Source organism: Mycobacteroides chelonae (genome assembly GCF_016767715.1).
Taxonomy (GTDB): domain Bacteria; phylum Actinomycetota; class Actinomycetes; order Mycobacteriales; family Mycobacteriaceae; genus Mycobacterium; species Mycobacterium gwanakae.
The window spans coordinates 2,863,585-2,920,952 of record NZ_CP050145.1 but is presented as its reverse complement, the minus strand read 5'-3'; the positions used below and the strand labels follow the sequence as shown (position 1 = coordinate 2,920,952).

Annotated in this window: 57 protein-coding genes (2 of these 57 only partly in view); 45 read left to right on the top strand and 12 right to left on the bottom strand. The window is 65.1% G+C overall.

From position 1 onward, the window contains the following. Together HBA99_RS14340 and HBA99_RS14335 are read left to right on the top strand one after the other, a co-directional pair. Positions 1–1,130: the 3' portion of a kinase gene (locus HBA99_RS14340; RefSeq protein WP_070920062.1), read on the top strand. The gene continues 19 nt to the left of window position 1, outside the view; only the last 1,130 of its 1,149 coding nucleotides appear in the window; the start codon falls outside the window, past its left edge; its stop codon occupies positions 1,128–1,130. A 203-nt stretch (positions 1,131–1,333) separates the two neighbouring features. Further along, positions 1,334–1,744 (top strand): ImmA/IrrE family metallo-endopeptidase, encoded by a 411-nt coding sequence (locus HBA99_RS14335; RefSeq protein ID WP_234798111.1) that lies wholly within the window; start codon positions 1,334–1,336, stop codon positions 1,742–1,744. A 17-nt stretch (positions 1,745–1,761) separates the two neighbouring features. On the opposite strand, the gene HBA99_RS14330 is transcribed toward HBA99_RS14335, so the two are convergent. Then, positions 1,762–2,868, bottom strand: a complete 1,107-nt coding sequence (locus HBA99_RS14330; RefSeq protein WP_131822835.1) for a hypothetical protein — start codon at positions 2,866–2,868, stop codon at positions 1,762–1,764. Between the two features lie 175 nt (positions 2,869–3,043). Between HBA99_RS14330 and HBA99_RS14325 the strand changes: the two genes are divergently transcribed. The 8 genes from HBA99_RS14325 (at position 3,044) to HBA99_RS14290 (ending at position 12,359) form a co-directional block, all read left to right on the top strand. After that, the gene (locus tag HBA99_RS14325) at positions 3,044–3,886 is read left to right on the top strand and encodes a DUF3097 domain-containing protein (protein ID WP_057965975.1); all 843 of its coding nucleotides are present in this window, start codon (positions 3,044–3,046) and stop codon (positions 3,884–3,886) included. 31 nt (positions 3,887–3,917) lie between these two features. Continuing rightward, entirely contained in the window at positions 3,918–5,273 is a 1,356-nt protein-coding gene (locus tag HBA99_RS14320) for a replication-associated recombination protein A (RefSeq protein ID WP_044103938.1), read from the top strand. A 78-nt stretch (positions 5,274–5,351) separates the two neighbouring features. Next, positions 5,352–5,675, top strand: a complete 324-nt coding sequence (locus HBA99_RS14315; RefSeq protein WP_070924326.1) for a hypothetical protein — start codon at positions 5,352–5,354, stop codon at positions 5,673–5,675. A 195-nt stretch (positions 5,676–5,870) separates the two neighbouring features. After that, positions 5,871–8,558, top strand: coding sequence for an alanine--tRNA ligase (alaS, locus tag HBA99_RS14310; protein WP_070952602.1), 2,688 nt, complete (start codon positions 5,871–5,873; stop codon positions 8,556–8,558). A gap of 5 nt (positions 8,559–8,563) precedes the next feature. Then, the gene (gene ruvX / locus HBA99_RS14305) at positions 8,564–9,064 is read left to right on the top strand and encodes a Holliday junction resolvase RuvX (RefSeq protein WP_030093572.1); all 501 of its coding nucleotides are present in this window, start codon (positions 8,564–8,566) and stop codon (positions 9,062–9,064) included. Next, entirely contained in the window at positions 9,061–10,347 is a 1,287-nt protein-coding gene (mltG, locus tag HBA99_RS14300) for an endolytic transglycosylase MltG (RefSeq protein WP_030093571.1), read from the top strand. Before ruvX ends, mltG begins: the two co-directional genes overlap by 4 nt. 18 nt (positions 10,348–10,365) lie before the next feature. Further along, positions 10,366–11,184: a shikimate dehydrogenase gene (locus HBA99_RS14295; RefSeq protein WP_081347755.1), complete on the top strand. Its 819-nt coding sequence runs from the start codon at positions 10,366–10,368 to the stop codon at positions 11,182–11,184. Between the two features lie 161 nt (positions 11,185–11,345). After that, complete coding sequence (locus tag HBA99_RS14290; RefSeq protein ID WP_030093569.1) at positions 11,346–12,359, top strand: AurF N-oxygenase family protein; 1,014 nt, start codon at positions 11,346–11,348, stop codon at positions 12,357–12,359. Here HBA99_RS14290 and HBA99_RS14285 read toward each other — a convergent pair. Together HBA99_RS14285 and HBA99_RS14280 are read right to left on the bottom strand one after the other, a co-directional pair. Beyond that, positions 12,342–13,061, bottom strand: coding sequence for a TetR/AcrR family transcriptional regulator (locus HBA99_RS14285; RefSeq protein ID WP_030093568.1), 720 nt, complete (start codon positions 13,059–13,061; stop codon positions 12,342–12,344). The genes HBA99_RS14290 and HBA99_RS14285 overlap by 18 nt on opposite strands. Positions 13,062–13,082: 21 nt before the next feature. Next, positions 13,083–13,859, bottom strand: a complete 777-nt coding sequence (locus HBA99_RS14280; protein WP_070952601.1) for a methyltransferase domain-containing protein — start codon at positions 13,857–13,859, stop codon at positions 13,083–13,085. Positions 13,860–13,896: 37 nt separating this feature from the next. On the opposite strand from HBA99_RS14280, the gene HBA99_RS14275 reads away from it, so the two are divergent. From HBA99_RS14275 to aroQ, 5 genes are all read left to right on the top strand, one after another. Then, on the top strand, positions 13,897–14,337 hold the full coding sequence (locus HBA99_RS14275; protein ID WP_030093566.1) for a prepilin peptidase: 441 nt from the start codon (positions 13,897–13,899) through the stop codon (positions 14,335–14,337). A gap of 66 nt (positions 14,338–14,403) precedes the next feature. Further along, complete coding sequence (gene aroC / locus HBA99_RS14270; RefSeq protein WP_030093565.1) at positions 14,404–15,642, top strand: chorismate synthase; 1,239 nt, start codon at positions 14,404–14,406, stop codon at positions 15,640–15,642. Next, positions 15,639–16,286, top strand: a complete 648-nt coding sequence (locus HBA99_RS14265) for a shikimate kinase (protein WP_030093564.1) — start codon at positions 15,639–15,641, stop codon at positions 16,284–16,286. Before aroC ends, HBA99_RS14265 begins: the two co-directional genes overlap by 4 nt. Next, positions 16,279–17,388: a 3-dehydroquinate synthase gene (gene aroB, locus HBA99_RS14260; RefSeq protein ID WP_030093563.1), complete on the top strand. Its 1,110-nt coding sequence runs from the start codon at positions 16,279–16,281 to the stop codon at positions 17,386–17,388. The genes HBA99_RS14265 and aroB overlap by 8 nt, the downstream gene beginning before the upstream one ends. Further along, a complete protein-coding gene (gene aroQ / locus HBA99_RS14255) occupies positions 17,385–17,819 on the top strand; it encodes a type II 3-dehydroquinate dehydratase (RefSeq protein ID WP_030093562.1) in 435 nt (144 codons plus the stop codon). The genes aroB and aroQ overlap by 4 nt, the downstream gene beginning before the upstream one ends. On the opposite strand, the gene HBA99_RS14250 is transcribed toward aroQ, so the two are convergent. Further along, the gene (locus HBA99_RS14250; RefSeq protein ID WP_193601824.1) at positions 17,792–18,316 is read right to left on the bottom strand and encodes a B-4DMT family transporter; all 525 of its coding nucleotides are present in this window, start codon (positions 18,314–18,316) and stop codon (positions 17,792–17,794) included. The two genes, aroQ and HBA99_RS14250, sit on opposite strands and share 28 nt — an antisense overlap. A 32-nt stretch (positions 18,317–18,348) precedes the next feature. On the opposite strand from HBA99_RS14250, the gene HBA99_RS14245 reads away from it, so the two are divergent. From HBA99_RS14245 to nusB, 3 genes are read left to right on the top strand one after another with little or no spacing between them, the layout of a single operon-like run. Then, on the top strand, positions 18,349–19,449 hold the full coding sequence (locus HBA99_RS14245; RefSeq protein ID WP_070952600.1) for a M24 family metallopeptidase: 1,101 nt from the start codon (positions 18,349–18,351) through the stop codon (positions 19,447–19,449). 36 nt (positions 19,450–19,485) lie between these two features. After that, positions 19,486–20,049, top strand: coding sequence for an elongation factor P (gene efp / locus HBA99_RS14240; protein WP_030093559.1), 564 nt, complete (start codon positions 19,486–19,488; stop codon positions 20,047–20,049). Next, complete coding sequence (nusB, locus tag HBA99_RS14235) at positions 20,042–20,527, top strand: transcription antitermination factor NusB (protein ID WP_044103937.1); 486 nt, start codon at positions 20,042–20,044, stop codon at positions 20,525–20,527. The genes efp and nusB overlap by 8 nt, the downstream gene beginning before the upstream one ends. A 1-nt stretch (position 20,528) precedes the next feature. Here the strand turns inward: nusB and HBA99_RS14230 are convergent, their stop codons facing one another. Next, positions 20,529–20,957: a nitroreductase family deazaflavin-dependent oxidoreductase gene (locus tag HBA99_RS14230; protein WP_070930692.1), complete on the bottom strand. Its 429-nt coding sequence runs from the start codon at positions 20,955–20,957 to the stop codon at positions 20,529–20,531. Between the two features lie 144 nt (positions 20,958–21,101). Between HBA99_RS14230 and HBA99_RS14225 the strand changes: the two genes are divergently transcribed. Genes HBA99_RS14225 through HBA99_RS14215 form a run of 3 tightly spaced genes read left to right on the top strand, consistent with a single transcriptional unit; the run spans position 21,102 to position 23,304 of the window. Then, complete coding sequence (locus HBA99_RS14225) at positions 21,102–22,028, top strand: DUF4259 domain-containing protein (protein WP_165615258.1); 927 nt, start codon at positions 21,102–21,104, stop codon at positions 22,026–22,028. After that, on the top strand, positions 22,021–22,569 hold the full coding sequence (locus HBA99_RS14220; RefSeq protein ID WP_057979799.1) for a hypothetical protein: 549 nt from the start codon (positions 22,021–22,023) through the stop codon (positions 22,567–22,569). Before HBA99_RS14225 ends, HBA99_RS14220 begins: the two co-directional genes overlap by 8 nt. A gap of 51 nt (positions 22,570–22,620) precedes the next feature. Further along, positions 22,621–23,304, top strand: a complete 684-nt coding sequence (locus HBA99_RS14215; RefSeq protein WP_057965963.1) for a class I SAM-dependent methyltransferase — start codon at positions 22,621–22,623, stop codon at positions 23,302–23,304. 8 nt (positions 23,305–23,312) lie between these two features. Here HBA99_RS14215 and HBA99_RS14210 read toward each other — a convergent pair whose 3' ends face one another. Continuing rightward, positions 23,313–24,533, bottom strand: coding sequence for a serine hydrolase domain-containing protein (locus HBA99_RS14210; protein WP_070924316.1), 1,221 nt, complete (start codon positions 24,531–24,533; stop codon positions 23,313–23,315). Positions 24,534–24,674: 141 nt separating this feature from the next. On the opposite strand from HBA99_RS14210, the gene pyrR reads away from it, so the two are divergent. From pyrR to pyrF, 7 genes are read left to right on the top strand one after another with little or no spacing between them, the layout of a single operon-like run. Next, positions 24,675–25,223, top strand: coding sequence for a bifunctional pyr operon transcriptional regulator/uracil phosphoribosyltransferase PyrR (pyrR, locus tag HBA99_RS14205; RefSeq protein ID WP_030093552.1), 549 nt, complete (start codon positions 24,675–24,677; stop codon positions 25,221–25,223). Next, the gene (locus HBA99_RS14200; protein ID WP_193601822.1) at positions 25,178–26,176 is read left to right on the top strand and encodes an aspartate carbamoyltransferase catalytic subunit; all 999 of its coding nucleotides are present in this window, start codon (positions 25,178–25,180) and stop codon (positions 26,174–26,176) included. The genes pyrR and HBA99_RS14200 overlap by 46 nt, the downstream gene beginning before the upstream one ends. Then, the gene (locus HBA99_RS14195) at positions 26,173–27,474 is read left to right on the top strand and encodes a dihydroorotase (protein WP_070949544.1); all 1,302 of its coding nucleotides are present in this window, start codon (positions 26,173–26,175) and stop codon (positions 27,472–27,474) included. The genes HBA99_RS14200 and HBA99_RS14195 overlap by 4 nt, the downstream gene beginning before the upstream one ends. Continuing rightward, positions 27,471–27,968: a PH-like domain-containing protein gene (locus HBA99_RS14190; RefSeq protein WP_030093549.1), complete on the top strand. Its 498-nt coding sequence runs from the start codon at positions 27,471–27,473 to the stop codon at positions 27,966–27,968. The genes HBA99_RS14195 and HBA99_RS14190 overlap by 4 nt, the downstream gene beginning before the upstream one ends. Further along, positions 27,950–29,095 carry a glutamine-hydrolyzing carbamoyl-phosphate synthase small subunit gene (gene carA / locus HBA99_RS14185; RefSeq protein ID WP_420063470.1) on the top strand — a complete coding sequence of 382 codons (1,146 nt, stop codon included), beginning with the start codon at positions 27,950–27,952 and terminating at the stop codon, positions 29,093–29,095. Before HBA99_RS14190 ends, carA begins: the two co-directional genes overlap by 19 nt. Continuing rightward, positions 29,095–32,433 carry a carbamoyl-phosphate synthase large subunit gene (carB, locus tag HBA99_RS14180; protein ID WP_057965957.1) on the top strand — a complete coding sequence of 1,113 codons (3,339 nt, stop codon included), beginning with the start codon at positions 29,095–29,097 and terminating at the stop codon, positions 32,431–32,433. The genes carA and carB overlap by 1 nt, the downstream gene beginning before the upstream one ends. Next, positions 32,430–33,248, top strand: coding sequence for an orotidine-5'-phosphate decarboxylase (gene pyrF, locus HBA99_RS14175; protein ID WP_070949545.1), 819 nt, complete (start codon positions 32,430–32,432; stop codon positions 33,246–33,248). The genes carB and pyrF overlap by 4 nt, the downstream gene beginning before the upstream one ends. On the opposite strand, the gene HBA99_RS14170 is transcribed toward pyrF, so the two are convergent. Next, positions 33,230–34,549, bottom strand: coding sequence for an acyltransferase family protein (locus tag HBA99_RS14170; RefSeq protein WP_070952599.1), 1,320 nt, complete (start codon positions 34,547–34,549; stop codon positions 33,230–33,232). The two genes, pyrF and HBA99_RS14170, sit on opposite strands and share 19 nt — an antisense overlap. Before the next feature lie 457 nt (positions 34,550–35,006). Here HBA99_RS14170 and mihF point away from each other — a divergent pair, with 457 nt between their 5' ends. From mihF to metK, 5 genes are all read left to right on the top strand, one after another. Next, positions 35,007–35,324 carry an integration host factor, actinobacterial type gene (gene mihF, locus HBA99_RS14165; RefSeq protein WP_030093544.1) on the top strand — a complete coding sequence of 106 codons (318 nt, stop codon included), beginning with the start codon at positions 35,007–35,009 and terminating at the stop codon, positions 35,322–35,324. A gap of 10 nt (positions 35,325–35,334) precedes the next feature. Beyond that, positions 35,335–35,904 carry a guanylate kinase gene (gene gmk, locus HBA99_RS14160; RefSeq protein ID WP_046253899.1) on the top strand — a complete coding sequence of 190 codons (570 nt, stop codon included), beginning with the start codon at positions 35,335–35,337 and terminating at the stop codon, positions 35,902–35,904. Positions 35,905–35,982: 78 nt separating this feature from the next. Further along, entirely contained in the window at positions 35,983–36,291 is a 309-nt protein-coding gene (gene rpoZ / locus HBA99_RS14155; protein ID WP_070952598.1) for a DNA-directed RNA polymerase subunit omega, read from the top strand. Positions 36,292–36,341: 50 nt separating this feature from the next. Continuing rightward, complete coding sequence (gene coaBC / locus HBA99_RS14150; protein ID WP_070952597.1) at positions 36,342–37,595, top strand: bifunctional phosphopantothenoylcysteine decarboxylase/phosphopantothenate--cysteine ligase CoaBC; 1,254 nt, start codon at positions 36,342–36,344, stop codon at positions 37,593–37,595. Between the two features lie 82 nt (positions 37,596–37,677). Continuing rightward, complete coding sequence (gene metK / locus HBA99_RS14145) at positions 37,678–38,880, top strand: methionine adenosyltransferase (RefSeq protein WP_070952596.1); 1,203 nt, start codon at positions 37,678–37,680, stop codon at positions 38,878–38,880. A gap of 65 nt (positions 38,881–38,945) precedes the next feature. Here the strand turns inward: metK and HBA99_RS14140 are convergent, their stop codons facing one another. Then, on the bottom strand, positions 38,946–39,737 hold the full coding sequence (locus HBA99_RS14140) for a phosphatidylethanolamine N-methyltransferase family domain-containing protein (RefSeq protein ID WP_046255822.1): 792 nt from the start codon (positions 39,735–39,737) through the stop codon (positions 38,946–38,948). Between the two features lie 169 nt (positions 39,738–39,906). Between HBA99_RS14140 and HBA99_RS14135 the strand changes: the two genes are divergently transcribed. The 4 genes from HBA99_RS14135 to HBA99_RS14120 are packed head-to-tail and all read left to right on the top strand — an operon-like array spanning position 39,907 to position 44,698. After that, positions 39,907–40,755 carry a nitrilase-related carbon-nitrogen hydrolase gene (locus HBA99_RS14135; protein WP_070952595.1) on the top strand — a complete coding sequence of 283 codons (849 nt, stop codon included), beginning with the start codon at positions 39,907–39,909 and terminating at the stop codon, positions 40,753–40,755. A gap of 10 nt (positions 40,756–40,765) precedes the next feature. Continuing rightward, positions 40,766–42,187: a dihydropyrimidinase gene (hydA, locus tag HBA99_RS14130; RefSeq protein ID WP_070952594.1), complete on the top strand. Its 1,422-nt coding sequence runs from the start codon at positions 40,766–40,768 to the stop codon at positions 42,185–42,187. A gap of 25 nt (positions 42,188–42,212) precedes the next feature. Then, a complete protein-coding gene (locus HBA99_RS14125) occupies positions 42,213–43,229 on the top strand; it encodes a TIGR03842 family LLM class F420-dependent oxidoreductase (RefSeq protein ID WP_070952593.1) in 1,017 nt (338 codons plus the stop codon). Further along, complete coding sequence (locus HBA99_RS14120; protein ID WP_070952592.1) at positions 43,229–44,698, top strand: NCS1 family nucleobase:cation symporter-1; 1,470 nt, start codon at positions 43,229–43,231, stop codon at positions 44,696–44,698. Before HBA99_RS14125 ends, HBA99_RS14120 begins: the two co-directional genes overlap by 1 nt. Here HBA99_RS14120 and HBA99_RS14115 read toward each other — a convergent pair. After that, on the bottom strand, positions 44,663–45,601 hold the full coding sequence (locus HBA99_RS14115) for an alpha/beta hydrolase (protein ID WP_046255821.1): 939 nt from the start codon (positions 45,599–45,601) through the stop codon (positions 44,663–44,665). The two genes, HBA99_RS14120 and HBA99_RS14115, sit on opposite strands and share 36 nt — an antisense overlap. 57 nt (positions 45,602–45,658) lie before the next feature. Here HBA99_RS14115 and HBA99_RS14110 point away from each other — a divergent pair, with 57 nt between their 5' ends. Further along, a complete protein-coding gene (locus HBA99_RS14110) occupies positions 45,659–47,674 on the top strand; it encodes a primosomal protein N' (protein ID WP_070952591.1) in 2,016 nt (671 codons plus the stop codon). 11 nt (positions 47,675–47,685) lie between these two features. Here HBA99_RS14110 and HBA99_RS14105 read toward each other — a convergent pair whose 3' ends face one another. Continuing rightward, positions 47,686–48,252: a TetR/AcrR family transcriptional regulator gene (locus HBA99_RS14105; RefSeq protein WP_046255820.1), complete on the bottom strand. Its 567-nt coding sequence runs from the start codon at positions 48,250–48,252 to the stop codon at positions 47,686–47,688. A gap of 179 nt (positions 48,253–48,431) precedes the next feature. Here HBA99_RS14105 and fmt point away from each other — a divergent pair, with 179 nt between their 5' ends. Genes fmt through ribD form a run of 4 tightly spaced genes read left to right on the top strand, consistent with a single transcriptional unit; the run spans position 48,432 to position 52,494 of the window. Beyond that, positions 48,432–49,364 carry a methionyl-tRNA formyltransferase gene (fmt, locus tag HBA99_RS14100; protein WP_057967967.1) on the top strand — a complete coding sequence of 311 codons (933 nt, stop codon included), beginning with the start codon at positions 48,432–48,434 and terminating at the stop codon, positions 49,362–49,364. Then, the gene (locus tag HBA99_RS14095; RefSeq protein ID WP_070930699.1) at positions 49,361–50,764 is read left to right on the top strand and encodes an RsmB/NOP family class I SAM-dependent RNA methyltransferase; all 1,404 of its coding nucleotides are present in this window, start codon (positions 49,361–49,363) and stop codon (positions 50,762–50,764) included. Before fmt ends, HBA99_RS14095 begins: the two co-directional genes overlap by 4 nt. A gap of 40 nt (positions 50,765–50,804) precedes the next feature. Next, complete coding sequence (rpe, locus tag HBA99_RS14090) at positions 50,805–51,470, top strand: ribulose-phosphate 3-epimerase (RefSeq protein ID WP_070952590.1); 666 nt, start codon at positions 50,805–50,807, stop codon at positions 51,468–51,470. A 1-nt stretch (position 51,471) separates the two neighbouring features. Further along, positions 51,472–52,494 carry a bifunctional diaminohydroxyphosphoribosylaminopyrimidine deaminase/5-amino-6-(5-phosphoribosylamino)uracil reductase RibD gene (gene ribD, locus HBA99_RS14085; protein ID WP_070952589.1) on the top strand — a complete coding sequence of 341 codons (1,023 nt, stop codon included), beginning with the start codon at positions 51,472–51,474 and terminating at the stop codon, positions 52,492–52,494. On the opposite strand, the gene HBA99_RS14080 is transcribed toward ribD, so the two are convergent. Next, on the bottom strand, positions 52,462–54,009 hold the full coding sequence (locus tag HBA99_RS14080) for an MFS transporter (RefSeq protein ID WP_057967970.1): 1,548 nt from the start codon (positions 54,007–54,009) through the stop codon (positions 52,462–52,464). The two genes, ribD and HBA99_RS14080, sit on opposite strands and share 33 nt — an antisense overlap. Continuing rightward, positions 54,006–54,683, bottom strand: a complete 678-nt coding sequence (locus HBA99_RS14075) for an LppX_LprAFG lipoprotein (RefSeq protein WP_070952646.1) — start codon at positions 54,681–54,683, stop codon at positions 54,006–54,008. Before HBA99_RS14075 ends, HBA99_RS14080 begins: the two co-directional genes overlap by 4 nt. A 171-nt stretch (positions 54,684–54,854) precedes the next feature. On the opposite strand from HBA99_RS14075, the gene HBA99_RS14070 reads away from it, so the two are divergent. From HBA99_RS14070 to HBA99_RS14060, 3 genes are all read left to right on the top strand, one after another. Beyond that, the gene (locus HBA99_RS14070) at positions 54,855–55,595 is read left to right on the top strand and encodes an Rv1815 family serine proteinase (RefSeq protein ID WP_064408983.1); all 741 of its coding nucleotides are present in this window, start codon (positions 54,855–54,857) and stop codon (positions 55,593–55,595) included. A 153-nt stretch (positions 55,596–55,748) separates the two neighbouring features. Continuing rightward, positions 55,749–56,615, top strand: coding sequence for a MetQ/NlpA family ABC transporter substrate-binding protein (locus HBA99_RS14065; RefSeq protein ID WP_070952588.1), 867 nt, complete (start codon positions 55,749–55,751; stop codon positions 56,613–56,615). Continuing rightward, positions 56,612–57,368, top strand: the 5' portion of a protein-coding gene (locus tag HBA99_RS14060) for a methionine ABC transporter ATP-binding protein (protein ID WP_030093523.1). The gene runs 275 nt beyond the window's last position; only the first 757 of its 1,032 coding nucleotides appear in the window; its start codon is at positions 56,612–56,614; the stop codon falls past the right edge of the window. The genes HBA99_RS14065 and HBA99_RS14060 overlap by 4 nt, the downstream gene beginning before the upstream one ends.

Below are 57,368 nucleotides of genomic sequence, written 5' to 3'. Positions count from 1 at the left end.
ACCCCGTCGCGCAGGTTATCGCCACAGCCGAGGAGTTGCTCTCCAAGCGCGCGGGGGCAACCGTCACGTTGGCTGAACCCGAGGATCTCGGTGGCAGCGGGCCTGCGATCGTCCTTCGGGTCCGCGCGGTGCAGAACCCTTTTGCGTTGCCCAAGTCGATGGTGATCAAGCAGGTCCCCGAAGGCGGATCCGAGGCTGCCGTGCTCCGCGAGGTTGTGTCGTATCAGTTCGCAAACTCCTTGACGGCCAAGCATCGGCCCGGCCCCGAGCTGGTTGCCTACTCGATTGCCGAACGACTCATAGTGCTTACCGATCTGGGTTCCGCGCCGACCATGTCAGAGCTGTTGGCAGAGCGTAATCGTGCCGCGATCAACCATGCGCTGATGGCGTGGGCGCAAGCCCTGGGGCGGATGCACGTAGCCACCGTGGGGCGTGAAGGTGACTTTGCTGCGCTGCTCAGGCGCATCGATGTGAAGAAGACCGATGTCGACCCGTCGCAGCAGCGCATCGGTGGGGCGGAGACCATTGACCCACTGCAGCAGATCCTGAGAAGCGAGTACGCTCTCGAAGTTCCGCCTGCACTGATTTCTCGTTTACAGCAAACAGCTGAGCTTTTCGGAAAGGGCGGCGTTCGCGCCTTCAGCCCCTCCGAGGTCGCCCCCGACAATATCCTCGTCACCGAACATGGTGTCCGGATTCTTGACTACGAATGGGGCGGATTCCGCGACATCGTGCTGGACATCGCCCACGCGCTCACCGTCTACCCGGAGTTTCTCGGTGCCGCCGAGCGTGAGGAAGTCGCCGAGCTCGATGATGCGATGACCGAAGCCTGGCGCTCCGATGTGGTGTCGATCGCCCCCGGGCTGGCCGACGACGAGACGCTTGCGCGGCGCGTCCTGGATGCGCGACTGATGTGGGTATGGCTCGCCACGCACGAGTACTTCACCATCGACGTCGATCTCGACGACGACACTGTGGCCTTCGGGAATCCCGCGCCCAGCCATGCCGCGCTGCTGGGGCGATGGGTAGCGCTGCATGCGGCCGCTGAGCGTGTGGGCGACCCTGTTGTCGCCGGTCACGCCACCGACGTCATCGCGGCGCTGCGCGGCGAATCTCTCATGGAGGACTGAGTTCTCAGGGCCTCTGTATGGAGGTAGCGGATATGCCATGTCTTGCTGGGTGAGTCGAGGATTGTTATTTTCTGCGGATGCATAGTCGGCGGGGTTTAGGCATATCCCATTTTGGCGTGCTTGCACGCCGGTCGAGAAACGCAGAGATCAAAACCGCTGTCGATGGAGTGTTCGCTGTTGCGCCGGCAGGCACATCCTCGCTGATGACGCTCGTCGAGACGTGGGGCCTGCAGCGCGGCAGGCCAATTGCGATCGAGGACGGGCGGTTGCCGGTCGGGGTTTTTGGGCAGTGGTTATCTTTCCCGGACCGGGACGTGCTGAAGGTTCGATCAGACGAGTTGTCGCGAGAGCGGACCATTGCTCATGAACTCGGTCATATGGTCCTAGGTCACCGTGGGCAGGCGATCACCGAGTACGCGACAGCGCACATGGAGGCTGCCTCGATAGATCTGGTGGCCTTCATGCTGCAGCGATCGTGTGACGAAACCCGCGCGTGGCCCGATGAGGAAATCGATGCCGAACGTTTCGCGGGTCTGGTTTTACGGCGTCTGGAACGAGCAGGTGCGGCCGGGGAGCCCTCGTCTCGGCGTCGCATTGACGACATATTCTGCTGAATGGTTCTGGCGCTTGGCTATTGAACTGGGCGCCGCGGCATAAATGCATCGGCGAGGACCTGGATCCACTCGGTGTTCGTCAGCTGTGGTGGCGCGTGAAGCCATACGGTGCTCATGCCTAATGGCGATTGTCCATGGATCCAATCAATAACTGCCTGAATATGTTTCGTGCGATTTTCAGGTGGTGAAGAAGCTTCACGTGGCAGATCGCGGTACTGCGCGAGCAGGCTTAGTCCATCCTGAATTTGGCCAATCCATTCCGGTGGCACCGCCGTCAGGCCTACCCGGAACTGCCGGGGCGGAGCCAGCCCGGGGAACAGTTCGATCAATGCATCGCGTAAGGGCTGAAGTCGGCGCAGCGTGTGGCGCACCTGGCGGCGTAGCGCTGCGGGGGGCCACGTCAAGGCCGAAATGGCAAGTACCGCACCTGCCGTGATGGCGCTCGTCTGCACGGTTAGCCCACACCATGTCGGAGGTGAATATCCATTCCACTGGAAAAGCTCGGCGCAGATTCCGCGAGTTACGACCGCAATCGCGACCGCACCGCCGGCCGCTCCAAGCAAGCCCAGGCCTTGGCCGGCCGGCGTGTGGTCCATCCGTCGCATCGCGAGCAGGGCGAGATGGGCTAACACGGCCGCGGCAAAGCTGTGGCCGATAAGGGTGGCTGCTAAAAGGCTGAGTGAGTCGCGGCGTGGCTCAGTCAGGTAGGTGAAGAAGTCACTCCCTCCCGGTGTTGATACCGTCGAAACGGTCAACGCTGCAACGGCTACGAACGTAATCGTCGCTCCCGCAACGAGTCTCTGGATCTTCTTCCGACGGATCGGGCGATCGGCCTGACCGCATGCCTCAACCACAAGCACCCAGGCGCTCGCCGACGCCACGACACCGATCCCTCCCGCGGCGTGAAAGGCCTGTGCTTGCGGCGATAACGCCGCCCATATTGGTTCGATATCGCACAGCGCCCACGGCCATATGGACACTGCAAAAATCGCACTTGCCGCTAACGCAAGCGATGGTCTACCTGTCCACCATCGCCACCCGCGGTACAGAACAGCTGGTGCGGCGAAGGCAAGGACCAGAAGCTCCACCGCTTGGCAGTGATCCCAAAACCAACGCGCAGCCATCTCGTGCACTATGAATCAGCAAATGAAGAATGTCCACCGAAAGTTGCCTTTAAACGGTGTACGCCGCACGACTTGCTGGTGCTCTCCGCCCTGCGCCCGCCGGTCCTGGTCACGGTCTAATCACGCGGGCGAGTCGTAACGCACTGGGATCTCGACGCGTTTCTACGATCGCCGGGTGGCTGATCGCTATGGCACCGACATCTTGTCCAACAACCCGCACGCTCCGCGGCGTCCGCAATCCACCGAGGTCGCGGCGATAAAGGGCTTGGTCGTGGAGGATGCACAGACGGGTTTTGTGGGGGCGGTGGTGCGCATCGAGTACGGCCGGATGGACTTGGAGGACCGGCACGGGCGTGTTCGCGGCTTCCCGGTAGGTCCCGGATATCTCATCGACGGTAAGCCGGTGATTCTCAAGGAGCCGTTGCGGCACACTCCCACCAAGGCGACCCGGAGCGCGTCGGGATCGGTTGCGGTTCACGGGCTCAAGGCGCGCACGGCGTTGGCCAGCCGGATCTACGTCGAGGGTCGTCACGACGCCGAGCTCGTCGAACAGGTGTGGGGTCATGACTTGCGCGTTGAAGGTGTGGTCGTCGAATACCTCGGCGGGGTGGATGACTTGGCCGCCATCGTGAAGGAATTCCAGCCGGGGCCGGGCCGTCGACTCGGCGTTCTGGTCGACCACCTCGTGAAGGGGTCGAAGGAGTCACGTATCGCCGAAACGGTGCAAAAGGGTCCCTATGGCGAGCACACCCTGGTGGTGGGGCATCCGTTCGTCGACATCTGGCAGGCGGTCAAGCCCGCGCGGATCGGTCTGCATGCCTGGCCCAGCGTGCCGCGGGACATCGAGTGGAAACACGGCATCTGCCAGGCGCTTGGCTGGCCGCACGGCAGCCAGACCGAGATCGCCGAGGCATGGCGGCGGATCCGCGGCAAGGTGCGCACCTGGACCGACCTGGAGCCGGCCCTGATCGGCCGTGTTGAGGAGCTGATCGATTTCGTGACCCAACCGGCGGGCTGAACCCGTCGGCCCGACGTGGTAAGCCTGAGACGTGTCAGACAGCCTGTTCGACGTGCCCGGGGGCGCTTTCGAGTCGGCCCCGGCGGATGCCGGGGTGCCGCCCAACGCGCCCCTGGCTGTCCGGATGCGTCCCGCCACGCTCGATGAAGTGGTGGGGCAGGGGCACCTGCTCAAACAGGGTTCGCCGTTGCGTCGCCTTGTCGATGGCTCAGGTGCGGCCTCGGTCATCCTGTACGGACCTCCGGGCACGGGGAAAACCACTCTCGCATCCTTGATTTCGGGTGCCACCGGGCGCCGGTTCGAGGCGTTGTCCGCTTTGTCCGCCGGCGTCAAAGAGGTGCGGGCCGTCATCGATGATGCACGCCGCGCGGCCGTTCACGGCCGCCAGACGGTGCTCTTCATCGACGAGGTGCACCGGTTCTCCAAGACGCAACAGGACGCTCTGCTTGCGGCCGTGGAGAACCGGGTGGTGTTGTTGGTGGCCGCTACCACCGAGAATCCCTCCTTCTCCGTGGTGGCACCGCTGCTGTCGCGCTCGCTGATCCTTCAGCTGCAGCCATTGGGCGACAACGATATTCGGGAAGTGCTTACGCGTGCGATCGCCGATGAACGTGGGCTCGGCGGCGTGGTGGCCGTCGATCCCGAGGCGCTGAGCCTGCTGGCGCAACTCGCTGCGGGCGACGCACGACGCGCGCTGACTGCGCTGGAGGTCGCCGCGGAGACCGCGGGAGGAGCGGGCGGCACCGTGACCGTCGAGGTGGTGGAGCAGTCGGTGGACCGCGCTGCCGTGCGCTACGACCGCGACGGCGATCAGCATTACGACGTGGTGAGTGCCTTCATCAAATCCATCCGCGGGTCCGATGTGGATGCCGCGCTGCACTATCTGGCGCGGATGCTGATCGCGGGGGAGGACCCACGCTTTATCGCCCGGCGACTGATGATCCTGGCCAGCGAGGACGTCGGGATGGCCGATCCCACCGCATTGCCGGTGGCGGTGGCGGCGGCCCAGACGGTCCAGCTGATCGGGATGCCGGAGGCGCAGCTGACGTTGACTCACGCCACCATCCACCTCGCAACCGCGCCCAAGTCGGGTGCGGTGCCCGCGGCACTGGGGGCGGCGATGGGTGATATCCGCGCGGGCAAGGCCGGGCTGGTGCCGCCTCATCTGCGTGACGGCCATTACAGCGGGGCGGCCAAACTCGGCAACGCCGTCGGCTACGTGTACCCGCATAACGACCGCGACGGGGTGGTCGCGCAGCAGTATCCGCCCGATGAGTTGGTTGGCACCGATTACTACCAGCCCACCGATCACGGCACCGAGCGTGACATCGGATCGCGGCTGGACAAGCTGCGCGCCATCATCCGGCGCGGGCTGAAAAGGCCCTGAGTTCTGATCGAGTGTGCGGATTCTGTCGGTTCTGGCCAGAAAACCGACACAAATCGCACACTCGGCATACTGAATGGCATGGCGTTACGTATGCGTGTGGCCGCGGGCGGACTACTGGCATCGCTCGCTGTGATGGCCGCGCCCGCCGTGGCGTGGGCAGACCCGGAACCCGAACCGGGCCCCGCGCCAATCCTCGAAGATCCAGGCCCGCCGCCACCCGCACCGGTTGATCCGTGGGTGGAGCAGTACGGCCGCGACGTGGGCGCGGGCGCCGCCGGTGATGCCGCCGAGGCGGGAGCCGGCATCCTGTTGAGCCCGTTCCTGGGACCGTTCACCGGGCTGGCAACCGCGCCGATCGGCGGAGCCGTCGACAGCTCGATCCGCGACGCTCCGTACGGCTAGAGCCGGACCGCGATTGCTGTGAGGCAGGCCGGAGCCCGTCTGTCCATGTGAAGGGGCTGTTTGCGGTTAGCTCGGTGAATTGTGACGGAGCAGATACCTGGTGGCGGTCCCTGGTGACCTTGGCGTATACCGGCGGTAGGTGGACACACCGGTAGGGTGGTCCGGTCAGATTCCCCAGCTACACGCAAGGACGACATGCAGACACACGAGATCCGGAAGCGATTCCTGGACCACTTCGTGAAGGCCGGTCACACCGAGGTACCGAGCGCTTCGGTGATCCTCGACGACCCCAACCTGCTGTTCGTCAACGCCGGCATGGTCCAGTTCGTGCCGTTCTTCCTGGGGCAGCGCACGCCGCCGTACAACACGGCCACCAGTGTCCAGAAGTGCATTCGCACCCCGGACATCGATGAGGTGGGCATCACCACCCGTCACAACACGTTCTTCCAGATGGCCGGGAACTTCTCCTTCGGCGACTACTTCAAGAGCGAGGCGATCCGGCTTGCCTGGACGCTGTTGACCAACCCACTGTCCGAAGGTGGTTACGGCTTCGACCCGGAGAGGCTGTGGGCCACCGTCTATCTCGACGACGACGAGGCCATCGGGCTGTGGCAGGACATCGCCGGGCTGCCGCTGGACCGGATCCAGCGCCGCGGCATGGCCGACAACTACTGGTCCATGGGCATCCCCGGCCCCTGCGGTCCGTGCTCGGAGATCTACTACGACCGCGGCCCCGAGTACGGCGTCGAAGGCGGCCCGGAGGCCAACGAGGACCGCTACATCGAGATCTGGAATCTCGTGTTCATGCAGAACGAGCGCGGCGAGGGGACCTCCAAGACCGACTTCGAGATACTCGGCCCGCTGCCGCGCCAGAACATCGACACCGGCATGGGTGTCGAGCGCATCGCGTGTCTGCTGCAGGGTGTCGACAACGTCTACGAGACCGACCTGGTGCGCCCGGTCATCGACTGTGTGGCAGCAGTTGCCCCGCGCGGCTACGGGCAGGGCAGTCATGAGGACGACGTGCGCTACCGCGTCATCGGCGACCACGCCCGCACGGCGGCGATCATCATCGGCGACGGGGTCAGCCCAGGCAATGAAGGCCGCGGCTATGTGCTGCGCCGCCTGCTGCGCCGGATCATCCGCTCCACCAAGTTGCTTGGCGTCGAAAAGCCCATGATGGGTGAGCTGATGGCCGTGGTGCGTGACGAGATGGGCCCCTCGTACCCCGAGCTGGTAACCGACTTCGAACGCATCAGCAGAATCGCCGTTGCCGAGGAGACCGCGTTCAACCGGACCCTGGCCTCCGGTTCGAAGCTGTTCGAGGATGCCGCGGACAAGACGAAAACGGCAGGAAAAAGCACGCTTTCGGGTAGCGACGCGTTCACCCTGCACGACACCTACGGATTCCCCATCGAGCTCACCCTCGAAATGGCCGCCGAGGCCGGGCTTTCGGTGGACGAGAACGGCTTCCGTGAGCTGATGAACGAGCAGCGGCAGCGTGCCAAGGCCGATGCCGCCGCACGCAAGCATGCCCACGCGGACCTGACGGCATACCGCGAACTCGTGGACGCGGGCCCCACGGAATTCACCGGGTTCGACGAATTGGATTCGCAGGCCACGATTCTGGGCATCTTTGTCGACGGCGCCCGGGTGCCGGTCGCCTCGGCGGGCGCCGAGGCGGAAATCGTATTGGACCGCACCCCGCTCTACGCGGAATCGGGTGGCCAGATCGCCGACGTCGGATCCCTTCGCGGCGACGGGACCAACGCAACATCGCAGGCAAAGGTCTCCGATGTTCAGAAGATCGCCAAAACCCTTTTCGTGCACAAGGTCACGGTGGAATCCGGTGAGTTCGTCGAGGGTGATCAGGTGGTGGCCTCGGTGGACCCGCAGTGGCGCCACGGCGCCACTCAGGGCCACTCAGGCACGCACATGGTGCACGCCGCGCTGCGGCAAGTACTGGGGCCCAATGCTGTTCAGGCGGGCTCGCTGAACCGTCCCGGATACCTGCGTTTCGACTTCAGCTGGCAGGGAGCGCTTTCGGAGGCGCAGCGGCAAGAGGTCGAGGACGTCGCCAACAAGGCGGTCGAGGCCAACTACCCCGTCAACACCTTCATCACCGATCTGGACAAGGCCAAGGCCATGGGCGCGATGGCGCTGTTCGGTGAGAACTACGGGGACAACGTGCGCGTTGTCGACATCGGCGGCCCGTTCTCGCTCGAATTGTGCGGTGGCACGCACGTGGCCAGCTCCTCCCAGATCGGACCTGTGACGCTGCTGGGAGAGTCTTCGGTGGGCTCGGGTGTGCGCCGGGTGGAGGCCTATGTAGGCCTGGACGCGTTCCGATACCTTTCGAAGGAACGTGCCTTGATGGCTGCGCTGTCCTCTAGCCTGAAGGTGCCCTCCGAAGAGGTTCCCGGCCGGGTCGCCACTTTGGTGGAGCGGCTGAAGGTGGCCGAAAAGGAGCTGGAGCAAACACGTTTGGCCTCGGTGAAGGCCTCCATCTCGACATTGGTGGACAACGCGGAACGCCTGGGCACGTCGGCCGGCACCGTCACCGTGGTGGCGCACCGGCTGCCCGATGGCACCGGCGCCGGTGACCTGCGCAGCCTGATCGGAGACATTCGGGGTCGGCTCGGCAGTGACCCCGCCGTGGTCGCGCTGATCGCGGCGGGCGAGGGCTCGGTGCCCTTCGTGGTGTCGGTCAACCAGGCCGCTCAAGATGCGGGGCTGCGTGCCAACGACCTCGTGGGCGCCATCGGATCGGCCGTGGATGGTCGAGGCGGCGGTAAGTCCGACACGGCACAGGGTTCCGGTAAGGACCCCTCCGGCATTGACGCGGCACTGCGGGCGCTGCGTGAACAGATCCGCCAGGCCTGAACCGAGTGCCTGATAGCGAAGCTCCTGCCCCTGATCGTCCAGGCCCGGATGATCCGGGCCGCGGCCGTCGTCTCGGCGTGGATGTAGGCACCGTCAGAATCGGGGTCGCATCGTGCGACCCCGACGGAATTCTTGCCACCCCGGTCGAAACGGTCGCGCGGGATAACAAGGAAGACAGTGATTTTCGCCGTATCGTGGAATTGGTCGAGGAGCTGAGCGTGGTAGAGGTCGTTGTCGGCCTGCCACGTAACCTGCGCGAAGGTACGGGGGCCTCGGCGCGCGATGCCGCCGGGTTCGCCCGCGAGCTGAGTGAGCGAATCGCGCCCGTGCCGGTGCGCTTAGTAGACGAGCGTTTCACTACTACTACCGCCCAGCGTTCCCTGCGTGAGGCAGGAGTACGGTCTCGTCAGCAGCGCGGCATCATCGACCAGGCGGCAGCGGTGGCCATTCTGCAGGATTGGCTTGAGCAGCGTCGCCGGTGCGGCAGTGAAGGGGGCACGCGTTGAGCGACTGGCGCGATTGGGACGATCGCCAGGAGCCCGACGACGACTGGGGAGGCGGTCGCCGGGCCGTCCCGGTGGCCGTGGGTCCGCGTCCTCGCGAGACCCGTCGCGAACGGGCGCGCCGCAGGGCTGCGGCGCGGCGTCGCCGTAACGCCGGACTGGCGGGTCTCGCGCTGGTTGTCATCATCACCGTCGCTGCCGTTGTCGGCGGAGCCAAGCTGTGGGACAGCCTCTTCGGTGCCGATGCCCCCGTCACCGACTACTCGGGCTCCGGGGTCAAGGACTTCGTGTTCGAGGTGCATCGCGGCGACACCACCAAGGTCATCGGACAGCGGCTGAAGGACGAGGGAGTGGTGGCCACTCCGAGTGCGTTCACCGATGCCGCGCAAGGCAATCAGGCCATCGCCGCGATCCAGCCCGGCTTCTACAAGCTGCGCACCAAGATTCCCGGCAAGGACGCCGTCGCGCGTCTGGCCGAACAAGATAACCGTGTCGGTCTGCTCGTCATCCCGGAGGGCCGTCAGCTCGATGACGTCTCCGCGGTGGCCAATGGCGCGGTTACCGAGGGCATCTTCACCCTCATCGCGCGTGCTTCGTGCGTGGAGCTGGATGGCGACAAGCATTGCGTGGCCGCTTCGGACTTGCGGCAGGCCGCCACGACGGCATCGCAGGCCGAGCTGTCGGTCCCGCAGTGGGCGTCCAACGGAGTCAACGCCGTGCGTGACGACCACCGCCGCATCGAGGGACTGATCGCCGCCGGGCGGTGGGACTTCGACCCGATGGCCGAGCCGGAGCAGATTCTGGCCTCCCTCATCCGCGAGAGCAGCGACCAGTACCAGCAGCTGGGGTTGCTGCAGGCCGATGCGGCCGGATTGTCGCCCTATGAAGTGCTGGTGGTGGCCTCGCTGCTGCAGCGGGAGGCCAAACCCCGCGACTTCGCGAAGGTGGCGCGGGTGGTCTACAACCGGCTGGCCAAGCATCAGAAGCTGGAATTCGACTCCACGGTGAACTACCCGTTGGACCGCCAGGAAGTCGCGACCACCGATGACGACCGCGAGCGCAAGACACTCTGGAATACCTATGTGTCGCAGGGGCTTCCGGCTACTCCGATTTCTTCGCCGAGCCCCGAGGCGCTTCAGGCGGCCGAGCATCCGGAGCCGGGGGACTGGCTGTACTTCGTCACGATCGACGCCGAGGGCACCACGTTGTTCACCGCCGACTACAACGAGCATTTGGCCAACATCGAGCTGGCTAAGAAGAACGGCATTCTGGACAGTGCGCGATGAGCCTCCCGGGCGTAGAGCATGAGCGCGGCTGAGGTTCGCCGCGCCGCGGTGCTCGGCTCTCCGATAGGGCATTCGCGCTCACCCGATCTACATCTGGCCGCCTATCGCGCGCTGGGACTGACCGGCTGGACGTACGAACGCATCGAGTGCACGGCTGAGCAGCTGCCCGATGTGGTGGGCGGTGCCGGGCCCGATTGGGTGGGTTTCTCGGTGACGATGCCCGGCAAGTTCGCCGCCTTGGAATCGGCGTCGAGCTGCACCGAACGTGCACGGCTGATCGGTGCCGCCAACACCCTGGTGCGTACCAATGACGGTTGGCATGCCGACAACACCGACGTCGATGGCGTATCCGGAGCACTGCGCGGTGCGGGAATCGAACCCACGGAGCGGGCGGCGGTGATCGTCGGCGCCGGCGGTACCGCGCGGCCGGCCATCGTGGCGCTGGCGGCAATGGGTATCACGTCCCTGACGGTGGTGGCCCGGGATGCGAGCCGGGCGCACGGAGCTCTGGAGCTGGCGCAGCGAGTGGGCCTGCCGGCCTCGGTGATTGGTTTCGGGGACGCCGCGCTGTCCTCGGTGTGCGCATCGTCCGGCGTGCTGGTGAGCACCGTGCCCGCGGAGGCGGCGGCACCCTATTCGGATGCCCTGGCGGCGGCTCCGGCGATTCTCGACGTTATCTATCACCCCTGGCCCACCGAGCTGGCGGCTAAGGCACACGATCGGGGATCGGCGGTCGTCGGCGGTTTGGAGATGCTGCTCAACCAGGCGTTCACCCAGGTAGAGCTGTTCACCGGGCAGCCCGCACCACGTGCGGCGATGGCCTCCGCCCTGCGCTGAGCACCCGATTACCTGCCTGGCGGCCGCTGGCCGCCAGGCAGATTCAGCCTCACGAGTAGAGGCGACCTGCGCGAATCAAATTTATGGGACTTTTAGTCCCACCAGATGTTGCATGGGATGCCGTGTCCCAGTAAATTGGTAGGCAATTCGAGGAGGAAGCAATGCCGCTTTACACCGTCCCCGGGCCGAGCGATTTCGACGCGGAGTACCTGCAGACACTGCACACGCTGTCCGAAGGCTCGGTGCGTCTGCACTTCGATCCCTTCACGGACATCGACTGGGATGCGCCCGATTACCAGATCGACCGCAACGACCCCCGCTGGGTGCTGAACCCCGAGTTGGACACCCTCGGCGCCACCCAGTGGTACCGGGACCTGCCCCTCGACCGTCAAATCGAGATCGGCCGCTGGCGGCTGGCCAACAGCGTCAAGGTCGGACTCGCCTTCGAGAGCATCCTGATCCGCGGCATGATGCAGTACCTCATGAAGCTGCCGAACGGCTCGCCGGAGTTCCGCTACTGCCTCCACGAGATGACCGAGGAGTGCAACCACATCCAGATGTTCCAGGAACTCGTCAACCGCATCGGTGACGATGTCCCGGGCATGCGCAAGTGGTTCCGCAGGCTCTCGCCGATTATCGGCGTAGCGGGCGGCTGGGCCCATGTGGTCCTCTTCATCGGCATCCTCGGCGGCGAAGAGCCCATCGACCATTACCAGAAGTCGTTGATCCGCAAGGACGTCGACCTGCCGCCGGCCGTCCGGCGAACGATGGAAATCCATGTGGCCGAAGAGGCGCGGCACATCTCCTTCGCCGGTGAGTTCCTGCGCGTACACATGCCGCTGATGAGTGCGCGCAAGCGCGCACTGTGCACCCTGCTGTTCCCGGTCGTCATGAAGCTGCTGGCGAACGAGATCATGATTCCGCCACGGAGCTTCGCCGCCGAGTTCGGCATCCCGCGTGAGGTTTTCAAGCAGGCCTTCTGGCGCAGCGAGCACGCGCGTCACACGCTTGCCGAGTACTTCGGAGACATGCGCAAGCTGACCGAAGACATCGGAATGCGGCCGTGGTGGGTGCGCCCCTTGTGGAAGGTGCTGCACATCGACGGCCGTCCGTCGCGGTACCGCAGCGAGCCCGACCGCTCGCCCGCGGGCACGCCGCTAGCGGTTGGCGCCTGACAGTTCGGCGATAGCCGCCATCAGCTCGGTCTGCGGGTCCAGCGACACGCCCATCGAACGCCCGGCCCCGTCCAGTACGTACCAGACGTAGTTCGCCAGATCCTCGACGATCTCGGTGCGGCTGCGCACGGGGTCGGTTTCCCGCAACCACCGGGAGAGGGTTCCCTCGACCATCGTCACCACCGCGTAAGTGACTGATTCGAAGGGGCTGTAGTCGATTCCGAGTAACTCGGTGATCGGGATCAGGACTCCCCGGACACGCTGCTCCATGCGCACCTTGACCGTACTGACCGCATCGACGGCGGGATCCTCGTCGGTGGTGCCGGAGCCCATGAACTCATAGCGATGGGGGTAATCGGTCATCCAATCCAGTACCGCCCGAATGGTTCTGGTGGCAATGTCGTTGATGGAACCTCTGGTGACATCGAGCTGCGACGAGATTGTCGTATCGAAGTCCTCCATCAGATACGAACGAATGCGCCGATCGAGGTCCTCGCGTCCCTCGAACTGCCGGTACACCACAGACTTGGCCAGCTCGGCCCGTTTGGCGATCGACTGCACGGGAATCTCGGTGCCGGGCGGCGTTTCATCGAGCAGCGCGACGGCAGACTCCACGATGCGGGTCTGGCGGGCGGAGTTGTGCCGCTCCCAACGTGCCTCATGCCCAGTCAGTGAGCGTTCCTTGGCATTGGTATCCGGCACCGCCCGATTCTATCGACCCACTTACGGCTTGGATGCCACACAGAAGATTCGGCGGAATCCGAACGGGGTCACCTCGCCGGAGCGCGGATAAGCCTGGCGCAGCAGCCCGGCATACTCCGACTCGAACTCGGCGAATTCGTCGGCCGACAGTGCCGACACAACGGGCCTCAGCCCGGTGCCATGCACCCATCGCAGCACCGGATCCTCGCCCGCCAGCAGGTGCACGTATGTCGTCTCCCAGGCGTCCGGAACCAAGCCGGCGGAAATGGCCAGGCGCGCATAACCTTCGGCTCCGTCCGTGCTCTCGGTTCCGCGCAGCACACCGTCCAATCGCGATAGCCAGCGTGGCGATTCGGCCACCTGGCGCATCAGCGCATGCGAGGGTGCTCCGAAGTTGCCCGGAACCTGAAAGGCCAGATATCCACCCGGATTGAGCTGCCCGGCCCATGCGGAGATGAGCTCGCGGTGCTGTGGAAGCCATTGCAAGGCCGCATTGGTGAACAGTACGTCCACGCCGTCGGCCCGGAAGTCCGCGATATCGCCTTGCTCCAGACGCAGATTGGCGGGCAGGTCAGCGGGTGCGGTGGCCAGCAGCTCGGCGGAGGAATCCAGTCCCAGCACCGATGCGCCGGGCCACCGGCGGGCCAATTCGACGGTCAAGATTCCACTGGCGCAACCCAAGTCAACGACAGTGCGCGGAGTCGAGGCCGGTATCCGGGACAGCAATTCGTAGAACGGGCGACTGCGTTCGTCTCCGAATCGGCTGTATTCCTGCGGGCTCCACAATGTCTTCGTCACTACTCCGAATCTAGCCGCGCGGCGCTACATTCCCCACATGATTTACGGGGTGGGGGCGGCGGTGCTGTGCTGGATGGCGGCGCTGTCATATTTCGACATCAGGTACCGCAGGCTGCCGAACTGGCTCACGCTGCCCGCAGCCGCCGGGATAGTCGTGGTGGCAATGCTCGACCGCAATCCACCGATGTTGGCCGGCGCGGTGGCGTTGACGATCGTGTACCTGGCCGCACATCTGCTCTCGCCGCGCGCGATGGGCGCAGGGGACGTGAAGCTCGCCTTCGGCACCGGGGGATTGTCGGGGGCGTTCGGATTGGACACGTGGTTTCTGGCGGCAATCGGTGCGCCGCTGTTGACCGGCCTGATTGGTGTGCTGCTCATGGCGTGCGGGCGCCGGGGAGTATCGGTTCCGCACGGACCGTCGATGTGTCTGGCCACGGCGTTAGCGACCGCGCTGATGGTCCTCGCGCCGGGCATCTGACAAAGAACCATCCACTGTCCCGATCGATTTGGAAGACCGGCCTGCCCGCATGGGACAATGGTGCACGTGTTGCGCTGGATCACGGCAGGTGAATCGCATGGACGCGCGTTGGTCGCGGTCCTGGAAGGCATGGTCGCCGGTGTCGAACTGACATCGGAGGACATCGGTAGGCAGCTGGCGCGTCGCCGCCTGGGCTACGGCCGGGGTGCGCGGATGGCGTTCGAGGCCGATCAGGTCACTGTGCTCGGCGGCGTGCGCCACGGACTGACCTTGGGCGGTCCGGTTGCCATCGAGGTCGGCAACACCGAATGGCCTAAGTGGGAGACCGTGATGTCTCCGGACCCCGTGGACCCCGCCGAGCTGGAGAACATCGCGCGTAACGCGCCGCTGACCCGGCCCCGTCCTGGGCACGCCGACTACGCAGGCATGCTCAAGTACGGATTCGATGACGCCCGCCCGGTGCTCGAGCGGGCCAGCGCGCGCGAGACCGCGGCGCGTGTGGCGGTGGGCACCCTCGCCAAGGCCTTCCTGAAGCAGGCCCTGGGAGTCGATGTCATTTCGCATGTCATCTCCATCGGCGACTCCGATCCCTACGAAGGTCCGGTACCGGGCGCCGCCGACCTGGACGCCATCGACGCCAGCCCGGTACGGGCGTTCGACGCACAAGCCGAACAGTCCATGATCACCGAGATCGAGGCCGCCAAGAAGGACGGCGACACCCTCGGCGGCGTGGTCGAGGTGGTGGTCGCCGGTCTGCCTGTCGGACTCGGCTCGTTCATCAGTGGAAACGACCGGCTGGACAGCCAACTGGCGGCGGCGATCATGGGTATCCAGGCGATCAAGGGTGTGGAGATCGGTGACGGTTTCACTACCGCGCGCCGACGCGGCAGCGCCGCACACGACGAGATTTACCCGGGTCCCGACGGCATTTTGCGCTCCACCAATCGCGCCGGTGGGCTGGAAGGTGGCATGACCAACGGTCAGCCACTGCGAGTGCGGGCGGCGATGAAGCCCATCTCCACCGTTCCGCGGGCGTTGGCGACCGTGGACATGTCCACCGGCGACGAGGCAGTCGCAATTCACCAGCGTTCCGACGTGTGTGCGGTCCCGGCCGCGGGCGTGGTCGCCGAGGCAATGGTCGCGCTGGTAGTGGCCCGTGCCGCACTGGAAAAGTTCGGTGGAGACTCACTGTCCGAGACGAAGACCAACGTCGGTGCGTACCTGGATGCGGTGGCGCTGCGGGAGCCGCGCCGAGAATCTTCCGATGAGCAGCCTGCGCGAAGAGCGGCTAACACAGCGGGATGAGCCCCAAAGCCGTCCTTGTCGGACTGCCCGGGTCGGGTAAGTCCACCATCGGCCGTCGGCTGGCAAAAGCGTTGAACGTCAACGTCTATGACACCGACATCGGCATCGAGGCACAGGCCGGCCGCACCATCGCCGACATCTTCGCCACCGACGGGGAGCCAGAATTCCGGCGTATCGAAGAATCGGTGATTCGGCAGGCGCTCGATCAGCAGGATGGGGTGGTCTCGCTCGGCGGGGGCGCCGTGCTCACTCCAGGCGTCCGGGAAGCACTCAGCGGGCACACCGTCGTGTACCTGGAAATCAGTGCCGCGGAAGGAATTCGGCGCACCGGGGGAAGTGTGGTGCGTCCGCTGCTGGCTGGGCCGGACCGTGCCGAGAAGTACCACGCCCTCATCTCGCAGCGAGTTCCGCTGTACCGAGAGGTCGCCACCATCAAGGTCAACACCGACAGGCGAAATCCCGGCGCAGTAGTCCGGACCATCGTGTCCCGGTTGGAGAACCCCGAGGCGGGCACCACAGCTTCTTCACGGCGGCGACGCCCCCGACGGCGTCCCCGATCGCGGCGCCGTACCTCCGGCACTCCCGCGGCGACCAAGAGCGATACCCCCGGAACCGACACTAAAGGAAGAGCCGACAATGACTAGCGCCGAGCCGACGACGATCACCGTCGAGGTGAACCCGCCCTACCCGGTTATCGTGGGAACGGGTCTATTGGGTGAGTTGGTGGGCGCGCTCAAAGGCTCCGACAAGGTGGCGATACTGCATCAGCCCACCCTCGCGGCCACCGCCGAGGAAATTCGGAAGACCCTGGCCGACACCGGAATCGATGCGCATCGGGTCGAGATTCCCGACGCCGAGGCAGGCAAGGATCTGGCCGTGCTCGGATTCATCTGGGAGGTACTCGGCCGCATCGGCATAGGGCGCAAAGACGCCGTCGTCAGCCTGGGGGGAGGGGCCGCCACCGATACCGCCGGTTTCGCCGCCGCCACGTGGTTGCGCGGCGTGAAGGTGGTGCACGTACCCACCACGCTGCTCGCGATGGTCGATGCCGCGGTCGGCGGCAAGACGGGCATCAACACCGAGGCGGGCAAGAACCTCGTCGGCGCATTTCACCAGCCGGGGGCGGTGCTAGTGGACCTGGCGACCCTCGACTCGTTGCCGCGCAACGAAATCGTTGCAGGTATGGCCGAAGTGGTGAAGGCAGGATTCATCGCCGATCCGGTCATCCTCGAGCTCATCGAGGCCGACCCGGAGGCTGCGATCGATCCGTCCAAGCCGGTGTTGCGCGAGCTCATCGAACGCTCCATCGCGGTCAAGGCCAAGGTGGTGGCCGCCGACGAGAAGGAAGCCGAGCTACGCGAGATCCTCAACTACGGCCACACCCTCGGTCATGCGATCGAGCGGCGCGAGCGGTACCGGTGGCGCCACGGTGCCGCCGTGTCGGTCGGTCTGGTGTTCGCAGCCGAACTGGGGCGCTTGGCCGGACGCCTGGACGACGAGACCGCCGATCGCCACGCGCGAGTGCTCTCGGCGCTCGGGCTGCCGACACGTTACGACGCCGACGCACTGGGACAGCTCGTCGAATCGATGCAGGGCGATAAGAAGACCCGCTCGGGCATACTGCGATTCGTGGTGCTTGACGGGTTGGCCAAGCCGGGACGACTGGAAGGCCCCGACCCGTCACTGCTGGCCGCCGCGTACTCGGTGGTGGCAGGGCCGACCACTGGTGAGGGAGTGATGTTGTGACGATCCAGGTTCTCAACGGCCCCAATCTCGGCCGTCTCGGTAAACGGGAGGCCGCCGTCTACGGCAGTGTCACCTACGAGGAGCTGGTGTCACTCGTTGGGTCCGAAGCGGACTCGTTGGGTGTGGATGTCCAGGTGCGGCAGACCGACAGCGAAGCCGAATTGCTCGGCTGGATTCACGATGCCGCGGACGCCAAGGATCCGGTGATCCTGAATGCGGGCGCGTTCACCCACACGTCGGTTGCGCTACGGGATGCGTGTGCCGAATTGACGGCCGGATTGATCGAGGTGCACATCTCGAATGTGTATGCACGCGAGGAGTTTCGGCACAAGTCGTACCTCAGTGCGTTGGCCACCGGGGTGATTGTGGGGCTCGGCGTGCAGGGATACCTGCTGGCGCTGCGCTACTTCGTGACGTCCACTTCGTCCTGAACCGCCTGGAACACGTCGGTATCCGACTGCTGTAGCGCGGCGTGCTCCTTTTCCTTGCGGTCCACTAGCAGTCGGCCCGCGAATACGCCGACCATGGCGGGTCCGAACACCAGCAGCGCCACGAATGCCGCGGTGGTGGTGAGCTCCGCCAGGACGCCCGCCGCGTAGATTCCCTCGTTGAACAGGCTGATCAGCCAGATCACCAGGCCGCTGACCGCACCGGCGAAGATGCCGCCCAGCAGCCACCACATGGCCAGATCTTCACGGCGGTCCGGATCGGGGTTGCGCCGGGCATCGCCGCGGCCGTCGGTGACCGCCCAGACCACCACCGCCGCGACGAACACCAGAACCAGCGTGATGTTGATGAGGGTGCCGTGGGTCTCCCAGACGCTGATGGCCAGACCCTGTATCACGCGAATCAGCACCATAAAGACGGCGAAGACGGCGCCACGGGTAAGCCATTGCGCGGTCATGGAACGTGTTCCAGCTTCGGGCATGGGCCCAGCGTATCGCGGTAGCGTCGACACCTATGACGACCGTCCTCAGCCATATCGATCGCCGGGAACGACTGCGCGAGGGTCTGCGCGCCGACGGACTCGATGCGCTTCTGATCACCGACCTGGTCAACATTCGCTATCTGACGGGTTTCACGGGGTCCGCCGCCGCACTATGGGTGGCCGCGAGCGACGGAGCGGATGAGAAGGCGACCGTGTTGTGCACCGATGGCCGCTACCGCACCCAAGCCGCCGCGCAGGTTCCGGATCTGCGTGCACTGATCGACCGTGGCTACGGCGCGGCGCTGATCGCGTCGGCCGCCGCCGGGCGCGCAGGATTCGAAAGCCACGTGGTCACCGTCGACGGATTCGACAAATTGAGCGCGGCGGCCGGGCACGTCGAGTTGGTCCGGGCCCCGAACCGGGTGGAGAAACTCCGGGAAGTGAAGGACGAATCCGAGGTACTCATCCTCGAAAGAGCCTGCGCTGCAGCAGATACCGCGTTATCTGCCTTGATCGAGACGGGCGGGATCCGGCCTGGGCGCACCGAGCGTGATGTCGCCCGCGACCTGGAGAACCTCATGTGTGAACACGGAGCCGACGGCGCGTCGTTCGAGACCATCGTCGCGGCCGGCCCGCATTCGGCGATACCGCACCACCGACCCACCGACGCGGTGCTGGCCACCGGCGACTTCGTAAAGATCGACTTCGGTGCACTGGTCGCCGGGTATCACTCGGACATGACCCGCACCCTGGTGCTGGGATCGGTGTCGCCGTGGCAGCAGGAGATCTACGAACTGGTGCTGGCCGCACAGGCAGCGGGGCGGGAGGCCCTGGCGCCCGGGGCATCGCTGAAGGGTGTGGACGCCGCGGCCCGCGATGTCATCGCCGCCGCCGGATACGGACAGAACTTCGGTCACGGCCTCGGCCACGGTGTGGGGTTGCAGATCCACGAAGCACCGGGTATCGGTGCCGGCGCCACCGGTACACTGCTTGCTGGCTCGGCGGTGACAGTCGAGCCAGGGGTCTACCTGCCCGACCGGGGCGGAGTCCGGATCGAGGACACGCTCGTGGTGCGGCCCGACGGGCCGGAGCTATTGACCCGGTTCCCCAAGGAACTCACCGTCATTAATTGAGTAGTACTGAACAGTTACGCAAGGAGATAGACGACTGTGGCTTCAACCGCCGATTTCAAGAACGGCCTGGTGCTCAACATCGATGGTCAGCTGTGGCAGATCACCGAGTTCCAGCACGTGAAGCCCGGTAAGGGACCGGCGTTCGTGCGCACCAAGCTCAAGAACGTGCTGTCGGGCAAGGTCGTCGACAAGACCTTCAACGCGGGCGTGAAGGTCGAGACCGCGACCGTCGACCGGCGCGACACCACCTACCTGTACCGCGACGGCGACTCGTTCGTGTTCATGGACAGCCAGGATTACGAGCAGCATCACCTCACTCCCGAGCTGGTCGGCGACGCACACCGGTTCCTGCTGGAGAGCATGACCGTGCAGGTCGCGTTCAACGAGGGCGCGCCGTTGTACATCGAGCTGCCGGTGTCGGTCGAGCTGGTGGTGACGCACACCGAGCCGGGCCTGCAGGGTGATCGTTCCAGTGCGGGCACCAAGCCGGCGACGATGGAAACCGGCGCCGAGATCCAGGTGCCGCTGTTCATCAACACCGGTGACCGCCTCAAGGTCGACACGCGCGACGCCAGCTACCTCGGCCGCGTGAATGGCTGATAGCGGTTCGACCGGCCGCGCCTCCGCCAAGGGCGGCCGCCGCAAGGCGCGTAAGCGGGCAGTGGACCTGCTGTTCGAGGCCGAGGCGCGGGATATGACGGCAGCCGCCGTGGCCGATGAGCGTCGCGGCCTGGCGGAGGCGAAGCCCGACGTGGAGCCGCTGAACCCCTACACGGTGACGGTCGCGCACGGTGTCACCGAGCACGCCACGCACATCGACGAGCTGATCTCCTCGCATCTGCAGGGATGGACGCTGGCCAGGCTGCCCGCGGTGGACCGCGCGATCATGCGCGTCGCGGTGTGGGAGCTGCTCCATGCCGAGGACGTGCCCGAGGTGGTGGCCGTCGACGAAGCGGTCGAACTGGCCAAGCAGCTTTCCACCGATGAGTCACCGGCGTTCGTGAACGGTGTGCTGGGTCAGCTCATGCTGGTGACCCCGCACATCCGGGGTGGCTCGGCTTCCGGCTCCGCGGAATAGGTCAGTCGAGGCGTATCTCGAACACGGGGATCACCCGGTCCGTGAGGGTCTCGTACTCGGCGAATCCGGGTGCGCGCTGTTTGACGATCTCGAACACTCGATCACGCTCGGCGCGGGGGAGTTCGACGGCCGTGGCCTTTGTTTTCGGGTTGGCGCCGATCTCCACGGCGACATCGGGGTTGGCGCGCAGGTTCGCCACCCAGGCGGGATTCTTCGGTCTTCCCGCCGACGAACCGACGATGTAGGCCTTGCCGTCGATATCGAAGTAGGCCAACGGGTTCACGCGTTCGGCGCCCGATTTGGCTCCAGTGCTCGTCAAGAGCATGAGCGGAAAACCCTCGAATTGGCCGCCAACATTGCCGCCGTTGGCGCGGAACTCGGCGATGTTGGCCTCGTTGAATGATTGCTCGCTGCCCGATGGTTCGGTCATGGTCGCCTCGATTCTCTCGGTGATGCCGCGAGCCTATCGGCCGGTCCTGAGTGTGATCCGGATAGCAACATGGACAATAGGCGCGCGTCTCGGCTCAAGTACGTTGAGATGCGCTAGGTGGGGTGTTCTGCCACTATTAGCTGCGTGGGAGCCTGGGGTGCTGGACCGTTTGACAACGATGACGCTGCTGACTTCTTGGGCGATCTCAGGCAGAGCGACGATATCGAGCTTCAACTGGCGCGATGCCTGCGTCTGGCGAATGCTGACTACCTAGAGGCGCCGGAGGGATCGGCGGTGGTCGCTGCCGCTGCGGTGATTGCCCTGCGATGTTCGGGCGAGGTCGATGCGGGCGCGGAGCGGTGGTCGGAAGTGGTGGCCGACATCGCCATAAAGCAAACCCAGGTGTATGCGCTTGCGGTCCTGGCGCGCGGCGCGATCGCCCGGGTTCAGGCTCCGGGCAGTGAGCTCGCCGACCTGTGGACCGATGCGGATCCCGCTGAGTGGGTGGCTGAGGTGGCGGCTATCGAGCGTTCACTGCGCGGTGTCGAGGGGGATGGGTACCAGGACTGGGCCCCGTATCCGGACCTCACCAACGCCGCGACCGTCGGACTCCGGGACCCGAAGGTGGCGCTCGACGCGCTGCGAGCGGTGGTCGACATCTCGGAGGTGTCTGCATTCGTTCTGGATCGTGAACCAGCTGAGCAGTCGGAAGGTCTGTGGCAGGAGGTGGCGCTGACCGACGGCCGCAGGCTTGTGATGTGGCACGGCGAGGACAAGACCGGACTGCTCGGCTCCTCCGAGTTCACTTCATCGATCCGTGTGATTCCGCTGGGCGCGATCACCGACCGTCAGCTGAAGACGACGTATCAACAGCTTGGTACGGAGCGCTCGCTGCTCGCCGTCGAACTGTGGCTCTCGACGGTGACTCCGGAAAAGAGTCGTGCGGTCTCCATCTCGGAAACCGAATGGGAAGTGCAGGATTTCTACTTCGCCAAGTCGATCGTGGACGGCGGTCTCGCGCAGATGGAACGGCTTCTTCAATTCGGACGGGCGGTGGCACAACGTGTTTGACAGAGATGCCGACTGGGCGGCCATCCCGCATTTGGGTGCTGCGATTGGAGTTTTCACGCCGCATGCCTGGATGGCGATCGATCAACTACGCCGGGTGGTCGACGTAGCGCAGGTGGGCACCTTCCTGCTGAACCGAGGCTGCGAGCACGGGGCGTGGGGTGAGAAGTGGTGGTACGAGATTGCGCTGGTCGACAGTGGGCGGCTGATTCTGTGGTTCGTCAGAGAGGGGCACTGCGCGGGGCATGACGAGCGGCCCCCGCATCCCACGGTATCGGTGACCCTGCGCACCATCCCGCTGTCCGAAATCACCGATAAGTCCCTGAAGGTCGACTACGACGTCGCGCCGGACGGCGCCGTGACCATGACGACGGTTGACCTGACGCTCTACACCTCGACCACCACGCGTACCGTCAAGGCTTCGCTGGAGGAATACCGGCACAGCATCGAGCACTTCCAGTTCTCGAAGTATTCCAGTCATGGTGTGGCACAGATGAATCGACTCATCGATTTCGCGCACGCGGTGTCCAGGGAGATTCGTTGATCAAATGTCAGGTGCATTGACACGCGTCGCCGGATTCGGCATCCTGGGTCCATGACCGAGAACCTGCAAGACATGTTCGAATCCTCGTATCGGGGTGAGGCGCCCGAGCAGCTCGCCGCTCGGCCGCCGTGGAGCATCGGGCAGCCGCAGCCTGAAATCCTGACGCTCATCGAGCAGGGCAAGGTGCACGGCGACGTGTTGGATGCCGGGTGTGGGGAGGCCGCGACCGCTCTGTACCTCGCCGAGCGAGGCCATGCCGCCGTCGGCCTGGACGCCGCGCCCACGGCGATCGAGCTGGCCAAGGGTTATGCGGCCGAGCGCGGCCTGACCAATGTCACCTTTGACGTTGCCGACATCTCGAACTTCACGGGGTACGACGGACGCTTCGGGACGATCATCGACTCGACGCTGTTCCATTCGATGCCCGTCGCCTTGCGTGAGGGATATCAGCAGTCGATCGTGCGTGCCGCGGCACCGGGCGCCACGTACATCGTGCTGGTTTTCGACAAGGCGGGCTTTCCCCCGGACATCGACGGGCCCTATCCCGTCACCGAACCCGAGCTGCGCGCGATCGTCTCCAAGTTCTGGACCATCGACGACATCAGCCCGGCGCGGCTGTACGCCAACGGCGAGGGATTCAAGGACGGCGCGGCGCAGAGCTTCGCCGAAGTCCGTGAAGAGCCCAACGGCCGAGTCTCGATGGCGGGCTGGCTGCTACAGGCGCACCTGGACTGATCCGGCGCTCACAGCGCGGCGTAGACGGCCTGCGCGAACTGAATGTGCAACAGCTGCAGACGCAGGGTGGATGTGCTCGCCAACGCGGCTTTGGGGTCCAGGTCGGGCATCCGCCACTGCGGCAAGAACATGAGGATCGCGTCGGCCTTCGGGTCGGCGTGCCACCATGTTCCGAACGCGCCAGGCCAGCCGAAGGTGCCGGCGCCGCCGGGGCCGAACAACGCGGCCGCATTCGGATCCAGGACGACCGACAAGCCCAGACCGAAGCCGCGTCCGGTCCAGTACGGCAGGCCGAATGCCGGCAGTTCTCGCTGAGCGGGGGTGAGCCGGTTGGCGCGCAATGCCGCGGTGGACTCCGGGGAGAGAATGCGGACCCCGTCGGCCTCGCCGCCACCCAGCAGTGCCCGCGCAAAGGTCAGGTAGTCGCCTGCGGTACTTGCCAGCGCGCCGCCGCCACGACACAGCGCCGGGGCCGACGTGGGCATCGAGGTGAGATAGCCACGGTCGGCCGCCACGACCTGGTCGTGATCGTCGAGGCCATACAGGCGTGCCAGTCGTCCGGCCTTGTGTTCGGGAACGAAGAAGTCGGTATCCGACATGCGCAGCGGATCCAGGATTCGTTGACGCAGCAGCTCGTTGAGCGGCAGCCCGGCTGCGCGGGCGATCAGTAACCCGAGCACATCGGTCGAATGGCTGTAGTGGAAACGCTCTCCGGGTGGGTACACCAGCGGCAGCGCGGCGATGGCCGCTATCCATGCGTCGGGCTCACTGAATGTCGCCGTGTGCAGTGGCTGATAGGCCTTCGCGATAGGTCCGGTCGCAATGAAGTCGTAGGTCAGACCGCTGCGGTGGGTCAGCAGATCCTCCACCGTGATGGTGCGGGGCGCCCGGAACGTGTCATCCAACGGCCCACCCGGATCCTTGAGCACCCGCATGTCGGCGAACTCCGGCAGCCACGTGGTGATCGGATCGTTCAAGCGGATCGTGCCGTCGTCGACGAGGGCCATGGCTGCCGCGCTGATGACCGGCTTGGTCATGGAAGCGATACGGAAAATGGTGTTCTCGGCCATGGACAGGCCCGCCTCGACATCGCGGTATCCGGTCGCGGCCAGGTGTTTGAGCTGCCCGCCCTGCCACACCAGCGTCACCGCTCCGGCCAGGATGCGGTCATTGACCGCCGCCCGGATCGGGGCAAGGGCGGCGTCGAAGGCGGAGTTGGGCTGGGGCATAACTCCATCCTGTCAGCCGAGGCCGGTGGGTGCCCGGATGCTAAGCTCCCTGGCGATAAGTGACATCCTTTAACGATCCGTCCAGTGAGGCGGAGAAGGAGGTCTCGCGTAAGCGTGGGCGCATTACCAGAGGGACGCGAACTGTTGTCCGCCGCCGATGTCGGCAGGACCATCTCGCGTATCGCGCATCAAATCATCGAGAAGACCGCTCTTTCCGATTCCAGTGACGCGCCCCGCGTCGTGCTGGTCGGTATCCCGACACGCGGCGCCACCCTGGCCAAACGATTGGCCGCCCACATCACCGAGTTCTCCGGTGTCGAGGTGCCCGCCGGATTCCTGGACATCACGCTCTACCGCGACGACTTGCGCAACAAACCCCACCGCCCGCTGGAACGCACCTCCATTCCTGAAGGCGGGGTCGATGGCGCCCTGGTGGTGCTCGTCGACGACGTGTTGTTCTCTGGACGCACGGTGCGCTCGGCGCTCGACGCGCTGCGGGATCTGGGCCGGCCGCGGGCGGTGCAGCTGGCGGTGCTGGTTGATCGCGGGCACCGTGAACTGCCGTTGCGCGCCGATTACGTCGGCAAGAACGTGCCGACCGCGCGCTCCGAAGACGTCAAGGTGCTGCTGGCCGAACACGACGGATGCGACGCCGTGGTCATCAACAGTGCGCAGGGGGAGGCCTCGTGAAGCATCTGCTGTCCGCGGCCGACCTGACCCGCGACGAGGCCACCGCCATCCTCGACGACGCCGACCGGTTTCTGCAGGCCCTGGCGGGACGTGAGGTCAAAAAGCTGCCCACCTTGCGCGGGCGCACCATCATCACGATGTTCTATGAGAACTCCACGCGGACAAGGGTTTCCTTCGAAGTGGCGGGGAAGTGGATGAGTGCCGACGTGATCAACGTCAGTGCGTCCGGTTCCTCGGTGGCCAAAGGTGAATCGCTGCGCGACACCGCCCTGACCTTGCGCGCGATCGGCGCTGACGCGTTGATTGTCCGCCACCCGGCCTCCGGGGTCGCCGCGCAGCTTGCGCAGTGGACGTCAGAAGGACTGGCCGGCGGTCCCGCTGTGATCAATGCCGGCGACGGCACCCATGAACATCCGACGCAGGCACTGCTTGACGCGCTCACCATTCGGCAGCGGCTGGGCGGTCTGGAAGGTCGCCGCATCGTGATCGTCGGGGACATCCTGCACAGTCGAGTCGCTCGATCGAACGCTCTGCTGCTCAATACGTTCGGCGCCGAGGTGGTGCTGGTAGCTCCACCCACGCTGCTGCCCGTTGGCGTCGAGACGTGGCCGGTGACGGTCAGTCACGACTTGGATGCCGAGCTACCGGGTGCCGACGCGGTGCTGATGCTGCGGGTGCAGGCCGAGCGTATGACCGGTGGCTTCTTCCCCTCGGCGCGCGAGTACTCGGTGCTGTACGGATTGTCCGAGGCCCGGCAGCGGCTGCTCTCCGAACACGCGGTGGTGCTGCATCCGGGCCCGATGCTGCGCGGTATGGAAATCGCGTCCTCCGTGGCCGACTCGTCGCAATCAGCTGTTCTGCAACAGGTATCGAATGGAGTGCATATCCGCATGGCCGTGCTGTTCCACCTGCTGGTCGGGTCGTCCGACAGCTCAGAGGCGGTGCCCGCATGAGTGTCCTGATCAAGGGCGTACTGCTGTATGGGGAGGGCGAGCAGGTCGACGTCCTCATCGAAGACGGCCAGATCACCCGCATCGAGGCCGGTATCGGAGCGGGTATCGAGACGGAAGTCGACACCGCCATCGAGGTGCCGGGGCAGGTGCTGTTGCCGGGATTCGTCGACCTGCACACGCATCTGCGTGAACCGGGGCGTGAAGACACCGAGACCATCGACTCCGGCTCGGCGGCAGCGGCTTTGGGCGGGTACACCGCCGTCTTCGCGATGGCCAACACGAATCCGGTGGCAGACAGCCCCGTGGTGACCGATCACGTGTGGCAGCGCGGCCAGCAGGTCGGATTGGTCGACGTACATCCGGTGGGTGCCGTCACGGTCGGGCTGGAAGGCAAGCAGCTCACCGAGATGGCGATGATGGCACGTGGTGCGGGCCGGGTGCGGATGTTCTCCGATGACGGCAAATGCGTGCACGATCCGCTGATCATGCGGCGCGCTCTCGAATACGCCAAGGGCTTGGGTGTGCTCATCGCCCAACATGCCGAGGAACCGCGGCTCACCGTCGGATCGGTGGCGCATGAGGGGGCCAACGCGGCCAAGTTGGGCCTGACTGGGTGGCCCCGCGCCGCCGAGGAATCCATCGTCGCGCGGGATGCGATTTTGTCACGCGACAGCGGTGCTCCGGTGCACATCTGTCACGCATCCACCGCCGGCACCGTCGAGCTGCTGAAATGGGCCAAGGGGCAAGGCATTTCCATCACCGCCGAGGTGACTCCGCACCATCTGCTGCTCGATGACGGCCGGCTGGCCTCCTACGACGGTGTGTATCGGGTAAATCCGCCGCTGCGGGAGTCGACCGACGCCCAGGCATTGCGCCGGGCCCTCGCCGACGGGGTGATCGACTGTGTGGCAACCGACCACGCACCGCACGCCGATCACGAGAAATGCTGCGAGTTCGCGGCGGCCCGCCCCGGAATGCTCGGGTTGGAGACTGCGCTGTCGGTGGTCGTGGAGACCATGGTGAAAACGGGATTGCTGACCTGGCGCGATATCGCCAGGGTGATGAGTGAGCGGCCGGCACAGATCGTCGGTCTGCCCGATCAGGGGCGTCCGTTGGCAGTCGGCGAGCCCGCCAACCTGACGATCGTTGACCCCGACGCCACCTGGACCGTCAGTGGCGACGGATTGGCCAGCAAGTCGGCCAACACCCCATTCGAATCGATGACGTTGCCTGCCACCGTGACCGCGACGCTGCTGCGCGGCCGTATCACCGCACGGGACGGCAAGGTGACCCAATGAACCACGGCGACTTCATCGGTGCCCTCATCATGGCGGGCGCCTCGCTCACCTTGACTGTGCTGCTCGCCCGCCTGATGTGGCGCGGCTGGCGCGCACGCGGCCAACGTCAGATCGACACCGTGGGGGAACTGCCCGTGGTGCCCGCCGAGCGCGGCGACATCGTTATCGAACCCGCGGATGGCCTCTACGTCGGCAGCACCATCGCGCCGGACTGGCAGGACCGAATCGCGGTGGGCGACTTGGGCTACCGCGCGAACGCCACCTTGACCAGATACACCGGCGGGATCCTGCTGGAACGCAGCGGCACCGGGGACATCTGGATTCCCGCCGACGTCATCACCGAGATCCGTACGGCCAAGGCGCTGGCGGGCAAGGTGCTTACTCACGAAGGAATTCTTGCGATCCGGTGGCGGCTGCCCTCGGGCACCGAGATCGACACCGGATTTTTGGCACGACCGCGAAGCGAATATCAGGAATGGAAGCAGGCGTCATGAGTGACAAGGCGGTGCTCGTTCTCGAAGACGGGCGGGTGTTCACCGGCAAGCCGTTCGGGGCGGTGGGTGAAACTCTCGGCGAGGCGGTGTTCTGCACGGCCATGTCGGGTTACCAAGAAACCCTGACTGACCCGAGCTATCACCGGCAGATCGTGGTGGCGACAGCACCGCAGATCGGTAATACCGGATGGAACGACGAGGACGATGAGAGCCGCGGCGGCAAGATCTGGGTTGCCGGATATGCGGTGCGCGACCCTTCGAACAGGGTCTCGAATTGGCGCGCCACAGGGTCCCTGGATGATGCCCTCAAGGGGCAGCACATTGTCGGCATCGCCGGAATCGACACCCGGGCCGTCGTCCGTCACCTGCGTACCCGTGGGTCGATGAAGGCGGGCATCTTCAGCGGGACAGTTGCCGACGCGCCCACCGACTTCCTGCTGTCGCGCGTCAACGGCCAGCCCTCGATGCTGGGCGCGGACCTGGCAGGAGAGGTGAGCACCGACGACACCTACATTGTGGAACCCGATGGCGCGCACCGGTTCACCGTGGCCGCGCTGGACCTGGGGATCAAGACCAACACGCCACGTAACTTCACGCAACGCGGTATCCGCGTACAGGTGGCGCCCTCGTCCATCAGCCCGGACGAGCTGCTCGCGCTGTCGCCCGACGGCGTGTTCCTGTCCAACGGGCCGGGCGACCCGGCCACCGCGGATCACGTGGTGGCGGTGACACAGGCGGTGCTGCAACAGAAAATCCCGCTGTTCGGCATCTGCTTCGGTAATCAGCTGCTGGGCCGGGCATTGGGCAGGTCCACCTACAAGATGACCTTCGGGCATCGCGGTATCAATATCCCGGTCATCGATCACGCGACGGGCCGGGTCGCGATCACGGCGCAGAACCACGGTTTCGCCCTCGAAGGTGAGGCGGGTGAGCAGTTCGATACGCCGTACGGGCGCGCCGAGGTAAGCCACACCTGCGCCAACGATGGCACGGTGGAAGGGATCCGGCTGTTGGACGGATCGGCTTTCTCGGTGCAGTACCACCCGGAGGCGGCGGCGGGACCTCATGACGCCGAGTACCTCTTTGACCAGTTCGTCACGGCACTTGAGAATCGGGGTAATCGCTGATGCCACGTCGCACAGACCTCAACCACATCCTGGTCATCGGTTCTGGCCCCATTGTGATCGGCCAGGCCTGCGAGTTCGACTACTCGGGCACCCAGGCCTGCCGTGTGCTGCGGTCAGAGGGGCTCCAGGTCAGTCTCGTCAACTCGAACCCGGCGACGATCATGACCGACCCGGAGTACGCCGACAACACCTACGTCGAGCCGATCACCGCTGAGTTTGTCGAGAAAGTCCTTGCCGCACAAGCGGAGAAGGGCAACAAGATCGACGCGCTGTTGCCCACGCTGGGCGGCCAGACCGCGTTGAACACCGCGGTCGCGCTCTACGAGAACGGTGCACTCGACCGGTACAACGTGGAGCTCATCGGCGCCAACTTCGAGGCAATCCAGCGCGGCGAGGACAGGCAGCGGTTCAAGGACATCGTCGCGAAGGTCGGCGGCGAGTCGGCGAAGTCCCGCGTCTGTTTCACCATGGACGAGGTCCGCGACACCGTCGCCGACCTCGGGCTGCCGGTCGTGGTGCGCCCGTCCTTCACCATGGGTGGCTTGGGCTCCGGCATGGCCTACACCCCCGAGGATGTCGAGCGGATGGCGGGCGAGGGACTCTCGGCGTCCCCGTCGGCGAATGTGCTGATCGAGGAATCCATCTACGGCTGGAAGGAATTCGAGCTCGAGCTGATGCGCGACAGCCGCGACAACGTGGTGGTCGTGTGCTCGATCGAGAACGTCGATCCGATGGGCGTGCACACCGGAGACTCGGTGACAGTGGCTCCGGCGATGACGCTGACCGACCGCGAGTATCAGAAGATGCGTGACCTGGGTATCGCGATCCTGCGCGAGGTCGGCGTGGACACCGGCGGCTGCAACATCCAGTTCGCCATCAACCCGCGCGACGGTCGCCTCATCGTCATCGAGATGAACCCACGCGTATCGCGCTCCAGCGCGTTGGCCTCCAAGGCAACCGGATTCCCCATCGCCAAGATCGCGGCCAAGCTGGCGATCGGGTACACGCTCGACGAGATCGTGAACGACATCACAAAGGAGACCCCGGCCTGTTTCGAGCCGACTCTGGACTACGTCGTCGTCAAGGCCCCGCGATTCGCCTTCGAGAAGTTCCCCGGCGCCGACGCCACCTTGACCACCACCATGAAATCGGTGGGTGAGGCAATGTCCCTGGGGCGCAACTTCGCTGAGGCACTCGGGAAGGTCATGCGCTCGCTGGAGACCTCCGCGGCGGGCTTCTGGACCGACAACGCCAGCCCCATCGAGGATCTGGACACGTTCCTGCAGGAGCTGCGGGTGCCACGTGACGGGCGGCTCTACGGTATCGAACACGCGCTGGGTGCCGGTGTCTCCGTTGAGCAGGTGGCCGAGATCACCGGTGTCGACCCGTGGTTCGTGGAAGAGATCGCGCAGATTCACCAGCTCGGTACCGAGTTGCGCGAGGCGCCGATCCTTGACGAGGAACTGCTGCGCAGGGCCAAGCACTACGGGCTCTCGGATCGCCAGATCGCCGCACTCCGGCCGGAATTGGCGGGGGAGGACGGGGTGCGATCGTTGCGCCACCGGATGGGAATCCGGCCGGTGTACAAGACAGTCGACACCTGCGCCGCCGAATTCGAGGCCAAGACCCCGTACCACTATTCGAGCTACGAGCTGGATCCGGCCGCGGAGTCGGAGGTGGCCCCGCAGACCGAGCGGCCCAAGGTGCTCATCCTCGGGTCGGGCCCCAACCGCATCGGCCAGGGTATCGAGTTCGACTACAGCTGCGTGCACGCGGCAACCACGTTGTCGCAGGCCGGATTCGAGACCATCATGGTCAACTGCAACCCGGAAACGGTGTCCACCGACTATGACACCGCCGACCGCCTGTACTTCGAACCGCTGACATTCGAGGATGTGCTGGAGGTGTTCCACGCCGAAAATGAGTCCGGCCGCGGTGGACCGGGTGTCGTCGGTGTGATCGTGCAGCTCGGCGGACAGACCCCGCTGGGGCTGGCGAAGCGTTTGGCCGATGCCGGCGTGCCGGTGGTGGGCACCAGCCCGGCGGCCATCGATCGCGCCGAGGACCGGGGCGTGTTCGGGGATCTGCTGGTGTCGGCCGGTCTGCCGGCGCCTCGATTCGGCACCGCGACGACCTTCGAGCAGGCCAGGCAGATCGCCTCCGATATCGGTTACCCGGTGCTGGTGCGACCGTCCTACGTGCTGGGTGGACGGGGTATGGAGATCGTCTACGACGAGGACACCCTGCACGGCTACATCACGCGGGCCACCCAGCTCTCACCCGAGCACCCCGTGCTCGTCGACCGTTTCCTCGAGGATGCCATCGAGATCGATGTCGACGCGTTGTGCGATGGCACCGAGGTTTACCTCGGCGGCGTCATGGAGCACATCGAGGAGGCCGGTATTCACTCCGGCGACTCGGCGTGCGCGCTACCGCCGGTAACCCTGGGCCGCAGCGATATCGAAAAGGTTCGCAATGCCACCGAGGCCATCGCGCATGGAATCGGAGTCGTGGGCCTGCTCAATGTGCAGTACGCGCTCAAGGACGATGTGCTGTACGTCCTGGAGGCCAACCCACGTGCGAGCCGAACGGTTCCATTCGTGTCGAAGGCCACCGCGGTTCCGTTGGCCAAGGCGTGCTCACGGATCATGCTGGGCGCCACCATTGCCGGTCTGCGCGAGGAAGGACTGCTGCCCGCTGACGGCGACGGCGCCACCCTGCCGCCGGGCGCTCCGGTAGCGGTCAAGGAGGCCGTGCTGCCGTTCCACCGTTTCCGCAAGGCGGATGGCAGCCAGGTGGATTCCCTGCTCGGGCCGGAGATGAAGTCCACCGGCGAGGTCATGGGCATCGACGCCGACTTCGGTAGCGCGTTCGCCAAGAGCCAGACCGCCGCGTACGGGTCGTTGCCGAAGGAGGGCACGATCTTCGTCTCGGTGGCCAATCGCGACAAGCGCTCCCTGGTGTTCCCGGTGAAGCGACTGGCCGATCTCGGATTCAAGGTGCTCGCGACCGAAGGTACGGCAGAAATGCTGCGCCGTAACGGAATACCGTGCGAAGAGGTGCGCAAGCACTATCAGGGCGCCGAGGACGGATTGCCCCCTCGGTCCTCGGTCGACGTCATCAAGGCCGGTGAGGTCGCGATGGTCATCAACACCCCGTACGGGAACTCCGGCCCCCGCGTCGACGGATACGAGATCCGTTCGGCCGCGGTGTCGATGAACATTCCATGCATCACCACGGTGCAGGGTGCGTCGGCCGCGGTGCAGGGGATCGAGGCGGGTATCCGTGGGGATATCGGCGTGCGGTCGCTGCAGGAACTCCACGCGGGCTTGCGGTGACCTTCGGCGCACGGCTGCAGGCGGCCACCGCATCCCGTGGCCCGCTGTGTGTGGGCATCGATCCGCATCCTGAGCTGCTACGCGCCTGGGGGCTAAACGCCGATGCGTCGGGTCTGGCCCGGTTCAGCGATATCTGTGTGGAGGCCTTCGCCGACGTGGCGATCGTCAAGCCGCAGGTGGCGTTCTTCGAAACCTATGGTGCTGCAGGGTATTCGGTGCTCGAACGGACCATCGCGGGGCTCCGCGAGGCTGGTGTGCTGTTGCTGGCCGATGCCAAGCGCGGGGACATCGGCTCGACGATGGCCGCATACGCACAGGCTTGGCTGGGTGATTCACCGTTGAGCTCCGACGCGGTCACGGCCTCGCCGTATCTGGGCTTCGGATCGTTGTCTCCGCTGCTGGACCTGGCGCGTGAACGTGACCGCGGCGTCTTTGTCCTTGCCGCGACCTCCAATCCCGAGGCGCCCCCGGTGCAGCGCGCACGCGCCGGGGAGCTGACCGTCGCACAGGCGATGGTGGACCAGGTGGCCGCGTTGAACGCGAAGGGGGCCGGTCCGGGATCTGTGGGTGTCGTGGTCGGGGTCACCGTCACCGATCCGCCGGATCTGTCGTCGATCGGCGGCCCCGTACTTGTTCCGGGGCTTGGGGCACAGGGCGGTAAGCCCGAGGATCTGCGTGGCTTGGGTGGGGCTCCGGGATCGCTGTTGCTACCGGCGGTCTCGCGTGAGGTGCTGCGCGAGGGGCCCGACGTCACAGCGCTGCGTGCGGCCGTGTCGAGGCTGCGGGACAGCGTCGCCTATCTGCGTGCCGAATGAGCAAGCGAGAATTGGTTCTCTGAACTATTCGCATTGCTGTGCAATGGGTTTCGGCACAGTGCGCGTGCGGCCGCCAGCGGTATCAGGGACGCCACCACCACCCAGCGTCCAATGGGCGTGAACCCACCCCAGAGCGGATTGATCACATAGATCCGGGTGTAGACCAGCGTCAGTATCGCGCCGATCAGCACCAGGACACCGACCGCGATATCGCGTCTCGTGCTCATCGAGGGCACCGGACGGTCCCACCACGGCAGCGCACGACGTTCTGTGGCCCGCAGTGGGACGAAGAACACGGCCACGATGGCGCAGACGATGACCAGCCGCAGTACGTTCCCAGGCCAGTACCAGGCGTCGCGAGGGCTTACCAGTCCGATGCGAAGGGCCAGGTAAACCCCGTAGGACAGCAGGAACGTCACCACCCAATGCCATAGGTAGATCGTCATGCTGCCGCTACTGCAGACCTGGAGGAACCTCCATGTCCGCGCCCCCTGCAGCCAGCGGTTGATGGCCGGGGCGAAAGCGATGACCAGCATGCATTCGAGAATGGCGCTGACCGCGAGCAGCAGAGTCGGCGGCATGTTGGCGATCAGCCCGGACGGATAGGGCCCCAGGATGGCCAATGCGACGGTGACACCCAATGCGACGGCCGCGGCCGCCACGGCGACCCGGCGGGGGACCAGGGCGCGCTGATAGGCGATACCCAATGCGGCGGGTACCAACCACATGAAGATCATGTTGATCCAACCCGTCATCACCCAGGTATCGGTGACCACGCTGATGGTGTCCACCAGGGCTGTGAGCAGGCACATCGTCGCGATGAACCAGCCCAGTTGGCGTCCGGTGCGAATGCGGGCCAGCCACGGCATGAACGCAAGTGTCAGCAGATACGCGCCGACGTACCAAAGCAGCTCGATATGTCGCATCTCGAGATACAGGAGTTGTCTGGAATTGCCCATGGTGATGCGCAGCAAGGTGGTCACCAGTGCGACGAAGACGAGGAAGTAGAACACCGGGCGAAAAAGCCGCGTCGTCCGGCTCATCAGAAACTGCCCCCAGGACCTGCCGGATTCCCAGGAATGGAGATTTGCTGCTGCACCCGCAAAAAAGAACAGGGGCATCAACGGGATCAGCCAGAATAGCCAATGCACGTTGTAATTCGCGGACATGGCTGGTTTGCCCTTGACGATAGTGGGGCTGCCCGCGAGGACGTGATAGGCCACGACGGTGGCCAGTGACACGAGCCTCACGGCATCCAATACCCGATCACGCTCACGTGATGGGCGCGTGGAATCACCCATATGGCGCACCCTACCCAGCAACTGCTGTGCCTTGCTAAACAACTTCCCGGGCGCCTGCTCGCCGGCATTCTCACCTGCGCCTCTTCAACTGAACGTTGACGGGTCGCGACACGCGCAACACGAGATTCACACAAGATTTTCAGTTTGCCCTCATGGCAATCACGGTTTGCTTGTCTCCGGTTCAGGTACAAGAATCGGCGGTGTTGTCAACTCTGCATGAAACATACTGTGCGGCAACATCATTCAATCTTGACCTGCAGAAACGCCGGGTCGGAACGCATGGAAGCGATGGTTGCTCGGCAGGATCGCCTGCGGCCCCTCTAGCAGGCGATTTTCCCCGAGATGAGGGGGGTGGGGTTCACATATGTCGGTTGGCGTGGGTACGGTCGCTGTCGCTGGCTGGTTGTTTTCCAGCCGATCAGAAAAACCGACGAGTTTCGTATGAGACGGAGGAATCGTGGCCCTTCCACAGTTGACTGACGAGCAGCGTGCCGCCGCGTTGGCGAAGGCGGCTGCCGCCCGCCGCGCCCGGGCCGAGCTCAAGGAGAAGCTCAAGAAAGGCGGCACCAATCTCAAGCAGGTGCTCAAGGACGCCGAGACCGACGAGGTCCTCGGCAAGATGAAGGTTTCCGCACTGCTGGAAGCCCTGCCCAAGGTCGGCAAGGTCAAGGCGCAGGAGATCATGACCGAGCTGGAGATCGCCCCGACCCGCCGTCTGCGCGGCCTCGGCGACCGTCAGCGCAAGGCGCTGCTGGAGCGGTTCGACTTCTCCTGATCTTCTCCAGATGACAGCTTCGACGAGGGGCCGGGTAGTAGTCCTATCCGGCCCCTCGGCCGTCGGTAAGTCCACCGTGGTGCATCGGTTACGCGATGACGTGGATGGTCTTTTCTTCAGCGTCTCCGCCACCACCAGGGCCCCCAGGCCCGGTGAGGTGGACGGCGTGGACTATCACTTCGTCACCACGGAGGAGTTCCAGCGGCTCATTGACACCGGTGCGCTGCTGGAATGGGCCGATATTCACGGCGGCTTGCAGCGTTCAGGAACCCCTGCGGCGCCTGTTCACGAGGCGATGGAGGCCGGCCGGCCGACCCTCATCGAGGTCGATCTGGCCGGTGCCCGCGCCATCAAGGCGGTACTTCCGCAGGCGCTGACCGTCTTCCTGTCGCCACCGAGCTGGGATGCGCTGGTGCAGCGGCTTACCGGCCGGGGCACCGAATCGGAGGCCGTGATCGCCCGACGATTGGAAACCGCCGAGGTCGAAATGGCGGCTCAAAGCGACTTTGATGTCGTCGTCGTCAATGACCAGTTGGAAAATGCCTGCGCACAGTTGGTATCGTTATTGGTCGGACGTTAATCGGCAGCGCATGAACAAAGACTGCGAATACCGCGCCCGCCATATTCAGCGCCATATACCTATCCAGGAGATTTCTTAGTGAGCACCTCCCAGACTGACGTCATCGTCGAACCGGGCACCGAAAGCTACGACGCCGCGCTCGACACGCCGCTGGGTATCACCAACCCGCCGATCGACGAGCTGCTGGCGCGGACTTCGAGCAAGTACGCGCTCGTGATCTACGCAGCCAAGCGTGCACGTCAGATCAACGACTACTACAACCAGCTGGGCGACGGCATCCTCGAGTACGTGGGGCCGCTGGTCGAGCCGGGTCTGCAGGAGAAGCCGCTGTCGATCGCTCTGCGCGAGATCCACGGCGACCTGCTTGAGCACACCGAAGGCGAGTAGAAGCTGCGATGAGCGGCTCGCGCGAAGAGCATCGGGCCTGAGGTCCGGCTGTGTCGCGGATCATCGTCGGAGTAGGCGGGGGAATCGCCGCTTACAAGGCCTGCACTGTGGTGCGCCAACTCGCGGAGGCCGGACACAGCGTCCGGGTCGTACCGACCGAGTCGGCCCTGCAGTTCGTGGGTGCCGCCACCTTTGAGGCGCTCTCCGGTGAGCCGGCGCGAACCGGGGTGTTCGACGATGTTCCGCAGGTCCCGCATGTGCGGCTCGGGCAGGACGCGGACCTTGTCGTGGTCGCTCCTGCCACTGCCGATCTTTTGGCCCGCGCGGCCACTGGCCGTGCCGACGATCTACTGACCGCAACCCTGCTGACCGCGCGTTGTCCGGTCCTGTTCGCGCCCGCGATGCACACGGAGATGTGGCAGCACCCCGCAACGCAGCAGAATGTGGCGACATTGCGGAGCCATGGGGCTGTGGTCTTAGAGCCCGCGTCAGGACGCCTTACCGGCGCGGACACCGGTCCGGGCCGCCTTCCCGAGGCCGAGGAAATCACGACCCTGGCCCAGCTGCTGCTGGCGCGAGCCGATGCTCTCCCGCACGATCTGGCAGGTGTGCGCGTCCTGGTCACGGCCGGTGGCACCCGGGAGCCTCTGGATCCCGTGCGCTTTATCGGAAACCGCAGTTCCGGTAAGCAGGGATACGCGATCGCGCGGGTGGCCGCACAGCGCGGCGCCGAGGTCACGCTCATCGCGGGCCATACCGTCGGGTTGCCCGACCCGGCCGGAGTCGACGTCGTGCACATCAGCTCTGCCGCGCAATTACAGGATGCGGTGACCAAACACGCGCCGGCGGCCGAGGTGTTGATCATGGCGGCCGCCGTGGCCGATTTCCGGCCCGCGCACGTTGCGACCAGCAAGATCAAAAAGAGCCACGGTGCTGACGGTGAGAATCCCGTCGATGCGCCCATCGAGTTACTGCGTAACGCCGACGTGTTGGCGGGGGTGGTCCGTGCGCGCTCAGACGGACAGCTGCCCAGGATGCGGGCCATCGTCGGGTTTGCGGCCGAAACCGGTGACGCCAACGGCGACGTACTGTTCCACGCCCGCGCCAAGCTGACGCGCAAGGGCTGTGATCTGTTGGTAGTCAACGCAGTTGGCGAGGGGCGAGCCTTTGAGGTGGATAGCAACGATGGATGGCTGCTGTCCGCTCAACCTGGTGGTGAGATCGCCGAAGTCGTGTTGGAGCACGGCACCAAAGTTCTGATGGCAAGCCGTATTGTGGATGCCGTCGCCGGACTTTGTCAGTGAACCTGACAACCCGGCATGGCCTCGATATCAAATCGTCGGCCATAATGATTAGGACACGTAACGATCTGAAAGGGGCTGCGCGGTGAGCTCAGCGGGACGGCTTTTCACCAGTGAATCGGTGACCGAAGGGCACCCGGACAAGATCTGTGATGCCATCAGCGACTCGATTCTCGACGCGCTGCTCGCACAGGACCCCAAGTCCCGGGTCGCGGTGGAGACGCTGGTGACCACCGGTCAGGTCCACGTCGCCGGCGAGGTCACCACCTCCGCCTACGCCGACATCCCCAAGATCGTGCGCGATCGCGTGCTGGAGATCGGCTACGACTCGTCGTCCAAGGGCTTCGACGGGCACTCCTGCGGTGTGAACATCGCCATCGGTGCTCAGTCTCCCGATATCGCGCAGGGCGTCGACACCGCTCACGAGGCCCGTGTGGAGGGTGCCGCTGATCCCCTCGACGCCCAGGGCGCCGGAGACCAGGGTCTGATGTTCGGGTATGCCATCAACGACACTCCCGAGCTCATGCCGTTGCCCATCGCGCTGGCGCACCGCCTCGCGCGGCGTCTGACCGAAGTCCGCAAGGACGGCCTGCTGCCGTACCTGCGCCCCGACGGCAAGACCCAGGTCACCATCGAGTACGACGGCCACAAGGCCGTGCGGCTGGATACCGTTGTGCTCTCGACGCAGCATGCTGCGGACATCGACCTGGAAAACCTGCTCACTCCGGATATCCGCGAGAAGGTCGTCAACACGGTTCTGGACGAGCTTGAGCAGGAATCGCTGGACATCTCCGACTACCGGCTGCTGGTCAACCCGACCGGAAAGTTCGTGCTGGGTGGTCCGATGGGTGACGCCGGCCTGACCGGCCGCAAGATCATCGTCGACACCTACGGCGGCTGGGCCCGCCACGGCGGCGGTGCGTTCTCCGGTAAGGACCCGTCAAAGGTGGACCGGTCGGCTGCGTACGCCATGCGCTGGGTCGCCAAGAACGTGGTGGCTGCCGGGCTGGCGGATCGCGTCGAGGTGCAGGTCGCCTACGCCATCGGCAAGGCCGCCCCGGTGGGCCTGTTCGTCGACACCTTCGGCACCAACACGGTCGACCAGGCCAAGATCCAGAAGGCCATCAACGAGGTATTCGATCTGCGTCCGGGTGCGATCATCCGCGATCTGGATCTGCTGCGACCGATCTACGCGCAGACTGCCGCATACGGCCACTTCGGCCGCACCGACATCGACCTGCCGTGGGAGCGCACCGATCGGGTCGATGCGCTCAAGTCCGCCATCTAGCCTCTTCACAAAAAGCGCCGGGCGTGAACATTGTTCACACCCGGCGCTTTTTGTCGTCGCTGCACTCATAGGAGGTAGGGGAGCAGAGCTTTTCGCTCGGCCGGATAGTCGGTGAACTTCTCCTGATACCAGCGGTGGGTGGCCAATGCGCGTGGGATCAGATTGCCGGCCGTGATCAACAGGATGACGACGCCGGGGAGAGCCCAGGTGAGCAGGGCGAAGCCGGACCAGGCGATCAGCTCGCCCAGATATGCCGGACTGGTGACGAATCGGAAGCCGCCGCCGAACGGGATGCGATACTCGGCGCCGCCGGGGTTCTTCTTGTCGCGCAGGTTTCGCACGATCGACTCCGAACTGAGTAGCAGCGTGAAGCCGCACAGATAGACGGCCAGGCCGAGTAGGAATCGCGGGTCGTGCAGCCAGGCACGGTTGTACTGCCCGAAGAAGTCGTGGCTGAAAAGGGTTCCGTTGAGGTATCCGTGCATCGACGTGACGAGCATGCCCATGACCACCACCGAGACGTTGAACGTACTGCGCTTGCCGGGTACCTGGCGGATGGCGAGCGGGAAGTACCAGCCGCGGTTGGCGTAGTGCAGCAGCCATATTCCGGCGAGAACCACTGACGTGGGCTCGAAACGAGCAGGTCCGGTCAGATAGCAGACGAGAAACACCGCGGTCGCCGGAATCTCCATCAGCCACCAGCCGAGTTTCGGGTTCAGATTGAGGCCGAGCTTCGTCGTGGAGAATCGCCCGTACGAGCTCTGGGCGAAAAGACCTCCGATGATCACGAACGCCGCGAAACAGAAGGCCGCCGTCAGCACGGTGTCGTACGTGGTGTTGCCGGTGTACCAGTGCATGGCCATTCCCTCGGTGAGCGGGCGGCATCGCCCGGATGTGTGCCGCAAAACTGTAACGTGTTCTACCACGCGTGCACCTTGCCCGGCGCGAGCGGCCAACCGCCGGGGTGCGTGCCGGTGTTGTGCGGATTGGCGCGCGCGCCGGGCAAGGTGCGCATAGAGTCTGTCAATGACGGTGATCAGAGCCGCACTGACGCAAGCGACTTGGACTGGCGACAAGGAATCGATGCTGGCCAAGCATGAGCGTTTTGTCGCCGAGGCGGCGTCCGCTGGCGCCCAGGTGATCTGCTTCCAGGAGCTCTTCTACGGCCCCTACTTCGGGATCGTGCAGGATAAGAAGTACTACGAATACGCCGAGTCGGTGCCCGGTCCGGTCACTGAGCGGTTCGCGGCGCTCGCCAGGGAACACCACATGGTCATGGTGCTACCGGTGTACGAGGAGGAGCGTCCGGGAGTTCTCTACAACACCGCTGCGGTCATCGACGCCGACGGCACCTACCTGGGAAAATACCGTAAGCATCACATTCCTCACCTTGATCGTTTTTGGGAGAAGTTCTACTTCCGGCCCGGAAATCTCGGGTACCCGGTGTTCGACACCGCGGTGGGAAAGATCGGTGTCTACATCTGTTACGACCGACATTTCCCGGAGGGCTGGCGTAATTACGGGCTGGCCGGAGCCGAGCTGGTCTTCAACCCTTCAGCCACCAAACCTGGACTGTCCAACAGGCTTTGGGAACTGGAACAGCCCGCCGCGGCGGCGGCCAACCAATACTTCGTCGGTGCCAACAACCGGATAGGAACCGAGAACGGCGAATTCGGGGATCAGGCCGTGACGTTCTACGGCAGTTCCTACTTCGTCGACCCGCGCGGCAACTATGTCGGTGAGATCGCTTCAGAGAGTGCCGAAGAGGTCGTGATTCGGGATCTGGACCTGTCCGTGGTCCGTGAAGTGCGGGGGGACTGGCAGTTCTATCGGGATCGCAGACCGGACACCTACGACCCGATCGTCGCTCCGTAGGAGGCCGGCGATGGCTACGATCCTGATCAGGGGCGGCACCGTGGTAACCGCGACAGGTCGCGGTGCCGCAGATGTTCTGGTTGATGGCGAGAAGATCGCGGCGGTCCTACTGCCCGGCAGCACGCTGCTCGGTGTGGATCTGGCCAACGCCGTCGACATCGTGGTCGAGGCCGCCGGTAAGTACGTGATTCCCGGTGGCATCGATGCCCACACCCATATGTCGATGCCCTTCGGTGGTACCACGGCCTCGGACGACTTCGAGACCGGGACGCGTGCCGCGGCCTGGGGCGGCACCACCACCATCATCGATTTCGCCGTGCAGAAGTACGGTGAGCGGCTTGAAGATTCGCTGCAAACCTGGCACGAGATGGCGGCGGGTCAGTGTGCGGTGGACTATTCCTTTCATCAGATTGTGGGCGACGTCAACGATGCCTCGTTGGCGGCGCTGCATCGGTTGGCTGACGAGGGCATCACCAGCTACAAGATGTTCATGGCGTATCCGGGGGTCTTTTACAGTGACGACGCGCAGATATTGCGCGCTATGCAGGTGGGCGCAGACACCGGGCTGATGACCATGATGCATGCCGAGAATGGCCCCGCCATAGATGTTTTGGTGGCTCAATTACTTGCGGCCGGCAAGACGGATCCGTACTACCACGGCATCGCCCGGGCCTGGCAGCTGGAGGAGGAGGCCACGCACCGCGCCATCATGCTGTCCAATCTGACCGGTGCGCCCCTATACGTCGTACACGTCTCGGCCAAGCAGGCCGTCGCGCAGTTGGCCGCCGCACGTGATGCCGGCCAAAACGTGTACGGGGAGACCTGCCCGCAGTATTTGTACCTGTCTCTGGAGGACAACCTGGGTGCGCCCGGGTTTGAGGGAGCCAAGTGGGTTTGTTCGACCCCGCTGCGGTCCAAGCGCGAACACCACCAGGACGAGATGTGGCGCGCGCTGCGCACCAACGACATCCAGATGGTCTCCACGGACCATTGTCCGTTCTGCATGAAGGGGCAGAAGGACATGGGCCTGGGTGACTTCTCGAAGATTCCCAACGGGATTGGCTCGATTGAGCACCGGATGGACCTGCTGTACCAGGGCGTCGTAGATGGCCGGATCACTCTGGAGCGGTGGGTCGAGATCACCTCGACGACCCCGGCACGAATGTTCGGGTTGTATGGCCGCAAGGGAGTGATCGCGCCGGGTGCCGACGCGGACATCGTTGTCTACGATCCTCGCGGACACACCTCGATCGGGTTGGGCAAGACCCATCACATGAACATGGACCACTCGGCGTGGGAGGGATATGAGATCGACGGGCACGTCGACACAGTGCTCTCCCGCGGGAAGGTGATCGTCGACGGCGACGAGTATCTGGGCAGTAAGGGGGACGGTGCTTTCGTGCGCCGCGACCTGTGTCAATACCTCATCTGAGGTCGGTCGATAGAGAGGGCCTGCGATGGACTTCGGGGTTGTCTTGCAATGTGATCCACCGGCGGCGCGGACCGTACAGCTGGCGAAACTCGCAGAGGCGCATGGCTTCACCCATCTGTGGACCTTCGATTCGCACCTGTTGTGGCAGGAGCCCTACGTGCTCTACAGCCAGATCCTGCATGAAACCACGCGGATTGTGGTGGGCCCCATGGTCACCAACCCGGCGACGCGGGACTGGACCGTCACCGCGTCGCTGTACGCCACCCTGAACGACCTGTATGGGAACCGTACGATATGCGGAATCGGCCGTGGCGATTCGGCGGTGCGGGTGACTGGCGGCGCGCCCACGACGTTGACCACACTGCGCGAGTCAATCCACGTCATCAGGGAGCTCGCAAACTCGCGGCCCGTCGAATACCACGGTGCCACCATGCAATTCCCGTGGAGTCGAGGATCTGAACTTCAGGTCTGGGTCGCGGCATACGGCCCCAAGGCGCTCGCCCTGACCGGTGAGGTAGCCGACGGGTTCATCCTGCAGCTGGCCGATATCGATATCGCACGGTGGATGATCGGGGCGGTGCGTGATGCCGCCGCGGCGGCCGGACGTGACCCGGCGGACGTGCGGATCTGCGTGGCCGCACCCATGTATGTGGGATCGGACTGGATGCATATGCGCGACCAATGCCGATGGTTCGGCGGAATGGTGGGCAATCACGTCGCCGACATCGTGGCCAGGTATGGATCCAACGGTCAAGTGCCACAGTCTCTTACCGACTACATCAGCGGGCGCCAGGGATACGACTACAACCAGCACGGCCGGGCCGGGAATACTCACGCGGAGTTCGTGAGCGATGACATCGTCGATCGCTTCTGCGTGCTCGGTACCGCGGCGGATCACATCGCAAAGTTGTTGGAGCTCAAGGCGCTGGGGGTGGACCAATTCGCCGGATATCTGCAGCACGACAACAAGGAGGAGACACTGCGGGTGTACGGAGAGACGATTATTCCTGCTCTGTCCCAACACATCACGGCGAAGAGCTGATGACCACAACAGAGGGAGAGCTCGCGCCGGTATTGGCACCCGGCAGGCTGAGTAACGAAGACCTGGCGCCCACGACGGCCGGGCAGGCCACCTGGCGCACCTGGGACATCTTCTGCCTCTGGATGACCTCGGCGCACAGTCTTGGCAGCTATGGATTCGCCGTGGGCATGCTCGCGTTGGGGCTGACAGGCTGGCAGACCATGCTCGCGCTGTTCACCGGGGTACTGGTGCTCTGGGGCGGAAGCAACCTGATCGGGATCGCCGGCCAACGACTGGGGGTGCCCTTCCCGGTTTTCGCGCGCGCCACCTTCGGAGTCTTCGGCGCCAACGTGCCGGCACTGCTACGGGGACTGGTAGCCATCTTCTGGTACGGAATCCAGACCTATCTGGCATCCACGGCGGTCATCGTGCTGCTGTTGCGGCTGGATCCCGGGCTACGGTCCTGGACCGAGCCGACGTTCCTGGGTTTACACGTATTGGGATGGGCCGCGTTCCTGACGCTGTGGACCGTGCAGCTGCTGATCCTCAACTACGGCATGGAGATCGTTCGGAAGGCATCCGATGTGGCGGGGCCGGTCGTCTGGATCGGGATGATCGCGCTGGCGATATGGATGCTTGCCAGTGTGGGCTGGAGCATCGACTTCGGTGCGCGCGTGGGCCCGCCGCTGGCACCGGGGCCCACGGTGCTGGCCTTCGCCGGCGTCGCATTCCTGATGGTCGCGTTCATGGCAGGCCCCCTGGTCAATTACGCGGACTTCGCACGCTTTGCCCCGAGCAGGCGGGCGATCCTGCGGGGAAACGCACTGGGGATCCCGCTCAACGAAACCGCCTTCGTGGTGATCTCGATCGTCATATCGCTTGCCGCGCTGAAGAAGTACGGCAGTGCGATGACTGACCCCGTGGAGTTGGTCGCCGATATCGACTCCGATGCCATCGTGGTGGTCGCGGCGATTCTCTTCGCCATCGCCACCGTCGGCATCAACGTGGTGCTCAACTTCGTGTCCCCGTCCTACGACATCTCCAATGTCGCACCGAAATACATTTCGTTTCGTACCGGGGGCATCATCACCGCGGTCCTGTCGGTCGTGGCGCTTCCCTGGAAGATCTGGGGGAACGAGGCCGCCATCGTGTACTTCCTCGGCGGGGTCGGCGCGCTCATGGGTCCGGTGTTCGGAATTCTCGTGGTGGACTACTACCTGCTGCGTCGCCAGCGTACGAACACCGCCGACCTGTACTCCGAGTCCACCGAGGGCGCCTACTACTACACCCGCGGGTTCAATCCCGCGGCGCTGATCGCACTGAGTGTTTCCGGTGCGGTGGCGGTCGCCATCGCACTCGCTCCCTCGGCACAGAGCCTGACGGCACTTTCGTGGCCGGCCGGAGCGCTGTTGGGGGGCGCGCTGATGTATGCGTTGAGCCGGGGAGCGGGCCGGCTAGCCGTGCAACGCCCTCCTGAGGGCGGCCAGTGAACGGTCGCGCTCTTCGGTAGCGGCGGGCACGATATCGGCGTAGCCCAGGTAGCCGTGGATCAGGGTGGGGGCGTTGTGTAGCTCCACCGGCACGCCGGCCCCGCTGAGCAGCTCGGCGTACGTGGCGCCGTCATCGCGCAGGGGATCGAACTGCGCGGTCCCGATGAATGCCGGGGCCAACCCCTCGAAGCTCTCTGCGCGTGCCGGGACCAACGTCGGACCCGCGGTGGCCGGATTGGTGTCCCCGAGATACCACTTGCTCAATCCCGCGACCGCCTTCGTGTCCAGGACGGGTGCCTCGGCATTCTCGATCATCGACGGCAGCGTCACGTCGAAGGTGGTGGCCGGGTACCACAGCACCTGGAAGGCCAGCGGAATGCCGTTATCGCGGGCCAGCTGAGCCAGCACCGCGGACAGGTTTCCACCGGCGGAATCGCCGCCCACAGCAAGACGATCCGGATCCCCGCCGATCTCTGCGGCGTGTTGGTGCACCCATTGCAGCGCGGCCCAGCAGTCTTCGACCGCCGCCGGGTAGGGATGCTCCGGTGCCAGTCGATAGTCCACCGACACCACCACGGCGTCGGCCTGCACGGCCGCGGCGCGGCCGACCGCGTCGTGGGTATCGAGGTCGCCGATCACCCAGCCACCCCCATGGATCAGCACAAACACCGGGTGCACTCCGTCCGCGGACGGAGAGTAGATACGTACCGGTATCTCACCCGCGGGGCCCGGGATGGTGCGGTCCTCTACCTTGGCCACCTCGATCCACGGCGGGCGCGCCGTGGCGATCGCGCGATACGCGTCCCGGGAAGCCTGCGGCCCGTCCGGCGAAACGAGCTGAATCGGAACAGCTTCCAGGATCTTGAGGATGATCGGGTCGATGCCGGTTTCGGTGGCGGTCATGCCGTCACTGTAACGGGTGCTGACCTGCGAGTCGGGGGCGTCTGCTAGAACCACCAGGTGACTGCGACGCGGGTGGTGGCCGAGCACGAGCCGGTTGCTCGGGTCCTGCCGCTGCTCACCGTGCCGCATCTCGATCGTGAGTTCGACTATTTGGTGTCCGCGGAGCAATCCGACGACGCCCAGCCCGGAGTGCGGGTGCGGGTGCGGTTCCATGGCCGGCTGGTCGACGCGATCCTGCTGGAACGCCGTTCCGAAAGCGATCACGCGGGCAAGCTCGGGTGGCTGGACCGCGTCGTATCACCGACGCGGGTGCTGACGCCGGATGTGCGCAGGCTCGTTGACGCGGTGGCGGCCCGATATGCGGGAACCCGCGCCGACGTGTTGCGACTCGCCCTGCCGCCACGCCATGCGCGGGCCGAGAAGGAAACTCGCCCGGCGGCCGCCGATGACTTCGAGCCCCCAGCGGTCGACGGCTCGGGCTGGGCTCGTTACCAGCGTGGCGAGCGTTTTCTCGAGGCACTGTCGCAGGGCCGCGCCGCACGCGCGGTGTGGCAGGCGCTGCCCGGTGAGGCCTGGTGTACTCGCCTCGCCGAGGCGGCGGTGGCCGCATCCGGCACCGGCAGGGGAGTGCTGGCAGTCGTCCCGGATCAGCGCGATATCGATGCGTTGTCCGCCGAGTGTGTGAAACATATTGGCGCACCGCGTGTTATCGCGCTTTCGGCGGAACTCGGACCTGCGGAGCGGTATCGGCGCTGGCTGGCGGTACTGCGTGGAGATGCGACCGTGGTTATCGGTACCAGAGCCGCGGTGTTCGCCCCGGTGGCCAATTTGGGTCTGGTGATGGTGTGGGACGACGGCGACGACAATCTCGCCGAACCCCGTTCGCCCTATCCGCACGCCCGCGAGGTGGCCATGCTGCGCGCACATCAGCTGCGATGCGCGGCGGTGATCGGTGGGTACGCGCGCACCGCTGAATCGCAGGCACTGGTGGAGAGCCGCTGGGCACACGACCTGGTGGCGGCCCGTCCTGTGGTGCGCAGGGCCTGCGCGCGGATCAGTGCTCTCGACGACAGCGGGTACGCGCAGGAACGCGATCCGGCGGCCCGTTCGGCGCGGCTTCCCATGGTGGCGCTGACGGCCGCGCGCGATGCGTTGAAGCGCGGGCACTCGGTGCTCGTGCAGGTGCCCCGACGTGGCTACGTTCCGGCGTTGGCCTGCACACGGTGCCGCACTGTCGCGCGGTGTCGTCACTGCACCGGCCCACTGGCTTTGGAAGGGCCAGGCGGGCCCTCCAACAATGTCAGCCCCAGCTGCCGATGGTGCGGACGCGTCGATGCTGACCTGCATTGCGTCCGCTGCGGCTCCAGCGCGGTTCGGGCCGTGGTGGTGGGTGCCCGCAGAACGGCCGAGGAACTGGGCAGGGCGCTGCCGGGGTTCCCGGTGGTGACCTCCGGTGGTGGCGAGGTACACACCACGGTCACCGGACCGCCGAGCCTGGTGGTGTGCACGCCGGGGGCAGAGCCCATGACGCCCAACGGTTATGGCGCGGCGTTGCTCTTGGACGCATGGGCCCTGCTGGGGCGCCAGGACCTACGCGCCGCGGAGGACACGTTGCGGAAGTGGATGGCAGCCGCGGCGTTGGTGCGCGGACACGAAGAAGGTGGCGCCGTGGTCGTGGTCGCGGACTCCACACTGCCCACGGTGCAGGCACTCATCCGGTGGGACCCGGTGGGGCATGCCGCCGGCGAATTGGCCGCGCGCGCAGAGGTTGGACTACCGCCGCAGGCGCACATCGCGGCCATCGATGGGCCCGCCGCAGCGGTGGCTGCCCTGGTTGACACCGCGGAACTGCCCGACGGCGCCGAACTGTTGGGGCCGGTCGATCTTCCGGTGGGAGCGCGCCGGCCGGCCGGGATATCCGATGGTGTCGAAGTGGTGCGCATGCTCGTACGCGTGCCGCGCGCAGCCGGGTTGGAGATGGCCGCGGCTTTGCGCCGTGGAGTGGCAACGCTGAGCGCCCGGCGCGACGCGGAACCTGTCAGAGTGCAGATCGACCCGCTGCATGTGGGCTAATCGGGCGAACCTCAGGTGTTAGCGGCGACGAGCGCGGGGCCGGCGCTGATGCCCTGGGCGAAGGTCTCGACGATATAGCCGATGAGATCGTCCCGACTAAGAGTCCGCGAGGCGCTCCACCAGTTGATCGTCATGAGCACACCGCCCACCGCGAGCCGCGACCAGATCGGCGCCAGCTGTCGCATGTGATCGCCGGGGAACTCGGCCTGCAAATGTTCCTCGGTGACCTGCGCGATGAGGTCGAACACTCCGTGATCGAGTCGCTCCTGCGCGGTGAGGTCACGATCGAGCGCGATGTACAGCTCCGGTTCCGCGGTGATCCAGTCGATGACGATGTCGGCAAATGCCCGGGTCTGGTCGCGTATATCGCCGACCATGCTGTCTCGCCACGAACCGGAGATCAGCCGATCGGCGTGCCGGCGACTCAACGCCCGCAGCATGTCCGCCTTGGTGGGAAAGATTGCATAGCAGGCGGACCGGGCGAATCCGGCCTCCCGGGCAACCTCGGCGATGGAGACGGTGCCTCCCGTGTTACGAATCGCGCGCTCCGCGGCGTCAAGTAGTTCTTCTGCTCGCAGTTTGCGATCATACGGAGCGCCACTCGGCCGGCCTCGTCCTCTGGTAGCCATCGAAATCATGGTATCGGATGTATCCAGACTTAGTGTCGCTCTGCTCGGCGAACCATGTGCACGGTTCTGGGGGTGGCCGACGCGCCTGGGATTCGATGTGGACGGTGCATCCTTCCTAGACTGGCTCGGTGCGCATAGTGTTCGCCGGTACTCCGGCCCCGGCGTTGCCGTCTCTGCGAAGGCTGCTGGCCTCCCGTCACGAGGTGGTCGCGGTACTGACGCGGCCCGACGCCCGCGCGGGCAGGGGGCGGGCCGCGGCGGCGTCGCCGGTGGCCGAGCTGGCCCGCGAGCATGGGCTGCCTGTGCTCACACCGGCGCGGCCCAACGACGCGGAATTCGTCAGTGAGCTCACCGAACTCGCTCCGGACTGCTGCGCGGTGGTCGCCTACGGCGCCCTGCTGAAACCAGAACTGCTCGCCGTGCCCACTCACGGCTGGGTGAACTTGCATTTCTCGCTGTTGCCCGCATGGCGCGGTGCCGCACCCGTGCAGGCATCCATCGCGGCCGGGGACCAGATAACAGGTGCCACGACATTTCTCATCGAGCCTGCGCTGGACAGCGGGCCCGTCTATGGCGTGGTCACCGAACGGATCACCGCACGTGACACCGCCGGTGCGCTGCTGGGGCGGCTTGCCGAATCCGGTGCGGGGCTTCTTGAATCGACAATGGACGGGATCGAAGACGGGGCACTGGTGGCCGTGCCGCAGCCGGCCGACGGAGTGAGCGTCGCACCGAAGATCACGGTGGAACAGGCACGTATCCGATGGGAGCTGCCTGCCCACGCGATAGATCGCCATATCCGCGCCATGACACCCGAACCCGGTGCCTGGACCACTATCGGGGACATTCGTATCAAGGTTGGACCGGTGAGAACAGATGTGGATGTGCCCGCCGAGGAACTACCACCCGGAGCCTTCGCGGTCCGCAAGCGTGACGTGCTGGTGGGCACCGGCACCACACCGATCGCGCTCGACGAGGTACAACCCCAAGGTAAGAAGCTGATGAACGCTGTCGATTGGGCGCGCGGCGCCCGGCTGGACGCGGAGGTGCGCGCACTGTGACTACCCGACCACCACGCCGACGGCCCAACCAGGATGCGCGCCCGAAGGAGCGTGCACGCCACAAGCTCGACCCGGCACGTCAGGCCGCGCTCGACGTACTGCGCGCGGTATCGCGCCAGGATGCGTATGCCAATCTGGCCCTGCCCGCACTGCTGCGTGAACGCGGTATTACCGGGCGCGACGCCGCTTTCGCTACCGAACTCACCTATGGAACGTCAAGGGCTCGTGGTCTTCTCGATGCGGTCATCGCGTCGGCCGCGGGGCGCACTATCGACCAGGTTGACGAGGGGTTGCGTGATCCCTTGCGACTGGGGGCCTACCAACTACTGCGCACCCGTGTGGAACCACACGCTGCACTGTCCACCACGGTAGATGCCGTGGCCGTCGAATTCGACCAGGGCAGAGCCGGTTTCGTGAATGCGGTGCTGCGGACGATCTCGCGCCGCAGTGAGCAGGAATGGGTCGATGAGCTGGCCCCGCCAGAATCCGACAGGATAGGCCGACTCGCCTTCGCGACTGCCCACCCACGATGGATCGCTCAGGCATTCTCCGATGCACTTGGCCCCGCGGCAGGTGAGCTTGCCGATGTGCTCGCCAGCGATGACGAGCGTCCCGTGGTGCACCTCGCCGCGCGTCCTGGCCACATCGATGCGGTCACGCTGGCCGACGAGGTGGGCGGCACCGTCGGCCGGTACTCGCCCTATGCGGTGTACCTGCCCGGTGGAAATCCGGGTCGGGTGGACTCAGTCCGCGACGGCCTAGCGCAGGTACAGGACGAAGGCAGCCAGCTGGTCGCGCGCGCGACCGCCTTGGCTTCGCTGGATGGAACCGACGAGCAATGGCTTGACCTGTGCGCAGGGCCCGGCGGCAAGACCGCGCTCCTTGGCGCACTGGCGGCCGAGCGTGGAGCGCACGTCACGGCGATCGAGGTCGCTGCCCATCGCGCAGAACTGGTGGCCGCAGCCACGAAGTCCCTGCCGGTGACGGTGCTCACGACGGACGGGCGCGAAAGCGGCTTGGTGCCCGGGTCCTTCGACCGCGTGCTAGTCGATGCCCCGTGCACGGGGCTGGGCGCATTGCGCCGCCGCCCGGAGGCCCGCTGGCGCCGTCAACCGGGCGATATTCCGGCGCTGGTCAAGTTGCAACGCGAATTGCTTTCCAGCGCCATCGAATTGACCCGGCCGGGCGGCATCGTCGTGTACAGCACCTGTTCGCCGCACCTGGCCGAAACGGTGGGTGTGGTCTCCGATGCAGTGCGCCGTCATCCGGTGACAGCCGAGGACGCCCGCGCGGTGTTCCCCGGTGTGGACAGGCTCGGCGATACCGATGCGGTGCAGTTGTGGCCGCACCGGCACGGCACCGATGCCATGTTCACCGCCCTCCTGCGTAAACACGCATGATCCGGCACATAAGCTGAACGGCATGTCTCACCGCGCTCCCATGATCGCCCCGTCGATCCTGTCCGCCGATTTCGCACGTCTCGCCGATGAGATGGCGGCAGTGGAAGGAGCCGACTGGCTGCATGTGGACGTCATGGATGGGCACTTTGTACCCAATCTGACACTGGGTCTCCCCGTCGTCGACAGCCTGCTGGCCGCAACCGATATCCCAATCGACTGCCATCTGATGATCGACAATCCTGACCGGTGGGCGCCCGGATACGCCGAGGCGGGGGCGCACAATGTGACCTTCCATGCCGAGGCCACAGACAATCCCGTCGCCGTCGCCCGTGACATTCGGGCCGCGGGTGCCAAGGCTGGACTCAGCATCAAGCCGGGCACGCCTCTGGATCCATATCTGGAGGTGCTCAAGGACTTTGACACGCTGCTGGTGATGTCGGTGGAGCCGGGATTCGGCGGGCAATCCTTTATCGCGGGCGTGCTCGACAAGGTGCGCACGGTGCGTAAGCTCGTCGATTCCGGTGAACTGACGGTGCTCGTGGAGATCGACGGCGGCATCAATGCCGACACCATCGAGCTGGCAGCTGAGGCCGGTGTCGACTGTTTCGTGGCTGGTTCGGCCGTGTACGGGGCGCAAGACCCCCAAGCGGCGGTGCGGGCTTTGCGTGAGCAAGCTGCCAGGGCGGCAGCACATTTGGCCCGCTGATATGACCAACCCGATTGGCCTCGATGCCGCCATGGATCTGGCGATCCGGGCCGCCGAGGAAGTCAAGGGCAGTACCTATCCCAACCCGCCCGTGGGTGCGGTGATCCTGGATGCGGCGGGAGTGGTTGCCGGGGTTGGTGGCACCCGTCCGCCCGGACAGGAACACGCTGAGGTGGTGGCGCTGCGCCAGGCCGGTGATGCCGCGGCAGGCGGCACCGCTGTCGTGACCCTGGAGCCGTGCAATCACCAGGGAAGAACCGGCCCCTGCGTGGATGCGCTTGCAACTGCGGGTATTTCACGTGTTGTCTACGCCGTCGCCGATCCAAATCCACAGGCGGCCGGGGGAGCGGAGCGCTTGCGTGCGCTGGGTATCGACGTCATCGATGGTGTGGGCACTGAGCTGGTCTCGGCAGGAACGCTGCGCGAATGGTTGTACAAACAACGTACCGGTCGTCCCCACGTCACCTGGAAGTACGGCGCCAGTGTCGACGGGCGCAGCGCCGCCAATGACGGCACCAGTCAGTGGATCACCAGTGAGCAATCGCGAGCCGACGTGCACCGGCGCCGCGCGTTCGCCGATGCCGTTCTCGTGGGTACTGGCACCGTGTTCGCCGACGATCCGCAGCTCACCGCGCGCACGCCCGAGAACGTACTGTTTCCCTACCAGCCGCTGCGCGTCGTCATCGGCATGCGCGAGGTCTCCTCGGATGCAAAGGTATTGAACGACGACTCGCACACCATGGTGATCCGCACCCACGACCCGGCCGAGGTGCTTGCGGCGCTGGCGGACCGAACCGACATCTTCCTGGAGGGTGGACCGACGTTGGCCGGGGCCTTCCTGCGAGCCGGCCTGGTGGACCGAATCCTGGCCTACCTCGCCCCAATGCTGTTGGGTGGCAACGTCCCTGCCGTGGAGGACGTGGGCGTCACCACCCTGTCACGCGCGCTGCACTGGGAGTACGACCAGATCGAACGCATGGGACCCGACGTGCTACTGAGCCTCGTTCCCCGCCTTGCGGTGTGAACCGATGAAGAGCGCGATCACCGCGCCGATCACACAGACGATTGCCGTGATCGCGAACATCTCGCTGTACATCTCGCTGTAGGCGGTGATGCTGCGGTTCAGGAGCCGCATTTGTAGCTCCATGAAATTCGGCTTTCCGGTCGGCTTGGGTTCCTTGGCGGCCAGCGCATCGAAGTTCTGGTAGAAGCGGTGAATACCCCAACCGCCGAGGGCAGCCATGCCGATGAGCATGCCCGTCATTCGAGCCACCACCACGAGTGCCGAGGCGATGCCGTGCTGAGCGGCGGGCACAACGCGGAGAGCCGCGGATGACAGCGGTCCGATCACCAGGCCCAGACCCACACCGGCGACCACCAGGTCGGTGTCGAGCCGGGGCAGCGTGAAGAGCCCGAAGTTGTGCACGGCATCCAACACATCTACCGGCCAACCGGAGATCAGGTAGTACCCGAACGCGGCGATGAGCAGGCCGATGACGGCGATGATCCGATCGCCGAATCGGGTCGCGAGCCAGCCGCCGATCACCGCCCCGATCGGCAGTGCGACAAGGAAGCGGGACAACAGGAAGACCGCGTCGGCCTTGTTCATCTGCAGCACTCCCTGCCCGAGCAGCTCGATGTTGACCAGTGTCACCATCAACGCCGCACCGGCGGCCAGGGACGCGGCCAACGCCGCGAAGAACGGGCCGAACCGCACGCCTTCTGGCTTGATCAGCCGGGTTTTGGCCCGCGATTCCCAGAGGATGAACGCCAGGAATGCGACCCCAGATCCGATCAGAACCGGCAGGGCCCACTCGGGTAGTGCCGAGACTTTCGGATCGGGGCTGTACAAGCCCACCACCAGCAGCGCCAATGCGGCGGCCAGCAGTGCGCCCCCGACGACGTCCACCTTCGGCCGATTCGGGTCGTGCTGGTGCGCGGGCACGCTGAACTGGACTAACACGATGGCGATGATCGCCAACGGCACGTTGACCCAGAAGATGGCGGTCCAGTGGCCGAACAGCCATACGCACAGCACGCCGTACAGGGGGCCGAGCACGCTGCCCAGTTCCTGGGCGGCACCGATACCGCCGAGAACGGTCGCGCGATTGCGTTGCGCCCACAGATCGGCGCCCAGAGCCAGCGTGACTGGAAGCAGCGCGCCACTGGCCACACCCTGAATGATGCGGCCCGTGACCAGCATCGTCAGGTCGGTAGACAGCGCCGTGACGATCGAACCGATCGCGAAGCCCGCCAGCGCCAGCTGCAGGATGAGACGACGGCCGAATCGGTCGGAGGCCTGTCCCAGCAGCGGCATCGCGGCGATATATCCGAGTAGGTAACCCGTGACGATCGGAGTGACCTGCTGGATGTTGTTCAGCGCGATGCCGACGGTAGTCATGATGTCGGTGAAGACACTGACTACGACGTAGGTGTCCAGGGCGCCCAGGAGCACCGCCAGGCTTCCGGCGCCGATGGCGATGCTGCGATGCCGCAGAGGTAGGGAGGTACCGGGCTCCTCCGTCGCTGTGTGCGTCACAGGGCGGGCTTGTCGACCGTGACCGGCTTGCCCCAGTCGGACAACGACATCTCGATGGTGTTACCCGGCGAGGTGTCGACGCTGATCTTGGTCAGCAGGTGCTTGTCGTCCTTCTGGATCCACGCCTTGGCCGGAATGTCGGCGGTGAGCGTGGTGCCGCCGGTGAAGGTGTTCAGGGCGTCCTTGTTCATCGTTCCGGTCACGAGAACCGAATCGACACCGTCGACGGTCTCGACCTTTTGGGACTTGGCATCGGTGATGTTCGACAGCAGGTTGGCCAGCCCCTTGTTGGGATCCAGGATCAGCCCGATGTCGTAGATGTCCTTGACCGGTCCCATGCTGGAGTACGCGCTGCCGAGCTGCGCGAACAGCTCGCCGTCGACCACGATGAACGGCAGTTCCAGCCCCCCGGTCTTGGCGGTGCCCTTGGCGGCCACGGCGGGTGTGGTGGTCAGATCACCGGTCAGGTCCGACAGCTTGAGGGTCGGCTTGTCGCCGGTGACCTTGAGCACGATGTGCGTGCTGGTCTGGGTCTTGGTGGTGGCCGCCGATTCGCTGAGCAGCGTGGCGGCCTCGGGCAGGCTGGGGTCGGCCTTCTCGGTCTTGGAGCAGCCGGCCAGGGCGATGGCGGCGACGGCTACGGGGATAAGGGCGAGTCGGATGCGGTTGCGCATGGGACCGATCGTAGAGGCTGACCGCGACCACTGGGAGGCTCGCGACACAACGACGTTGCTGGCGATGAAATTGACACCCCAGCAATCCGACGCCATGCTCATTTGCAGGGCGGGATTGTCAACCGAGGGCTGGTTGTGGTGAAAAACGTGAGCAGAGCACTGGCATGTGGCATGTCCACGGTCGCCGCTGCCGCCGGCATTCTCGTTGCTTCACCTGCGCTTTCATTCGCCGATCCAGCCTCGGAAACTCCGCCCAAGATTGTCGCTTTCCCGGGCATGTCGATTGTCCAGGGGGATAGCCGTTGCACGCTCGGCTACGTCGATCCGATATCGCGAATCGGTCTGACGGCGGGACATTGCAACGCCACCGGAGCGGTCACCGATCTGGGAGGGAACCGTGTCGGCGAGGTGCTGCTGATGAGCCGGAACCTGCCAACAGGCGGAGCGATCGGCCCCGGCGACGTCGTCTCGGACTATGAGGGCATCACGTTCGCGCCCGGGGTCGAGCTGAGCAGCAACCTGCCCAACGGGGTTGCGCTGCGCATGACCCAGAACGCGGGCCCCGAACCCGGGCTCCCGGTGTGTCTGATGGGCTCGGTGTCGGGCGAGACGTGCGGCAAGGTCGATGCGATCAACAACGGCTGGTTCACCATGACGGATGTCGGTGGGCAACACGGTGATTCGGGTGGTCCGGTGTACACCATCACCCAGCCCGGCCAGGCATTGCTGGTCGGCATCTACTCGCTGCGGTGGGGTGGAAAGCCCGCGGCCATGTCCTGGTCGGCGATATCCGCACAGATGCAGTCGCAGTTGGTGGCGCAGATCCCGGCTGCCGGGCCGGGTAACGGCGGTCCACCGCTGCCTGCCATGCCCACCCCGCCGCCGGTCGACCCGGTGCCCGCCGCGGCCTAGGCTTCGCCGGCTCATTTCGCGTTCGTACAGGGCGCATTGCGTTTTCTATTCTGGTACTGTGGCGCCGTTCTGGGGCCATTATTAAATTTGCTGAGCCTTCAGAAATTCCACAATGTCAACCATTGTGATCACACTGAATTTTGGAAGGTAGACATGAAGCGCATTGCCATTGCTCTCGCAGCCGTCGCGATAGCCATGGGGACTGTAGGGTGCTCCGCGAGCGACGATCGTGGGGGAAACATCGTGCGTATCGGTACCACAGAGGCGGGTAAAGACTCGTGGGACGTCTTTGTCGAGGAAGCGGGGAAGGCGGGAATCAAACTCGTCACCACCAACTTCACCGACTACAGCCAGCCCAATGTGGCACTCACCCAAAAACAGATCGATGTGAATCTATTCCAGCACCTTCGTTTCCTGGGTGAATACAACGTTGCCGATAACGCGAATCTTGCGCCGGTCGGTGCCACCTATATCGTGCCGCTCGGACTCTATTCGCAGAAGCACAAGCTGATTGCGGACATTCCACAAGGCGGACAGATCGCGATTCCCAACGACCCGCCCAACCAGGCGCGCGCGCTGTTCGTGTTGAAGGCGGCCGGGCTCATCGCGCTCAAGAGCGGCCGTACGACACCGAGTGTGGCCGATATCGACAAGGGTGCCTCCAGGGTCACCGTGACGCTGGTGGACGCGGCGCAGACCGCGCTGTCTCTCAAGTCGACCGATGGCGCCGTCATCAACAACACCTATCTGGCGCAGTCGAATATCGACCCCAAGAGCGCGCTCTACGCCGATGACCCGGCCAGTCCGGGCGCCGAGCCGTACATCAACGTCATCGTTGCGCGCGATGAGGAGAAGGACAATCCGACCTATCAGAAACTCGTCGATGTCTTCCATTCCCCGGCCGTCACCGAGGCATACGCCAAGGAGAGCAAGGGAACTCAACTGACCGTGACAAAGAGTGGCCAGGACTGCGCGTCGATTCTGGCGAGGATCGAGCAGCAGATCCGCGCCGAGAAATGACGGGAGCGGCGCCGCTCATCCGGTTCGAGAACGTCAGCAAGACGTTTCGGGTGGGCAAGAAGACCGTCACCGCCGTCGATGACGTGTCGCTGGACATCGACGCGGGCGACGTGTTCGCCATGATCGGTTACTCGGGGGCGGGGAAGAGCACCCTGGTGCGTCTCATCAACGGACTGGAGCGACCCAGCTCTGGTCGGGTCGTGGTGGACGGAGCCGAGGTCAGTGCCCTCGGAGAGCGCGAATTGCGCAGTCTGCGCACCGATGTGGGCATGATCTTTCAGCAGTTCAATCTCTTTCGGTCCCGGACCGTGGCGGGAAACATCGCCTACCCGCTGCGGGTGGCCGGGTGGACGGCCGAGAAGCGCACCGCGCGGGTCGCCGAGCTGCTGGAGTTCGTCGGCTTGGGTGAGAAGGCCAAGAGCTATCCGGATCAGCTTTCCGGTGGGCAGAAACAACGTGTCGGGATTGCGCGCGCACTCGCGACATCGCCGTCGATCCTGTTGGCCGACGAGGCCACCAGCGCTTTGGATCCCGAGACCACCGGCGATGTGCTGCAACTGCTGCGCACGGTGAACGACGAGTTCGGGGTCACCATCGTGGTGATCACCCATGAGATGGACGTGGTGCGTACGGTGGCCGATCGTGTCGCGGTTCTCGCCGATGGCAGGGTCGTCGAGTCCGGCACCGTTTTCGACGTCTTCTCGACTCCGCAGAGTGAGGCGGGTAAACGCTTCGTCGGCACGGTTCTGCAGA

Coding starts and splice junctions, on each gene's coding strand:
- HBA99_RS14335 (WP_234798111.1), top strand. CDS start 1,334: ATGACGCTCGTCGAGACGTGGGGCCTGCAGCGCGGCAGGCCAATTGCG.
- HBA99_RS14330 (WP_131822835.1), bottom strand. CDS start 2,868: ATGGCTGCGCGTTGGTTTTGGGATCACTGCCAAGCGGTGGAGCTTCTG.
- HBA99_RS14315 (WP_070924326.1), top strand. CDS start 5,352: ATGGCGTTACGTATGCGTGTGGCCGCGGGCGGACTACTGGCATCGCTC.
- alaS (WP_070952602.1), top strand. CDS start 5,871: ATGCAGACACACGAGATCCGGAAGCGATTCCTGGACCACTTCGTGAAG.
- HBA99_RS14295 (WP_081347755.1), top strand. CDS start 10,366: ATGAGCGCGGCTGAGGTTCGCCGCGCCGCGGTGCTCGGCTCTCCGATA.
- HBA99_RS14290 (WP_030093569.1), top strand. CDS start 11,346: ATGCCGCTTTACACCGTCCCCGGGCCGAGCGATTTCGACGCGGAGTAC.
- HBA99_RS14275 (WP_030093566.1), top strand. CDS start 13,897: ATGATTTACGGGGTGGGGGCGGCGGTGCTGTGCTGGATGGCGGCGCTG.
- HBA99_RS14265 (WP_030093564.1), top strand. CDS start 15,639: ATGAGCCCCAAAGCCGTCCTTGTCGGACTGCCCGGGTCGGGTAAGTCC.
- aroB (WP_030093563.1), top strand. CDS start 16,279: ATGACTAGCGCCGAGCCGACGACGATCACCGTCGAGGTGAACCCGCCC.
- HBA99_RS14250 (WP_193601824.1), bottom strand. CDS start 18,316: ATGCCCGAAGCTGGAACACGTTCCATGACCGCGCAATGGCTTACCCGT.
- HBA99_RS14245 (WP_070952600.1), top strand. CDS start 18,349: ATGACGACCGTCCTCAGCCATATCGATCGCCGGGAACGACTGCGCGAG.
- nusB (WP_044103937.1), top strand. CDS start 20,042: ATGGCTGATAGCGGTTCGACCGGCCGCGCCTCCGCCAAGGGCGGCCGC.
- HBA99_RS14230 (WP_070930692.1), bottom strand. CDS start 20,957: ATGACCGAACCATCGGGCAGCGAGCAATCATTCAACGAGGCCAACATC.
- HBA99_RS14215 (WP_057965963.1), top strand. CDS start 22,621: ATGACCGAGAACCTGCAAGACATGTTCGAATCCTCGTATCGGGGTGAG.
- HBA99_RS14210 (WP_070924316.1), bottom strand. CDS start 24,533: ATGCCCCAGCCCAACTCCGCCTTCGACGCCGCCCTTGCCCCGATCCGG.
- HBA99_RS14200 (WP_193601822.1), top strand. CDS start 25,178: ATGCGACGCCGTGGTCATCAACAGTGCGCAGGGGGAGGCCTCGTGAAG.
- HBA99_RS14195 (WP_070949544.1), top strand. CDS start 26,173: ATGAGTGTCCTGATCAAGGGCGTACTGCTGTATGGGGAGGGCGAGCAG.
- HBA99_RS14190 (WP_030093549.1), top strand. CDS start 27,471: ATGAACCACGGCGACTTCATCGGTGCCCTCATCATGGCGGGCGCCTCG.
- carA (WP_420063470.1), top strand. CDS start 27,950: ATGGAAGCAGGCGTCATGAGTGACAAGGCGGTGCTCGTTCTCGAAGAC.
- carB (WP_057965957.1), top strand. CDS start 29,095: ATGCCACGTCGCACAGACCTCAACCACATCCTGGTCATCGGTTCTGGC.
- HBA99_RS14170 (WP_070952599.1), bottom strand. CDS start 34,549: ATGGGTGATTCCACGCGCCCATCACGTGAGCGTGATCGGGTATTGGAT.
- gmk (WP_046253899.1), top strand. CDS start 35,335: ATGACAGCTTCGACGAGGGGCCGGGTAGTAGTCCTATCCGGCCCCTCG.
- HBA99_RS14140 (WP_046255822.1), bottom strand. CDS start 39,737: ATGCACTGGTACACCGGCAACACCACGTACGACACCGTGCTGACGGCG.
- HBA99_RS14135 (WP_070952595.1), top strand. CDS start 39,907: ATGACGGTGATCAGAGCCGCACTGACGCAAGCGACTTGGACTGGCGAC.
- hydA (WP_070952594.1), top strand. CDS start 40,766: ATGGCTACGATCCTGATCAGGGGCGGCACCGTGGTAACCGCGACAGGT.
- HBA99_RS14125 (WP_070952593.1), top strand. CDS start 42,213: ATGGACTTCGGGGTTGTCTTGCAATGTGATCCACCGGCGGCGCGGACC.
- HBA99_RS14120 (WP_070952592.1), top strand. CDS start 43,229: ATGACCACAACAGAGGGAGAGCTCGCGCCGGTATTGGCACCCGGCAGG.
- HBA99_RS14115 (WP_046255821.1), bottom strand. CDS start 45,601: ATGACCGCCACCGAAACCGGCATCGACCCGATCATCCTCAAGATCCTG.
- rpe (WP_070952590.1), top strand. CDS start 50,805: ATGATCGCCCCGTCGATCCTGTCCGCCGATTTCGCACGTCTCGCCGAT.
- ribD (WP_070952589.1), top strand. CDS start 51,472: ATGACCAACCCGATTGGCCTCGATGCCGCCATGGATCTGGCGATCCGG.
- HBA99_RS14075 (WP_070952646.1), bottom strand. CDS start 54,683: ATGCGCAACCGCATCCGACTCGCCCTTATCCCCGTAGCCGTCGCCGCC.
- HBA99_RS14070 (WP_064408983.1), top strand. CDS start 54,855: ATGTCCACGGTCGCCGCTGCCGCCGGCATTCTCGTTGCTTCACCTGCG.
- HBA99_RS14065 (WP_070952588.1), top strand. CDS start 55,749: ATGAAGCGCATTGCCATTGCTCTCGCAGCCGTCGCGATAGCCATGGGG.